Here is a 56350-nt window from a genome sequence, read left to right on the forward strand (position 1 = left end):
ACCGGCCACCAGCCCCACCACCTCGACGGCCAGCGGGAACGCCCGCATCCGCAGCAGCAGAGCACTGGCCACCAGGGCCGCCAGCACCAGCGCCCACGGGCCCACCGTGGCCGCCAGGACGAGACCGCCGAGCGTCGCCGACGTCGCCGTCGCCACGGCCGCCACGGCCAGCCCGCGGTGCGCGGAGTCGACAGCGGCCTCCACCGTCACGCGACTCACCAGCTCGTCGTTGCTCCGCCGGTCGTCGAGGCGGGTGAGCCCGGACGCGATCATCGCGATCCGGGGCAGGAGCCCCAGCATGCCGACGGACACGATCGCCAGCACCGCCGCGACACGCTCGGCAGGCATGTCGAGCGCCAGCGGTACGCCCCAACCAGCCACCAGTGCCAGCACCGTCCCGCCACCGAGCACGCCGGCGCGACGGTTGCCCGTAACCGCGCCCACGGCGAGCACGACGCAGCCGACGCCGACAGCCCAGAGCGCCCAGCGCAAGGTCTGCCCGTTCGTCAGCCCGGGCACCATGCTCATCGCCATCGCGGCACCGCTGAGCAGCACCGCCATCCCGACGACCCGCTTGGCCACCAGCCCGACGAGGAGGCCGGCCAGCGCGATCACACCGCCGATCGCGCTCACCAGCACGGCCCCCAGTCGCGGGGCGGCGAGCACGGCCGCCATCGTCGCGGCGAGCAGGCACACGGCGGTGGCGGTCCACATCCGGGCGGCAACGCCCCAGCGGCCGTACCGCCGAGAAGGTCGTCGCCGACCTCGTCGGCGACGTCGTGCACGATCGCCGCCGGCGGCGCCTCGGAGATCGGGTCGACCCGCAGCATCGCGCCGTCCGGGACGGCCGCCTGTCGCAGGCTGCCGGCCGGATCGAGCACTGTGCCGTCGAGGGTGCTGATCTGGTATCCCCGCGAATCGTCCATCGGTCGGTGGCCGACCATGGCGACGATCTCGGGCAGCAGGAGGCCGAGCGGTTCGTCGGCCGGCAGCACCAGGTCGATGCGTCGACGCGCGCCGGCCAGGGTCACCCGGCTGAGCTGGCCTGCGGCGGTGGGCGATTGCGCCTGGGTCATCGCGTGCCCTCCGACTGGACCGTCGGAGGGTTGCGGGCCCTCTGCTGATCGGCGATGACGTCCTTGAGGAAGGACCAGCCCACACACCCGGCGCACGCCACGGCCGCCAACACGAGCCCGATCCGCAGCCACCTGAACCCGTCACCCGTGGCACGGACCCGGCGCTGCCGGCCCCACAGCAGCAGCTCACGCATCCGGGCGCGGCGGACCGCGACCGACTCGATGAGCTGGGTGTCGTATTCACGAGCCACGGGCCGATTCTATCCACGCCCGCTAATCCGAAGGGGGTGTCGATCGTGGGGTGCGACGGAGGTCGGGCCGCCAGCCAGATCCACGCGCCTGCATGTTCGCTCTTCGTGGAAAGAGCCCCCGGGCGGATCAATCCGCCGGGGGCCCTTCTCCATCACTTCGGTTACCTGACCTGCCCGAACCCGCCGAGGACGACGATCTCAGGAGGCCGACAATCCGCGACGAGTCAGACCTGCGTCATGACTCAGCGCTGCAGGGTCAGCAGACCCGGCCGGTACGGCAGGAGGCCGTAGTCGACGCCGTTGGAGCTGGGGGAACGACCCTGGTAGAGCAGTTGCAGGTTGCAGGCGTTGACCGTCATCGTCTGGTCGGCACTGGTCCGCAGCAGCTCACCGTGGCTGATGTCGTTGGTCCAGGTGGCGCCGCTGTTGGCCTTGCCGGCGAAGGGGTTGCTCTCGCTGGCGGCCTGCGGCGTCCACGAACCGCCGAGGCTGGTGGCCGTGAACGAGCGGAAGTAGCGGCCCTGCGAGCCGATCGCCTCGACGATCATGAGGTACTTGTTCAGGCCCTGGAGCTTGTAGACCTGCGGGGCCTCGAACAGGTTGTTCGTGGTGTCACTCATGATGGTCGTGTAGCTGCTGCCGAAGCTGCCCGGGAAGTTCCCGATCGGCATGCTGGCCCGGTAGATCTTGCCGTTGTCCCCGGCGAAGAACAGGTACATGTTCGTACCGTCGCCGATGAGGGTCTGATCGATCGGGCCGGTGCCCGAGCCGGTGATGCTTCCGGTGAACAGCGTCTGCGCCGCGGACCACCCGTTCGGGTTGGTCGGGTCGGTCGAGGTCCGGTAGGAGAACGCCGGCCCGCCCCACTGGTAGGCGAGCACCCAGATGTTCTTCGGCGCGAAGTAGAACAACGACGGCGCCACAGTCCCCGAGTTCATCGCGTTCTGACTGGCCGAGGCCATCTGCGAGTAGTTCGAGAAGAGGCCGAAGTTCATCGAACCCCAGCTGGACCCGAAGTCGTGCGTGGTGGCGTAGACGAGCTGCTGGCCGTTGTACGGAGCAACAGTGAAGTCCTTGAGCGACACCCAACCCGACCTCGGGTTGGCCAACACCCCTGTGGAGGACCACCGGTACGTCGAGGGAAGGTCGCACGTGCCGCCCGGCGGCGGGGTCGTCGGAGGCGGCGTGGTGGGGTTGCCTCCACCGTCGACGCGGACGAGCTGCCACTGCTGGTTGGCGCCGTTCCAGTCGTCGTACTGCACGATGTTGCCGCCGTCTGCGGTTGAGGCGCCCTGCACCTCCATCACCTTGTTGCTGTTGCGGTTGATCAGCCGGACGTAGCCGCTGTCCGAGTCGGCCAACCGGAACTGCTGGTTGGTGCTGTTGTTGTCAGTCCACTGCACGATGCTGGCGCCGTTGGCCGTCGAGAAGCCCGAGACGTCCAGCACCTTGCCGGACAGCCGGGACTTCAACCGGTAGTTGCCACTCCCGGAGTCGACGAACTGCCACTGCTGCTGGTTGCCGTTGTTGCGGGCCCACTGGGTGATCCGGGCGCCGTCATTCGTGGCCAGGTTGTAGACGTCCAGGGCCTTGCCGCTGTTGCGGTTGACCAACACGTACCACGCGGTCGTGTCGACCGTCGCCGCGGCGGCGGGTGACGACACCACTGCTGCGGCGACACCGCCGACCATCACCGCCATCGCGCCGGCAGCGAGAACTCGGGGCAACCACCATCGCCGCCGCGCCGGCGGCGCGATCGATGGAGACCTATCAAGGGCAGACATGATCCTCCTTCAATGACCAAGAGCCGAGCGGCCTGCCCGAAGATGGGCGCACCGCGACGCGTGGCCGGGCACATGCGTCGTAGTAGTTAGCGCTAACAAGACTTCCGCATGCCCTGGCGCACGCCTGATTCGAGGTCGACGAAGCGGGCTCGCCCGGTAAGCCAAAGGTGTCGTCGTCCTTAAGCATCGACTGTGAGCGATAACATGGCGTTCGTCAAGTCGTAACTTGCTGGGAACATCGGTCGATGGCGCACGGTGATCCTTGGACGTGATCACCTTCCGCGGGCTCCGCCCCCTGCCTCCGGCCCGGACCCCACTCGAACCCTTGAGCGAGGCCCCTCGTGCGCGCTAACATCGACGGCTGCCCATGACGCGGAGCGCCCCGCCGCAGCGCGGCCGGCCGAATCGGCCAGACCCGCATCAGGATTCAGAACACCACCCGGAGCCCTCGACTGTCGCCCGGGCTCGGCTCGGTGACGTCTGCCCCGTACACCCGGTTGCCGGTAGCGCGTGGACCGCACGGCCGGGCCCCCGGCGCGGAGACACCTTGTGGGGTGATGCGACGTCGAATATCGTCCCGATGTATCGGCTCGATATATCAAGGCGGCGCTTTCCGGCCGCCCGTTTGATTCGGGAGGTGCGATGAGGTCGATCGACTACGACACGGAGCAGCACCAGGACTACGCGCGAGGCCGGGCACTCGCCCAGCAGCAACTGCGCGAATGGATCAGAGCCTTCGAAGCGGTACTGCCCGATCGGCGTCCGCTCACGGGGCTCGACGTCGGGTCGGGGACCGGCAGGTTCACACCCGCGCTGGCGGAGGAGTTCGGGCCGGTCACCGGCGTCGAGCCATCGGTCCGGATGCGCGAGGTCGCACAGACGCAACCCCAGCACCCGGACGTGCGGTATCTGGCCGGCGCCGCCCAGGACCTGCCGGTGCCGTCCGACAGCGTCGACTACGCACTCATGTTCCTGTCCTGGCACCACGTCCAGGACAAGCCCCGGGCAGCCCGGGAGCTGACCAGGGTGATCAGGCCCGGCGGCCGGCTGCTGCTGCGGGCGAACTTCAGCGACCACCATCCCCGGCCGTGGTGGCTGGCGCACTTCCGCAACGGGTACGAGGTGGACGCTGCCCTGTTTCAGCCACTGCACGAGGTCATCGCGATGTTCACGTCCCTCGGCTGGCGCGTCGCCAGCTTCGACACTGTCACCGAGCCGTCCTCCGGCACCTACGGCGACATGCTCGAACGGCTGCGCCTGCGTACTCTCTCGTTCTTCGCGCAGCTCAGGCCCGACGACCTGGAGGTCGGCTTCCGCCGGTTGGAGGAGGCCGTCGCCGCGGACCCCGACGCGCCGGCACCCGTGTTCGCCGAGCCGCTGCTCACCCTCGAACGCGCCAACGACCACTAGGCGCGTATGTCAGGCGGTTGCTGGGGCGTCCCTGCGGTCCGTTGCCACGCCATCGGGCAGGGCGAAGCGGATCACGAGCGGACCACGACGTCCGAGCGCCCACACGGCGAGCGCGAAGCAGCAGAGTGCAGTACCCGTGATCGTGACCGCTGCCCAGCCACCCACGGACCAGAGCATGGTCGCGACGGCGGAGCCGACAGCCGCGCCGATGAAGTTGCTGACGGCCAGCGCAGTGTTGAGCCGGCTGCGGGCTTCGTGGGAGAGGGCGAACAGCCGCGCCCGATTGAGGAGGGCCTGCGTCTGGAGAGCAACGTCGATCATGACGATCACGGTGATGAGAAGGACGACGGACCGACCGGCGAACACCGCGACGACGAAGGCACACAGGGCCAGCACCCAGGCCGCACCGGTGGCCGGCAACGACCAGCCGCGGTCGTGCAGACGACCGCCGCGCAGGCCGGAGAGGACACCAGCGAGCCCAGCCAACCCGAACAACCCGATCACCGGCGCCGGGTACCGAAACGGTGGGCCGCTGAGCAGGAACGTCAGCGCCGTCCAGAACAGCGAGAACGCGGCGAAGCCGGTGGCGGCCAGGACCAGCGTCCATCGAGCCGCTCGCTCGCGCATGACCACCGCGCCGACCGAGGCGAGAAGCTGTGGGTACGGCATGCGCGTCCGCGGTGCCAGCGGCGGAATCGCGCGGTAGAGCAGGACCGCGAGCAGCACGGCGACGACCGCGGCGAGGACGAAGATCGCACGCCACCCCGCGGCCTCGGCGACGAACCCGCTGATGGTGCGGGAGGCCAGGATCCCGGTGAGGGTCCCGGACCCGACGGTGCCGACCACCCGGCCACGGTCGGCAGCACCGGCAAGATCACCGGCGAGCGGGGTGAGGACCTGCCCGGAAATCGTCGTCACGCCGAGCACGCCGAGTGCGAGCAGGAGTACGCCCATCGACGGCGCCAGCGCGCACAGCAACAGTGCGGCCGCCGAGGCCAACAGCATCAACGGGACGAGCCGACGACGGTCGAGGACATCGCCGAGCGGCACGAGCAGCAACACGCCCACGGCGTATCCGACCTGCGTCGCGGTGACGAGCCAGCCGGCCGTCGCGGTCGCGGTATGCAGGTCGCCTGCGATGAAGCCCAGCAGCGGCTGCGCCCAGTACAGGTTGCCGATGGCCACTCCCGCCGCCACCGCGAACAGGAACGTCAGTCGTCGGCTCATCTGCGACGGCGCTGCCATGCGGCTACTCCCGTCCCGGTCAGCCAGATGTCGGCGGCGGGTGCGACCCTCAGAACTCTGCCTCAAGCGACACGTCGCCCGCGAGGTCTGTGAAGCCCTCACCCCGTTTTAAAGGCATCATCCGGTGGCGCGACCGTAGACGACCAGAGCCCAGGAGAGGCAACCGAAGGCGACCGTGCTGGCCAGCGCGCGGACGATGTTCCAGGTGACCCAGCTCGATTCGAAGTGCGCACGTACGGCTGCGAGATCAGCGATATGGCCGGGATCGCCGGCCGACGCCAGCTTGTCGTTGAGCGGGACGTTGACGGCGGTGGTGATGACGAACATCGCCAGGTACAGGGTGAGCCCGACGATGATCCACGGCAGCGCCGGGCGGCCGTCTCCGCGCCAGGCCAGGAGAGCCGAGAGTGCGGCGAACACCAGTGCGCCCAGGAAGCTCAGCATGAACCAGCCGTTGACGATGGCCACGTTGATCCGCTGCATCGTGTCGACGAACGTCTGGTCGTCGGCCGTCCTGAGTGCGGGCATGACCGCGTAGGCGAAGGCGGCGAACAGTCCTGCCATGAGTCCGCTGGTGATGGTGGCGGCGATCAGCGACACCTGCTGCGCAACTCTCATGATGTCTGTCCTTTGTCCCAGACGCCGGTGGCGGCGGTGTCGGTGGCGTAGTCGGCGAAGTCGCGAGACGGTCGGCCCAGGGCGCGCTGGACCCCGTCGCCCAGATGGGAGTTGCGCCCGTCCAGCACGGTCGTGAACAGGTACATCAGCAGCTCCACGACCCCGGGCGGCGTGCCCTCCGTAGTGAGCGCCGCCGCGTAGTCGTCGGGGGGCACCTGAACGAAATCAATGCGGCGGCCCGTCGCTGCGGAGATCTCGGCGATCGCCTCAGCGAAGGTGAGCAGCCGGGGACCGGTCAACTCGTAGACCTGCCCTGCGTGCCCGTCCTCGATCAAGGCCGCCACGGCCACCTCGGCGATGTCGTCGACGTCCACGAACGGCTCAGGCACCTTCCCCACCGGCAGGACGACCTCGCCGCCCAGCACCGGCTCCAGCAGATAGTCCTCGCTGAAGTTCTGGCTGAACCAGCTGGACCGCACGATCGTCCACTCGACCCCGGCCGACTGGACGAGTCTCTCGCTCGCCCGTGCCTCGTCCTCACCGCGACCGGACAGCAGCACCAGCCGAGAGACCCCGGACGCCACCGCAAGCTCAGTGAACGCCCCGACCGTCTCGGGCGCGCCCCGCACCGCCAGGTCCGGGTAGTAGGACACATACACCGATCCGACCCCCTGAAGCACTGGCGCCCAGGTCGTCCGGTCCGCCCAGTCGAACGGCTCGGCAGCGGAGCGGGAACCAGCCCTAACAGGCACTCCGCTCCCCTGCAGCCGCTTCATGATGCGGCGCCCGGTCTTGCCGGTTCCGCCGAGTACCAGGACCGTCTTCCGCTCTCGTTCCTTCGTCATAGGGATCATTGAAATGCAGCGGCGTGAGACTGTGGATAGCCAAAGCTCGCGACTGTGTGTGTAGTCGTCTACGTGGACGCAGTCGCCAGTCTCCTCAACGGGCCCCGAGCCCAGGGCGCGTTCCTCCTCCGCTCGGTCCTGACCCCGCCCTGGTCGATGCGGATCGAGGACCAGGCGCCACTCACCCTGGTTGCCATGGTCCAGGGGGACGCCTGGGTCCTCGCCGACGAGAGTGCCGCCGTCCGCCTCGGTCCCGGCGACCTGGCGATCATTCGCGGCCCCGACCCGTACACGGTCGCCGACGACCCGACCACGGCACCGCAGGTCATCATCCATCCGGGCCAGCTCTGCACGACCCCGGACGGGCAGGAACTGCCCGAGATGATGGAGTTGGGCGTACGCACCTGGGGCAACAGCCCGGACGGCCCGACAATGCTGCTCACCGGCACCTACACGATGCGGGGCGAGGTCAGCCAGCGACTCCTGAGCGCACTGCCACCGCTGCTGGTGGTCGCGGGCCAATCCTGGGACTCCCCGTTGGTCCCGCTGCTGGCCGCCGAGATCGTCAAGGACGACCCGGGGCAGGAAGCGGTCCTCGACCGGTTGCTCGACCTGCTGCTCATCGCCGCGCTGCGCGAGTGGTTCGCCCGACCTGCGGCCAAAGCCCCCGGCTGGTACAGAGCGCACAGTGATCCGGTCGTCGGCCGGGCTCTGCAGATGCTCCACAACAACCCGGCCCAACCCTGGACCGTCGCCTCGCTGGCCGCCAGGACCGGGGTCTCCCGGGCGGCGCTGGCCCGCCGCTTCACCGCGCTCGTCGGCGAACCGCCCATGTCGTACCTCACCGAGTGGCGGCTGGCCCTGGCAGCCGACCTGCTCCGTGAGCCAGGAGCCACAGTCGGCGCCGTCGCCCGGCACGTCGGCTACGGCAGTTCCTTCGCCCTGAGCACGGCCTTCAAACGCAACCGCGGTGTCAGCCCGCGAGAACACCGACTGGCTGCCGGACAATAGCGGGCATCGGCATCGAGACGGCGCTGCCAGTCGGATGTTGAGTCGGTAACCGGGCGCGGTTGATCCGTCGCAGGCCGGGTAGCTGAACATCATGCGACTACCAACCCTGGTCAAGACCGCAGCGGCGGTCACCGTGACGGCCGCCGCAGGAGCGACCGTCACCGACGCTTCCTCGCGCTGGTACCAGCGGCTCCGCAAGCCGACCTGGCAACCCCCACCCGTGGCGTTCCCGCTGGCATGGACGCCGCTCTACGCGCTGATCGCAGTGGCCGGCGCACGTGTGCTGGACCGCACCAGCGAAGCCGACCGCGCCGCGTTCACCCGCGCCTACGCACTCAACCTGGCCCTCAACTTCGGGTGGAGTGCCCTGTTCTTCAAGGCCCAGAAGCCTGCCGTCGCGCTGGCCGAAATCGCCGCACTCAACGCCTCCAACTTCGTGCTGCTTCGCCGCGCCTCGCAAACCGACCGCGTTGCGGCCGTCGCACTGGCCCCGTACGTCGCCTGGACGCTCTTCGCCACGGCCCTCAACGGAACCATCGTCCGTCTCAACGCCAACAGGTGAGGCCGTGGTTTAGCAGATTTCTCAACATCGCGGGATGGCATCGAATTGCCGAACGGTTTCGGTACGGCGGGACCAGGTCCCCTCACGGGACGTGCCTGAACGGCGGGACTATCAGAGTCCGCCGGCGGCCCACTCAGCTAGCCGGTGCGTCATCGATTCCAGCCGCTGTCGGAACTCGTCGCGCAGCTGCTGCTCCTGCGCTGCGTGTACACCCGCCGGAACATCTGCCCAGAACTCCTGAGTCAGACGGCATGAGTCAGGGTCGAGCGCCTCGATGGTGAGAGCGCTCCAGCTAGGACACCAGGAGGTAAGGCTACGGGTAACTGCGCGACGGCCGGGATCAAGCTCAGTCACCTCGTGCAGGACACCCATTCGGCCACCTGGGGTCCGCTCTACGAAAGCCTGGATTTCGCCGACTCCCTCCCGACCTGGGAGAGCCACGGCTACCTCCGCCTCAAAAAGCTTGAGAGAAGATGCCGGGTCCCACATGAACGAAAAGGCCGCTTCCGCGCTCCGTGGTAGGTCAACGGCGGCTGTCTCTCGTACCTGAACGGGCCTGGTTGTCACTCTGACCATGCGTAGGCGTGTGCGCATGCCGCATCGTCTCAGGTGTTCGTGAGAGGCGGGGGGCGGAGGCTGGCGGACCGGCTCCCTCGCGGAACTCCGGTCGTACTTCTTGCGCTTCTGAGGTTGTCGGTCCTGCTTGTCGACGTCACTAGCCTGAGGAGCGAACCTCGGCAGTTTGAAGACGGAGGAGGCCGTGGCGTTTCGGTTCGAGCATCGCGACACCGACATCGACGTGAACCTCGTCGACCGCGTGTGGCGCACCCGCTCTGACGCTGAGGAGACGATGACGTCCGCAGCACGCACCTGCTGGCATCTCATCCTCTCGCGGGCGCAGGGACGCCTACTCGCCAGCCTGCGCGGGCCAGAAACGAGGGCGACTACGGCACCGGTCCCGCCGGGCACCGAGTTCCTCGGGGTCCGGTTCGCATTCGGCGCGGTTCTTCGGCCGCATCCTGCAGCCTCGATCGTCGATGGGTACGTGCCGTTCCCAGTGACCGAATCGGGCAGGATCGTCATCGGCGGCGAAACCTGGGAAGCGCCGACGTTCGAGAACGTCGAGCATTTCGTCCGGCGATTGCAGGACGCGGGTCTGCTGGTGCGATCGCAACTCGGGGACGAGGAGCAAATCGCCGAGCATCCCGAAGCCAGCCCGACCGAGCGAACCCTGCAGCGTCGCTACCGAGCGATCATCGGACTGTCGCAAACCGCCGTTAGGCAGATCGACCGCGCGAACGCCGCAGCCACGATGCTGCGCGACGGCCTTGACTGGCGCGCAGTCGTCGAGACGTTGGGGTACTTCGACCAAGCCCACCTCGCGCATGCGCTGCGTCGCTACGTCGGATGCACCGCACGCGAGCTGCAGGCGGACCACTTTGCCGCGATGTCGTTCCTGTACAAGACGCACCCTGGGCCCGGCAGCTAGCGTCCGTCTGCCAGCCAGCCCTGGCCGGCTGTCCGCAACCAGAACGTGAAGGAAAACCGTGCTACTCAGCGTCAACATCTTCGTCAGTCTCGACGGCGTCATGCAAGGACCCGGAAATCCCGACGAGGACCGCTCCGGCGGCTTCGACCGCGGGGGGTGGCTCGTTCCGCACGCCTCGACGCACACCAACGAAGTCGTCGAGAGCTGGTTCCGTGAGGCCGACGCGTTCCTCTTCGGCCGCACCAGCTTCGGCCTGCTCGGCGGGTACTGGCCGAAGGTCACCGAACCTGACAACCTGATTGCCGCCAAGCTCAACACGCTGCCAAAGTATGTCGTCAGCTCTACGCTGACCGACGATGAAGCCGATTGGAACCCGACGACGGTCCTACGCGGTGACCCGGCCGACGAGGTACGCCGCCTCAAGGAGCTTCCCGGCAAGGAACTCCAGGTTCACGGAAGCTGGAAACTCGTGCAGACGCTGCACCACGCAGGACTCGTCGATGTCTACCGGCTACTCCAATACCCGGTCATCGTCGGCACAGGAAAGCGCCTGTTCCCGGACGGATCGACGCCCGCGACGTTCGCAACCGTCGAAGAGAGCTCGCGCGTACTGCCCGGCGGCGTCGTCTCGCTGACCCTCAACCCCACGAGCCTCGGCGCGATCTCCGCAGGCGCGTACACGGTCGACGAAGGGCGTTCGGCGACGGTCCTCGACTGACAACGGTGCCCGACCGGCTTCGAGGGAGCGCGGGAACGGTTGCTGGTTGCCGCACTCAACAGCACCGACTGAGAGGCCGTTCAAACCTGCTTGAGCCGAGAGTTGTTCGCCTTGAGGATCTCGTCCGCCAGGGCGGGGGAGGACCTGACGACCGCTCGCGAGACGACGAGCGCGCCGACCATCTGGCTGAACAGAGCAATGGCCTGCTCGCGGGCCTGTTCGGCATCCAGGTGAGTGCCGGACTGACTGGCGTTCTCAAGCACCATCTCTGTGATGACACTGAAGAAGCCCTCGAGCCCGTGCTGGTACTCGGATTGGGCCTCGACGCCTTCACGTCCGACGTCCGTGACCAACGCGGCGGACGCGCAGCCGATTTCGGGATGGTCACGGTGCTCGACGGCCAGGTACTGGTCGAACATGTGATCCAGGGCCGCCCGGGCCGAGCCGGGATGTTCTTCGCGGATGCCGGCCAGGTTGCCGAGGGAGCTGCCGAAGCCCTGCCGGATGACTTCCAGGGCGAGCTCATCCTTGGAGCCGAAGTGATTGTAGAAGCCGCCGTGCGTCATCTCGGCGGCCTTCATCAGCTCGGCGATGCCGATCCCGTTGACGCCGTGGGTCCGGAAACCCCGGCCTGCGGCCTCGATGATCTTGTCGTGGTTGAGCTTTTTCCGCTCCGGCGTGAGGCGGGGCACGTGTGTCTCCTTCCCGGGCGGGTGGCGCACCCGAGCCGCTGCTGAACAGGGCCGACGCCACCCGAACCTTCGATGATACCCATCATCAATGACGCCCGTCACGTCGGCACCCACCTTGACAGTTAACGATGTCAACCATCATTATTTCTTTGATGACGGTCGTCATCGTAAGAGGCCTCAAGGGGTCTCCGCAACGGAAAGAGGCTGGGTATGGACGTGGGAACGATCGGGGCAGGTACCGTCGCGCAGGCCATTGCCAGCCACCTCGTGGCTGCGGGCCACCGCGTGATGCTGAGCAACAGCCGCGGGCCGGCGTCGCTGAACGAGGTCGTGGCCGGATTAGGGCCGCTGGCCAGCGCCGGCACGGTCGCCCAAGCCGCGGCAGCCGACATGGTGTTCCTCGCCGTCCGGTGGAGCGATGTACCGACTGCGCTGGCCGGTGTGCCCGCCTGGAAAGGGCGCATCCTGGTGGACGCCACCAATCACATCGTAGGTCAGACGCCCGCCGACCTCGCCGATCTCGGCGACGAGACCAGCACCGAGATTGTCGCCCGCCACGCCCCCGGCGCGCGGGTGGTGAAGGCCTTCAGCACTTTGTATGGGCAGTACATCGCGGCTGATCCCCAGCACGCCGAGGGCCGTCAGCTCCTCTTCTGCGCCGGAGATGACGCCGAGGCGAAAACGCTCGTCCAGCAGACGTTCGAAGCCGTCGGCTTCGCGCCGGTAGACGCGGGGCCGTTGCGCGAAGGCGGCCGTCTCATGCAGGTCGGAACGGGTCCGCTCTCTGCTCTGCACGCTCTCAAGCAGGACTGACTCCCAACATCCGACAGGAGTATCCAGTGAAGGCACTGGCCTATGAGAAGGCCCACCCGCTCGAAGAATTCGCCCTGAAGCTCACGGATACGGACGAACCGCAGATGCGTGAGAGCGATCTGCTGATCGAGGTTCGGGCCGTGGGCGTCAACCCGGGCGAGGCGTCCGTCCGAAAGCTGCGCAGTGCACCCCCGGGTGGGCGGGTCATCCTCGGCTGGGAGTTCGCCGGAGTGGTGGCCAGGACAGGATCGGCGACGCGGGGATTCGCCGTCGGAGACCGCGTCATGGGGACCGGAGACGTCACCCGGGACGGCTGCTGGGCCGAACGCTTGGCCGTTGACCACCGGGTCGTCGCCCGGATTCCGGATCAGCTCTCCTTCGCCGATGCCGCCTCCTTGCCGATCGGCGGCCTCACCGCCTCCGAAGCCTTGTTCCGGGACCAGGACGGCCTGCCCACTGGGGTCGAGAACGTCCTGGTGGTAGGCGGCGCCGGAGGCGTGGGTTCGCTGGCGACGCAACTGCTCAAGAGCAAGACCTCCGCCCTGGTGCTCAGCACAGCTTCCCGGCCTGACTCCCGCGAGTGGTGCGCGGCCATGGGGGCCGACCTGGTGCTCGACCATACAGCGGACGTCGCCGGCCAGCTGCGGAACGCGGGCGTCGACCGGATCGATCTGGTGCTCTCCACCAAGGGAACCGCCGCCAACATCGGCTGGATCGCCGACGTCCTGCGGCCGTTCGGCCATGTGGCAACCACCGACCTCACCAGCACCACCGACATCGAGCCCCTGATCCAAAAATCCGTTTCCCTGCACGTGGAGATGGTTTTCAGCCGTGTCATCGCCGGCCACGACCTCCACCGCCAAGGTCAGATTCTTGCCGATCTGGCGGGCCACGTACGTCCCATCGTGACGACGCACCTGCACGGTCTCACTGCGGATTCCATGCGGGAAGCTCACCGGCTGGCCGAAAGCGGACGCACCATCGGCAAAACCGTCATCAGCGTCTGAACACCGACCGAACTACAGAAGAGGAATGGACACATGGAAAAGCTTCTCGTCACTGGAGCCACGGGAAACCTGGGCCGCCTGACCCTGCAACTCCTCCTTGAACGCCTGCCCGCCGAGCAACTGGCCGGACTTTCCCGCAGCCCGGACCGGGCAGCCGATCTGACTGAGCGTGGTGTGGACATCCGCCAGGGCGACTACTTCGACTATGCCTCGCTCGTACGGGCCTTCGACGGCGTGGACAAGCTCCTGCTCGTCTCGGCGGTGGCCTTCACCGATCGAAACACCCAGCACTACAACGCCATCACGGCCGCGAAGCAGGCCGGTGTTAAGCACGTGATCTACACGGCGATCCAGCGCGACGAGGACCTCGGCATCAATCAGGTGGGCGTCACCGAGTCCGACGTCTTTACGGAGCAGACCCTGCGTGCTTCCGGACTGACGTACACCATCCTGCGTAACCCGATCTACCTCGACTATCTGGAGCAATACCTCGCGGCCGACGTGTACGAGAAGGGCCTGCGAGTTCCCCCCGGCGAGGGCACTATGGCGCCCGCGCTGCTGCGCGACCTCGCAGCAGGCAACGTGGCCGTGCTCACCCAGGCCGGCCACGAGAACAAGACCTACACGCTCAACGGCAGCCAAGCGGCGTCGTACCGGGACATCGCCGCCACATTGAGCGAGATCCACGGCCAGCCGGTCCCCTACCTGCCCGTCCCGGTTGAAGAATTCCTCGAAAGTTACCTCCAGAAGGACGTTCCCGGCCCGGTCGCCGAGTTCCTGACGGCCTGGGTCGCAGGTGTCGGCCTCGGATCGTTCAGCAAGCACACCGACGATCTGGAGCGGCTGATCGGGTACCGGCCCACCGGCTACCGCGAATTCCTCGAGAAGAACTACCCCGCGGTTGGTCCGGGAACGATGAATGAGTCGGCGCGCAGCGCATGATCGTCCAGACCAGTTCGGAGCCTCGCAAGCCGTCCGGTAGTGGGCGGCGCTCTCCCAGACGGCGTAGTTGAGTAACGCGCCGGCTCTACCGGTGCCGGCCTGGAACCGCGCAGAGACGAACCTCGGCGCCGACCTGAACCGACGCAGGACATCACCCCGGCAGGCAACCCGATCCTCACTCTGGTCCGGGGCTCCGTCACCCTCAGAAACCGGTCCGATGACGGAAAGACCCTCGCACACTTCCGCTGCGCTGCGGCCCCGTGGAACACCGTCCGCTGTGGACGATCTGTGTCATACCGATGCACTACCCTCCCCGCGAACTGTGGACGAGGAGGCTTTATGCGCAGGTTCGTGATGCCGGACGAGGACGCCTGGCACATGCCGAAGGATTGGTCGGGCCGTGTCCATCCGCGGCGAGGTGGCCGGTGGCGGCCAGCAATTGCCGATCCGGCGGGCGCCGAGCAGCGGCTTCGGGACCTCCTCGCGACGGACAAGGCCGCGAAGCAACGCGCCAGCGTGCTGGGCCGCAACGCCGTCTTCGACACGGCGCTGCTTGCCGCCGGTGAGCGGCATCTGCGGACACTAGATGACGACCCGATCGCCGCCGCGGTGGCGGCACTGCTGCTCGTCTATCGCAATGTGCCCGCCGACGGGCAGGGTTTGGTGGACGGGTGGGTGGCCCGGGCCGGGCTGCTGTTCGCGGTCCGGGCCGTCGTGGCGGCGAACCAGATCTGCCACACCGGTGAGTTCTGGACCCGCGCCTCCGAGGGCGACACCTACGAGCAGGGGTGGCGCGGCGATGACCTCGGCGCCACGTACGCGGTGGCCCGGGCGGTCCGGCGTCACCTCGCGGTCGCGTCGGACCGGGATTACAGGGAGGCGGAATCCGTCCTGGCCGGGCATCGGAGCTTCCCGGCCGGCCGCATCTTGGCCTCCTACCTGATGCCGACCCGGCAGGACTGGGTGGACGAGGACTGCGCGGCGGCAGCGGCCTGGTTCGACGAGCCCGGCCGGGAGGAGTGGATCCAGGCCGACCACCGCACGATGTCCGGGATCCTGTTGCTGGGAGCGAGCCGCACCGAGCATCTCGAGCAACTGCGCGGCGCGATCCGCCCGACGCTGCTCGGCTTCGAGGAACCCGGGGACGCCCTAACGGTGCTGGACGGTGTGGGACCGGCCGCCGTCACCTTTCTGGCTGACGATTTCTATCTGGAACTGCTCTACCTGCACGAATGGAGCGGCCTGAACCAGCCGACACGGCTCAACCCGGATGCGGCCCGGTTCGTCGCCGGCACACCCAGCGACGACGCGATGCGGATCCTGGTCCGCGACCACCTGGACGAGAAGCCGTGGCGGCCGGGGAACCTGCTCAAGTCGGGCGTGCTGACCCGCTACCCGCTGCGGGTTCTGCGTGTCCTCGCCGAGCGCGACGACGCGGTGTCGCGTGACCTGTTCGGCGCGATGGTGCTCACCGAGCCACGTTGGATCCCGCACCTGGCCGGGCCGGGCCGCGCCCGGGCCGAGGAGATCGTCGCGAACGGCGGGGCCGGGCTCGGCGCCGGGTGGGCGACGATGCTGGACCAGCAGGACTACTACCGTGGCATCGACGGCGCGGACAACGTGAAACGGGCCGTGGCCGCGCTGGCCGCGATCCCGACCGAAGAGGCGTTCGGGCTCGTCGTGGACCGGGTCGAGCGCCAATACTTCCGGCCGGCGTTGCTGGCGGCGGCCAAGCGCGATCCCCAGCTGGCGCTGCGGGCACTGCTCACCAGAGCCACCGAGCCACTCGTCATCGAGTTGCTGCGCGACCACGTTCTCGCGTACCCCCAGTCGCTGGCGGCCCTCGACGACGACGGGCGGGCCCGCGTCCACGCGATCGCCGGTCTGCCTTCCCCCGGCCCGCAGGGCGTGGTGCCGCCGGTTCTGGCCGGCGTGCTGCCGCAGGAACCGGACCTGCCGGAATGGCTGATCCCCGCCAAGCTTCCCGAGGTCACCGTCCGCGACACCGGCGAGACACTGGCTGCGGAGGCGGTCCACCGGCTGTGTGTGCTGCTCGCCCTCTCCACGATCACCGAGCCGCGACCGGAGCTCATTGCCGCCCGTGACATCTGCGAGCCACGACAGCTGGGCGCATTCGCCTGGGCCGTCCTCGAGCAGTGGCGGGCGGCCGAATACTCGCCGAACAGCGGCATCGCGCTGGTGTCCATCGCCGCGCTCGGTGACGACACCACCGTCGCCGACCTGGTGGCCGTACTCCCGCAATGGTCGTCCGCCAGCGCCCGGATCCGCGCCGCGATGGACGTGCTCGCCGCGATCGGCACCGACTTCGCCCTGACCCAGCTGCATCGGCTCAGCCGCAGAGCGTCAACCGCCGGTCTGCGCGAGCACGCCTCCCAACGCCTCGCCGGCACAGCCGCCGCCCGCGGCCTGAGCCCCGAGCAACTCGCCGACCGGATCGTGCCGGACCTGGGTCTTGACGCCGACGGCCGAACGATCCTGGACTACGGGCCACGCCGTTTCACGGTGGATCTCGACGAGCAGTTGCAACCGTGGATCGCGGCCTCAGACGGACGCCGGTTGTCCCGGCTGCCGCGCCCTGCGGCCACCGACGATCCGGTGCTGGCGCCGGCGGCGTACGCGCGGTTCGCCGACCTGAAGAAGGAGGTCAAGCAGATCGGCGGCGACCGGATCCGGGCCATCGAGGACGCCATGGTCACCGGGCGCCGGTGGAGTGCGGCCGAGTTCCGCGCCCTGTTCCTGGATCACCCGCTGATGTGGCAGCTCACCCACCGGCTGGTGTGGGCGGCGTCCGGCGAACACGGCACCGTCAGCTTCCGGGTCGCCGAGGACCGGACGTTCGCCGACCTGCACGACCAGGCATGGCAGCTCGATGACACGGCCACCGTCGCCGTGCCGCACCCGTGGGACCTCGGTGACGACAGGGCCGCCTGGTCGGAGATCTTCGCCGACTACGCCATCATCCAGCCGTTCCCCCAACTGGGCCGCGAGCTGGCAACACCGGGCGAGGTAGACCTGGCTACCTTCGCCGGCATGAAGGTCGACGCACGGAAACTGTTCGTGCTCACCTCGAAGGGCTGGCGCTTCGGCGACGACCACACCTCGGTCCTGCGCGACTGGCCGCAGACAGTCAAGATCACATATACGCCTCGATATAACTGGCATGACCCGGCCCAACCCAAGACCCTGACTGGCGTACGCGGGTGCGATGGCCTCGGCCCCGTCGCGTTCTGCGAGGTGGTGCGAGACCTGGGCTATTTGACGAGCTGATCCGCGGCTCGGGGCGCGGCAACGAGCCCCGAACCCACCGCCGCCTCACTGCTGTGACGATCGCGGCGACGGCGGCCGAGATGTTCGAACGGGGCAGTTGCACCGGAGCCTCCGTGGGCGCCATGAGCGCGGCGGCGACGCCACGCACTCGGGCAAGTGCCTGCTCCGCGAAACTCTCACGAAATAGCCGCACATCTCACCCGCCTCACCCGCGTTGTCCACCCTGGTCAGACAGCTAATGGCGGCTGCCGTAGTAGCCCTGCGCGCTTCAGCTCGGCGTCAGGGTGTCTATGTGGTGGTCGCCCTTGGTGTAAAACTGGTCGACTTCCTTCTGCACCTGAGCCACCGACATCACCTTGTTCGCTTTCGCGTAGACCCAGTTGATTCGCATGTTGTAGGTGCGGCCGCCCTTGAAGGGCAGATCGATGAACCAGGTGTTGAACATGAGCCGCATCGGTTCGCGTGGGACGGTCTTGCCTGTGCTGATGAACAGCGCGCGTCCGTCAACCGAGTAGGTAACCTTCTGGTCCGTGACGGTGATCATCAGGGTGCGCCAGCCGGCGAGGCTTCCCTTGTAGTCGTCCGTCGCCCGGTCGCCCGGCGTCGAGCTGCGCCAGCTGACCATGTCGATCTTGGACCCGACCGCACCCCAGCCTCCGTTCGGCTGGTACTCGAAGTCGAGCTCGCTGTAGTCCGCAGAGTTATGCAAGGGCGATATGGTACAGAACGCCTGGTTGAGATGGTCTCCATCGCGCCCGGTCACTGGCTTGTCGGTGAAAAACACGCGGGCCGCGACCGTCCCTCGGAAAAAGCCGCTTTCCGTGGTGAAAAGTTCGGTCTGGCGCGTGCCCGCTTTAGTACCGTCCGTCGAGGCCTGCAACTGCAGAGCCTTGCCACCCTTGGCGCTCTTGTCGACCGGGAAGCTGAGCGTGTCGGCGGTCCAGGAGTCGGCAATACCGGGACCACCGCCCTCTGTGCGAACCTGCCACCCGTTCGCGGCGAGCGCGGGGTCGTTGTGGGCGCGGTAATGGAAGTTGTCGAAGAAGGTATCGTCCGGATGCCTGGGGAGCTTCTTGTCTTTCGTTGAGCGCTGGCCGGGGAGCGGACCGTTCACGGACGCGGAATCGGGATCCGCCCCTTCGAACTCGGGGCGCACGAGGTTCCACCCGGTGAGACCTACTCCGGCTACGAGAAGGACCACGAGCAGCGCCGGCACGAACACCGACCCGCCACGTCGTCGCGTGCCGCGTCCCCGCCTAGCTTCGGAGATTCCGTCCAATCCGAGCATTCGGGTAATGCCGGACAACTCGGCGGTTTCCAAATCCTGACGGTTACGCTTGCGTGACGCAAGGTAGACGAACACTGCGGCAACCATCAGAATGGCCGTCACGATGAACACGAGGTAAGGGACGTCGGCCGCGAATTTGACCGCAACGGCAATCAAGCCGAGCACCCCGATGACACCCGCACCCTTGAGCGAATTCATCCCCGGACCGTCCCTATTTCCACGCGGGAACGGGAGTAAAATACGACTTTAGGACGGAGGAGATGGACCAGTACATGTTTAGCAGTGTGTACAGCATGCCCGGAATCAGCAACGCTTGGACGAGCATCGCTTTCCAACCGAGCTGACGGACCGCCACTGCCGAATAAACGGCCCAGAAAGCAGTCAGGAGCAAGATGGCCGGCCAGTGCTGGAAATTACCTCCGGCGAGCGAGGTCCAGTACGCCGATCCCCAGATCAGAAAGCACGCGAAGCCGAAGAAGTTGAAGAACAGGGTGACGATGGCGCGCCGGGTGAACGCGCTCCACCCCCGCAGGCGGAGCGCGTCGACAGTGCCGCGGGTCCAGCGTTCGCGCTGGACAACCAGTTCGCGCAGGGTCGGCATGAGGTCGGTGTATGCGATGCAGAACTCGTTCGCAGTCACTTTCCAGCCGGCTTCCTTGAGCGCCAGAGTGGTCTCGTAGTCCTCGACCAGGTTGCGGTGGTCCTCCCAGAAGACCTGACCCCGCCCATCGATCACGGACTGCAAGGCGGTACCCCGGTAGAAGGACCCGGCGCCGGACATGGTGTGGACGTTGGTTCGATACCGCGCGTGCGCCGCACGGCCGTACTCAAGGATCTGCATGCCGAGCAGGTATCGCTGCCAGAGGCTGCCCCACAGGCCGGTACGGCCGAAGCAGGCGGCACTGACCCCACCGATCTTCTGGTCGGAGGCCATCACGTTGATGGCTCGCTCGAGGAAGTTGGGATGCAGTTCGGTGTCTGCGTCCATGGCGAGGACGTGCCGGACGGCGTCCAGGCGACCGCCCACCCGCACTCGCAGCCACTCCATGGCGTAGTTGAGGGCGCCGGCTTTCTTGTGCGGATTTTCGTTCAGCGTGAGAACGACTGTCGGTGGGGTCCTCGGGTCACCCGCGTACCCGGCGGCGTATTGCTCGGTGTTGTCGGTCGAGTTGTTGACCACCACGACGATGAGATCGGGCCGCCGAGTCTGCCTGTGCAGCGACTTGAGGGAGAGCAAGATTCCGGCCTCTTCATTCCGCGCCGGAACGATGACGACCGTGTTATAGCTCGGCGTGGAAATGCGGTGGTTGATTCTCGGGTTCGGAGCGGGTCGCCTGGGGTATGCAGGATTGCCGCGGGAGAACACACTCCCGCTGTGACGTACAGACGTGCTCACGATTTCCCCCCGTGCCGTAGCCGACCACGGCTATCCCCCGTGCGCGCAAGATTGTAGCCGATGATCACAGGAAGAGAAGATCCCTGCGCAGCTCAGATATGAGTGCATCTAACCTCCTTCCACGCCAATTCGGACACCTTGCATGGCATTCGAGGCATGGCGCCACCGTCGATCGTGAGATACAGCATGTCAGTCAGTGCGGTGATCTCAGCGAGGCGTCGAGCCCGGTTCGGGATGACAGGGTCGTAACGTCCATGGCGGACAGCATGGGATAAAGACGCGGAGCCATCGGTCGACAGGTCCTTTCAACAGAATGAGCCTTTTCATCCTGGGTAGCGGTTGGCTTCGACGCGGTGCAGAACGAGGATGGCCTGCACGATGGGGGTCGCTCGCCGTGGGCAGCAGCGCAGCTTGTTCAGGATCTTTCAGGTCTTGAGGGTGACGATCACGCGTTCGCCGCGGGCGCGGATTTTCGGGTGGGTGCGGTTCACGGCCTTCTGCCGGCGTGACAGCTTTGGGCGGAAGCGGCGCCGCTTGAACGGCGTGCGGACGCTGCCGCGGGCTCTTGGTAGGCCTTGTCGGGGAAGGCATCACGTCTGCCTTGGTCAGTGCCTTGATGATGCCGTGGGTTCGGGCTGGGGTCAGGTCATGGACCGAACCGGGCAGCGTTGGTGAAGCCCAGACCAGCCGGCAGCGGCATCGGCGATGACCTGCACGTTCACGCCGTGGTGCTTATGTTTTCCGGAGTAGTACGGCTTCTGGTCCGCGAGCCGGTCGATCGGGATCAGGGTGCCGTCCAGGATCGTTTACAGCCAGCAGCCGGATGCGTCGCATCGCGGTGTCCAGGTCGTCGGCTGCTGAGCTGAGCAGGGCTATCGCTTCCTGGACGTACCGCCAGGCGGTAGCGACGCCGATCTCGAAGCCGGCCGCGAGCCGGGTGTAGGGGTCGCCGATACAGAGGTGAGCCAGAGTCAGCAGCGCCTGCTGGCCGGGTTCGAGGTGCCGCCACCGGGATCGGCGCTGGTTGCGGTGGCTGCGGATGCGTGCGGCGAGGTGGTTCAGGGTGCGGCTGGACAATGGAATCGTGGCGGGGCAGGACAGCATGGCGAGGCTCCCGGTCGGGGCTTCGAGTCTTGGTCGACAGCTGTCCTACCTGGAGCCTCGCACTCATCGATCACCGGGTTCGCCGCGCCCGTCGTGAGTTGCAAGATCAGATTGGAAAGGCTCAGTGGCAGCACACCGGCGTCCGGCCGGCCGTGGCGGTGTGGACCGCCGACCAGCTCGCCACCTTCCTCGGCGACGTCACCGACGATTCGCTGTTCGCGTTCTGGTGGCGATCGGCGAAGCGGCGGATGGACTGGAAGTCGCCGGGGAACATGGCCAGGCTCACCGCGCTGCGCGGCCTCCGGCGCGGCGAGATGTGCGGACTGCGGTGGACCGACATCGACCTGCTGGACAAACGCACCGTCCGGGTCCTGCGCGACCACCGACAACGCTAACGAGACCAGCAGGCCCGCCGGACAGCAGAAAGGGCCTGAGCCGCGTTTCCGCAGCCCAGGCCCCTCTTGATCTTGTGCGCCCGAAGGGACTCGAACCCCTAACCTTCTGATCCGTAGTCAGATGCTCTATCCATTGAGCTACGGGCGCTCGTGCTCAGCCAGTCTACACACCTGACTTTCGCGCGGAGACTCCGGGATTCGAACCCGGGAGGGGCTTTAAGACCCCAACCGCATTAGCAGTGCGGCGCCATAGACCAGACTAGGCGAAGTCTCCCTGGTGGCCCGTAGACCACCGCGCCCGAGGATACAGGTCGCCACCCACCGGGAGCAAAACGACTTCCGGGGTACGCCCACCGGGACCGCCCGCCCTCGTGTTTCACCGCTGTGCGGCGGCGGGTTCGGGACTACGCTCCATCGATATGCAGGAGCAGCCGCCCAGCGAGCCGACCCGTCAAGAGCCTGCTGAAAGAGCGCGTCGGCGCTCCCCGCGGGCCACCTTCACGCCGCCGACTGCCGCCGAGCAGCCCGCCGAGACGGCGGTGCCGCCGCCAGCCGCTCCGGCGAGCCAGCGCCCGCGCCGGGCGAAGCCCGCCCCGGCGGTGCTGTTCCAACCACCGGATCCGGACCGGCCGCTGCCCCGACAGCCCAGGCGCGCCCCGACCAGCGACGCGGGCGCCGAGCAGCCACAGCCGCCGACCGGCGACGCGAACGGCGACCGACCAGCTCCCCCGAGCGTCGACGCGAGCACCAGCCAGCCAGACCCGGGGAACGCCAAGCAGGCAGACCCGGCAAACGCCGAGCAGCCACGCCCGGCGACCCCCGACCAGCCACGCCCTGCGACCGACGACCAGCCGAGCCCGCAGGCCGCCACGGCAGCCACCGACCCACCACGACAAGCAGCACGCGTCGAGCCCAAGGCCCGGACCACCTCCGTTCGCAAGGCCGCCCCGAAGAAGGCAGCCGAGACCACAGTCGAGGTGACCCCGGCCACACCGGCACCGCGCAAGCGCGCCGCCAGTCCCACCAAACGCACGGCAGCCCCTCGCAAGAGCACCACGCCGAGGAAAGCCGTCCCCGAGCCCGCGGCCGAGCAGCACACGCCGCTGGCATCTCCCGCCGAGCAGCAGGTCGAGCCCGCTTCGGCGCGTACCCCGGAATCGGAGCTGCGGGCGGTCGCCGCGCGCGTGCTGGACCACCCGGGCTTCGCGCCGGAGCTGTTGGCTCTGGCGGCCGTGCGGGCGCTCGGGCCCGGCGCGGCCGACTGGGCCGGGCGGTTGCGTGCCCGGTATCCGGACGCGCCGGCGGACGGCCTGGCCCGGTTGGCCACCCGGCGGTTCGTCCGCTCGGCGGGCGCGGGTGGGGCGACGGCGGCCCTGGCCGGGTTCTTCGCGCCGCTGGCCGAGCTGACGTCGGTGCTGTGGACGCACGCCAACCTGGTGCTGCACCTGGCCGCGGCGTACGGCAGGGATCCGGCGCATCCCGACCGGGCCGTCGAGCTGCTGGTCCTCACCCAGGTGCACCCGGACGCGGCGAGCGCGGAGGCGGCCCTGGCTGCCGCGCAGGCGGCGGGCGACCCGGTCGAGGGGGCCTGGCCGCGGGCTGCGGAGGCCGCCTGGCGGCTGGCCGCCCCGCTCACGGCGCAGGCCGGTGGCTGGGTCGCGTTGCGGTTGGTGGCCCGGCTGCTGCCGGGCGCGGCGGTGCTGGCGGCGGCGCTGGGTGACGCGGCGGCGGCCGACCGGCTCGCGTCCCGAGCGGTGGCCGTCTACCGGCCCAACCGGCGCTGAGTCGTCAGAGCCAGTCGAACCACTCCCGGGGCAGCAGCGCGTAGCCGACGAAGGCGACCACGTCGAGCAGGGTGTGCGCGATGATCAGCGGCATCACCCGCCGGGTGCGCAGGTAGAACAGGCTGAACACCACGCCCATCACCGCGTTGCCGACGAACGCGCCGAAGCCTTGGTAGAGGTGGTAGGAACCACGCAGCAGCGCGCTGGCCGCGATGATCGCGGCGAGCCGCCACTGGAGCTGGCGAAGCCTGGTGACCAGGTAGCCGACCACGATCACCTCCTCCAGCACGGCGTTCTGCACGGCCGCGAGGATCAGCACCGGGACCGTCCACCAGACCTGCGGGAGTGCCGCCGGCACCAGCGTGGCGTTGATGCCGAGTTGGGCCGCCACCCAGAACAGGGCCAGCCCGGGCAGGCCGATCAGCGCCGCCAGGCCGGCACCACGGGCCAGGTCCTGACCGGGCCGCCGCGCGTCCAGGCCGAGCGCCCGTGCCGGGTCGCCGGGGTCCCGGGTGAGCAGGTGTACGGCGAGCAGCACCGGAAGCAGCGCGAAGACGATGCCGAGCAACTGGTAGGTGAGGTCCAGCCAGGGTCGGCTCGACGCCGAGGTGTTCAGCGAGGCGGTCTGCTTGGAGAGCGGACCCTCGGCGGTCAGCTTCGCGATGATCGAGACCACCGCGTAGACCGCTGACTGGCCGAGGGAGAGGCCGAGGACCAGCAGCGTCTCGGTGCCCAGCAGTCGGCGGGACACCGGGCGGGTCAGCTCAACGGTCACCGCACCACTCTGCCCGACAGGCGGCACCCGGGGCACGGCCGACCGGCCAGCATGAGCCGATCGCACATTCTGTGCGACCAGTCGACACTCTCCGTGGAGATTCTATGGGCGCCCGATCCGCTGCCGTCTGGAGAAGGAGCGCCCCGTGGACAACCTCGCGCGGTTGCTGAAGGAGAGCTGGACCCTGGTCGAGGACGACCGGGCCCGGCTGACCGACCACTTCTACGCCCGAGTGTTCCTGCTCGACCCCTCGCTGCGGCAACTCTTCCCGGTGCAGATGAGCGGCCAGGGCGACCGCCTGCTGGAAGCGATCATCGCGGCCATCCACACGGTCGACGACCCGGAGAGCTTCGACGAGTTCCTCCGGGCGCTGGGCCGCGACCACCGCAAGTACCACGTCGATGACCGGCACTACGCGACGATGGGAGTCGCCTTGCTGGACGCGCTGCGCAGCACCGCCGGCGACGGCTGGAACCTGGAGTACGACCAGGCGTGGCGCGAGGCGTACGCCGCCATCGCCGCCCTGATGGTGGCCGGGGCGGAGGCCGACGACGGCCCGCCGTTCTGGCACGCCGAGGTGCTGACCCACCAGCGGTACGGCCCGGACACCGCCGTGCTGACCTGCCGGGCGTTGCAGCATCCGCTGCGCTGGAAGGCTGGTCAGTACGTGAGCCTGGAGGTTCCGCGGCACCACCCACGGGTGTGGCGGAACTACTCGGTGGCGAACGCCCCGAACGACGACAACGTGCTGGAGTTCCACGTGCGGTCGCCGGGTGCCGGCTGGGTTTCCGGTGCGCTGGTGCGTCGGGTGCGACCGGGCGAGCTGCTCCGCCTCGCGGCGCCGATGGGGTCGATGACCCTGGACCGCTCCTCGGAACGGGACATCCTCTGCGTCGCCGGCGGGGTCGGCCTGGCGCCGATCAAGGCCCTGGTGGAGGAGCTGGCCAGCTACAACCGGACCCGCTGGGTGCACGTCTTCTACGGCGCCCGGCAGGCGGGGGACCTGTACGGCCTGGCCGGCTTGCAGGAGTTGGTGGCCGTACACCCGTGGTTGTCCGTCACCCCGGCGTGCAGCGAGGACCCGGACTTCGACGGTGAGCAGGGTGACATAGCGGACGTGGTGGCCCGCTACGGCCCGTGGACCACGCACGACTGCTTCGTCTCCGGCTCGGCCCGCATGGTCCGGTCCACCCTGCGGGTGCTCGCCGCGGACGACGTGCCGCCGCCGCAGATCCGCTACGACACCTTCGGTGACCTCTAGACGTTCCTCCCCCCACACCGGGGCGCGTGCCCCTGCCCCCTGGGGCACGCGCCCCGGTCCCTCGTTGGTCAGTAGCGCCAGGGGTGCCCGGTCTCGCGGTATTCCTCCACCGGCACCAACGGCACGCCGGGCGCCATCCGGTCGACGTAGAGCCGCCCCTCCAGGTGGTCGATCTCGTGGGCGACCAGCCGGGCCATGCCGAACTCGAACGAGGTGATGACCCGGCTGCCGTCCCACTGGGCGTGCTCCACGTCCAGTCGGAGCGGCCGGGGCACCAGACCCCGGAAGTCGAAGAAGGAGAGGCAGCCCTCGTACTGCTCGTCGGCGTCCGGGTCGGCGTCGACCACCCGGGGGTTGAGCAGCACGACCGGCTCCGCCGAGCGATCCGGCGGCCGGACCACGGCCACCGCCCGGTCGATGCCGAGCTGCGGGGCGGCCACCCCCACCCCCTTGCTGAACGGGTGCAGCTCGTCGAGCCGGGCCAGGGCCGTGACGAGCCGGTCGACCAGGTCCCGGGCAACCGGCTCCTCCACGGGCAGGTCGAACGGCCGGACGCGTCGGCGGAGCAGGTCGGCGCCGCGTTGCACGATGCCGAGCCCGCGCATCCGGTCGCTGGGCCGGACCCGGACGCCGCCGGGACCACTGTCGGGTTCGGTCTCCGGTCGGGCGCGGAAGCGCCACTGCATCCGGTAGCGGGCGTTCAGCGGCGGGTCGTCGGTCTGCCAGTCGTAGATCGCCCGGTCGCCCTCGTCGTGTCGTTGCGGGGCCGTCCGCAGCGGGCCCTCCTCCGCGGAGAGGGAGGTTTCCACGCCCCAGACCTGCGGGTCGAGCCTCACCGGCAGGTCCAGGCGTACGGCGAGCTGCCGGGTGGGCAGCCGGACGGCGCGTTGGAACCAGGGGCCCCACTTCTCGTGCCCGACGCTGTACGCGTACTCGATGGTGGCCCGGTCGCCCGGGTAGAGCGGGAAGCGCCGCTCCCCGTTCTCGAAGAGCAGCCAGATCTCCTTGAACGCGTCCCGATCGTGTTTGGCCCGCCAGTGCATCGGCTCCGGGTCGCCGCCGCCGTCGTCCCTGCGGGCCTGTAGTTGCAGCTCGGCGAACGTGAGCGGGTGCTCCCGGTGGTGCCGGTTGGAGCGGCCGGGGTCGTTCGGGTAGCGGTCGACGGCGACCCTGGCCAGGTAACGGGTGACGGGCTCGGTGCCGGCGTTGTACAGCTCGCGGTGGATCACGCACCGGTAGCCCTCGTCGGTGTGGGTGAGGGAGGCGAGTTCGCGCTCCACGACGAGGCCGGTGCCCGGCGGCAGCCACTGACCGGGCAGGTGCGGCTCCCGGTGTGGTTGACCGGCGCGGGCGTGCCGCAGGTCGTCGTACTCCCGGAAGCGCTGCCAGATCGCGCCGCTGGCCTCCAGGACGGCCTCGGCGCGGCGGGCGAAGTCCTCGGTCGGACGGTGCCGGCGCCCCTCGACGTGACTCACGTAGGACGGGTCGAACCCCATCAGGACGGCCAGTTGCTTCTTGGACAGCCCTCGCCCGGTCCGTTGCCGGGCGAGCTCGGCCGCGAAGGAGTCGGCAGCCCGTTCGAGGGGTGAGGTCGTCATCAGCTTCCTCGTGGCCGGGGCTACAAGTTTCACGTTCTGTGCCCGAGCACACACGCATCTGGCACCTTGCCGACACACTTCTTGACAGCCCACCGACAAACGTCGATCCTCTGGCAGCGTTTCCCCGTGTTGACGCCGGGTAGTACGCGAGGCACGGAGCGCTGTTCCCGCCGGAAAACCGGCGTGACCTGGGCCTCCCGATTTGGCCAAGGTGAGGCTTCCCTTAGACCAGAGGGCATGGTTAGGCTAGCCTTAGCTCAGGACGGCACTGGTCGTCCGCCGAGGCTCGCTCCTCGGTCACGCGGACGGGGGACCTCAGGTGACAGCGGTGCTGCCGAGGCGCGACGCCACCGCCACGCCACTCGCCCCCGTCACCGCGGCGCTCCGCGCCATGTTCGGCACCGACGACCTTCCCGGGCTCGCCCGGGGCCTGGTGGTCGAAGACGAGCTCGGCTGGGCACCCGCCACCACCCTGATCGACGGCAGCCGGCTGCCAGAGCTGCTGAACGGCGCCGCCGTCCGCTGGGGTGGCACCCCGCACGCCTGCGCCGCGTTGGCCTGGAAGTCGTACAGCTACTGGACCGCACTGCCGGTCGTGCTCGGCTGGGCCTCCGCCCGGCGGGTGCCGCTGTTCGACCCGGCCGACGTGCTGATCCACTTCGAGGACCACCGGCAGCTGCTCACCATGGGCCTGCGCCGTGGCATCACCGTGGCGGTGCTGCCGAACGACCCGCTGGCGCTCGCCGGCCTGCCGGAGGTGCGGGTCGTCGCCGACGAGGCGGAGCTGCTGGGCGCACTGCGCGCCTCCCTGCTCGACGCCCACCTGGCACCGCTCATCACGGCGATCCAGTCAGAGGTGCGAGTTGGCACCCGGACGCTGCTCGGCTCGGTCGCCTCCGGCATCGCACACGGCATCCTGCGGGCCGCCGACAACCTGCCCGGCTCCACGGTGCAGAGCATCGACACCCTGCTCGGCGCACTCGACCTGGCCGACCTGATCGAGCTGGTGCCGGGGCCGACCGGTGAGCCGAGCGTGCAGCGGCGCACCTGCTGCCTCGCCTTCACCCTGCCGCGGCCGAAGGTCTGCCAGGGCTGCTGCGTCCGCTGAGCGGGTGACTCAGTCGGTCAACGGCCGTACGTCCCACACCCACGCACCGCCGGTGAAGACCGGCTGGATCCCGGTCAGCTCGGTCATCCCCCGACGCAGCGCGGCCTCGTGCTCCTGCGGGCCGAGGATGACCACGCCGGCCCGCCAGAACCGCAGGTCGTCGACCGCCTTGACCCGGGCCTGCGGGGTGATCGGCGGCACCGCCCCGGTACGTCGGATGGTGGAGAAGAAGCTGCTGGTGGGGCGCGGCGTGGCACCGAACAGGGCGACCTTGGGAGGGTCGGCGTTCGGACGGGTGTCCGGGCCCAGGAAGTAGCCACGAGCCAGCGGCATGTCCAGCCGGGTCTCGGCGGACCAGCGCAGCGGCTCCGCGTAGGTGGTGTCCGGCAACGGCAGGGTCACCACACTGCGCCCACCGGTCACGTACGGACGCCAGGCCCCACTGGTCACGAAGGTGGGCACCGGGTCCAGATGGGCCACGGGCAGCGGGGTGGGCACGATCGGCAACAGGGCCATCACGAGCACCGTGACGGTGACGAAGCGAATCTGCCCACGGGCGGCCGGGTGCGACCGGGCCAACTCGTGGGCGCGTTGCGCACCGAAGGCGAGCAACAGGCCGACGATCGGGGTGATCGCCAACGCCCACCGCGTCGGCACGACCGAGTGCAGGATGGGCAGGTTCTCCAGCGCCGCCCAGGGACCGGGCACACCCGTACCCCGGTTGTCGAAGCGGACCTCGCGGCCCAACGAGAGCACCGCGAAGAGCAACCCGAGCGCGGCGAGCACGAGCACCACCACCGAGCGGCGCATCCACCACACCAGGGCGATCACCAGCACCACCAGTGCCCAACCGAAGAAGCTGTTCTCCTCGGTCGGGTTCTTGGCCAGGCCGGCGGCGGTACGCGGGCTGCCGGCGAGTGACTCCCGGGAGTACGCGACGAACGAGGCGAGGTCGCTGGAGTAGCCACGGATCAGTCGGGACAGCCCGGAGTACGCGCCCGGCCCGAAGAACTGCACGTAGAGCGGGTACGCGAGCAGCAGCCCGGCGACCCCGGCGGCGACGGCGAGGCCGGCGAGGAAGGGCCGGATCCGCGATCGTAGCTCCGGGCGGCCGAGGGCGAGCACGCCGACGACCACGCCGAGCCCGATCGCGGTCATCAGCAGGATCTCCAGGTTGAGGAAGGCCTGCCAGACGATCACGAGCGCGAGGAGGACCCCGTTGCGCAGCCAACGGCCCGGTTCACCGAGTCGCAGCGTGCGCCAGATGATCAGTGGCACGACGAACTGCGACACGATGTTCGGGTGCCCGTTGGCGTGCGACACCATGGCGGGCGCGTACGCGCAGAAGCCGGCGCCCAGCCACGCGGGCCCCCGGGTGCCGATCAGGACCCGGGAGAGCAGGAAGTACCAGGCTGTGGCGGTGGCAATCATGCCGAGGGTGAGAAAGACCAGGAATGCCGCTCGAGGCCCGAACAGCAGAGTGATCGGGGTCAACGGCAATGAAATGGATAATACGGACGTATTAGCCATCAGATTCACGCCGTCCGGGACGTTCATCTGGTCGGAATGGAACGGATATGCAAAATGCGTCACGACCCGCGCACCGTGCGCCATCATCCATTCGAACTGCGACTGATCTGACTGGTTGTCCCGCACATCACTGCCCGGGTCCAACCAGAGCCGACCGGTGACCCAGAAGCCGAGCACCACGAAGCTCAGCACGGCGGCCAGATCGGCCCACTTCCCGCTGCGGGACGGCCGAGCATCACCAGAGGCCCCCTGCGCCGACGACGCGGCGGCCGGACCGTCGCTGGGCACGTCCGGTTCGGGAGTAGTCATGACAATTCATAGGGTAGTCAGGGCCTGGCGCTGCCGTGACATGTTTCGGGGTACTGCCGTACTATGTGCCGGGTTCGCCGACCGCCGATCACGAACCCACCCCCCGACCACAATTCGGCCACCCCCGATGCCCCGATTCTTCTGCCGTCCCAGCGGATGATTCACTCTGTCGGTCCAGGCACGGGTCGAGTTCATATCGTGAGGAATCGACGCATGGCAGAAATCACTGGGGATCAGCGCGTGCAGTCCGAGGTCCTGGAAGGCCTGGCCACCGCTGTCAACCACCGTCGCTGGTTCATCGAACTGGCCGTGCCGTACCTCGGCGACGACCCGATCGAGATCGGCAGCGGCCTCGGTGACTACGCCCTGGAATGGTCGCAGCGGCTGCCCCGGTTCACCGCCACCGAGGCCGACCCGGACCGGCTGCTGCAGCTCAAGGAGCGCCTCGCCGAGCGGCCGAACATCGACGTCCGGCAGATGCTGCTGCCGCACGAGGACGGGGGCGACTACAGCTCCGCGGTCTCGTACAACGTCCTGGAGCACATCGAGGACCACGTGGGCGCGCTGCGCAGCATGCGCGACCTGGTCCGACCCGGCGGCGCCGTGATCATCATCGTGCCGGCATTCCAGTTCGCGATGGGCCCGGCCGACATCGCCACCGGGCACGTCCGCCGCTACACGAAGAAGACGCTCCACGCGGCGATGACCGAGGCCGGCCTGACCGTCGAGAAGATCCACTACGCCAACGCGCTGGGGCTGATCGGCTACTTCATGGCCACCAAGGTCTTCCGGCTGATGCCGAAGGAGGGCCCGATGGTGAAGGTGTACGACACCGTCGTCCTGCCCGCCACCAAGGCCGTCGAGCAGCTCGTCCGGCCCCCGTTCGGGCAGTCCGTCTTCGCGGTGGCCCGCGTTCCGTCCTGACCCGCCAACCCCGCGATCTTGCACTCTGTTTCGCCATCACGTGCAAGATCGCGGGGCGCGGATCACTCCTTGATCTGGTACGTCGGGCGGATCACCGCTCGGGCCAGGGTGTGGAACGTGAGGTTGAAGCCGACGTAGGCGGGCGTGGCGTCCGGGGTCAGGTCCAGCCGGTCGACGTCCACGGCGTGCACCGCGAAGACGTACCGGTGCGGGCGGTCACCAGCCGGCGGAGCCGCACCGCCATAGCCCTGCTGGCCGTAGTCGTTGCGGACCGAGAACGCCCCGCCGAGGTCGGTGCCCGCCGCGCCGCCGGCGCCGCTGGGCAACTGCGTGACGTCGACCGGCACGTTCACCAGCACCCAGTGCCAGAAACCGCTGCCGGTCGGCGCGTCGGGGTCGTAGCAGGTCACCGCGAAACTCTTCGTCTCGGCGGGGAAATCCGACCAGGTCAGCTGCGGCGAGACGTTGTCACCCCCGGTGCTGTCATGCGCGTGCCGGGCGTCCATCGGCTCGCCGTTCTGCACGTCGTCACTCGTCAGCGTGAACGAGGGCAGCGTCGGCAGCAGCTCGTACGGGTCCGGGGCAATCGGTCGTTCCAGGGTCATCGGGACGCGTCCTTCCGGTGTGCGGAGTTACCAGCCCCTTCTTACCCCGCCGCAGCCCCTCCGACGACCGGAAGTACGCGCTCACCGAGGGTGGTTTGCCGGAGCTACCGTTGAGGTCGGGCAACGTTCCTCAGGGGGACACCGTGGCCGGCATCTGGCGGGACTTCGTGGCAGCGGTCTTCACCGCGTTCCGCCGCCGGGACGAGCAGGCCATCGCCGAGGAACGCCGACGCGCGGTGGAGCGACTGGCCGAGGAGATGATCCGCGAGGCCCGACGGCCCACAGACCCGCCGGAGTGACCGGCCCTGATCCACTCGCCTTCAGGGAAGTCGCGGCATCCAGGGCGCGCCGATACGCCGATTTCATGGAAACCGAGTCGATCAGCGATCGCGAGCGTCGTGGCGGAGGGTGTGGGATTCGAACCCACGAAGACATCGCTGCCTTACCGGTTTTCAAGACCAGCGCCATCGGCCACTAGGCGAACCCTCCCAGGCCGCCACCCGCAGGCGTACGGCCACGCATAGTCTGCCACGGCTCCCGTCGGGCGGCCCGGCGTCCCTCCCCGAATGCGCCGGCCAGGCGGTCCGCCGCGTCCACAGTGGGCTGGAGGGTGCACCTGCGGTGCCGGGCGAGATCGGGTAAGACTGACTCCATGAAGGCGATCACCATCCCGCAGCCCGGTGGACCCGAAGCGCTGGTCTGGGCCGAGGTGCCCGACCCGGAGCCGGGCCCCGGCGAGGTGATCGTGGATGTGCGGGCCAGCGGGGTCAACCGCGCTGACCTGCTGCAACGGCAGGGGCATTATCCGCCACCGCCGGGCGCGTCCGCGTACCCCGGGTTGGAATGCTCTGGGGTGATCACCGAGGTCGGTTCGGAGGTCGCCGGGTGGGCGGTCGGGCAGCAGGTCTGCGCGCTGCTGTCCGGCGGCGGGTACGCCGAGCGGGTCGCGGTCCCCGCCGGGCAGTTGCTGCCGGTGCCGGCCTGCGACTCGGTGGACGCCGCAGGGCTGCCCGAGGTGGCCTGCACGGTCTGGTCGAACCTGGTCCAGGTGGGGCGGCTCAGCGCGGGCGACACGCTGCTGGTGCATGGCGGGGGCAGCGGGATCGGCACCTTCGCGGTCCAGCTCGGGGCGGCCCTCGGCGCGACCGTCGTGACCACCGCCCGGGCGGCCAAGCACTCCCGGCTGCGCGAGCTGGGGGCGTCGCACCCGATCGACTACCGCGAGCAGGACTTCGTGGAGGAGGTCCGGCGGGTCACCGACGGTCGCGGCGCGGACGTGATCCTGGACATCATGGGCGCGTCCTACCTGGGCCGGAACGTCTCCGCGCTGGCGACCGGCGGCCGGCTGGTGGTGATCGGCATGCAGGGTGGGCGCAAGGCTGAGCTGAACCTCGGCGCACTGCTGACGAAGCGGGCGACCGTCGCCGCGACCTCCCTACGGGCTCGGCCGATCGCGGAGAAGGCGGAGATCGTCCAGGGCGTACGGGACGAGGTGTGGCCGTTGATCGAGGCGGGCCGGGTCCGGCCGGTGGTGGACCGGAGGCTGCCGATGACCGAGGCGGCCGAGGCGCACCGGCTCGTCGAGTCGAACGATCACTTCGGCAAGGTGCTGCTCACCCTCGGGTGAGCAGCCGGCGTCAGGCGGGTGAGCCCGCCGGTGTCGGGTCGTCGGCCGGTCGGGGCAGCACCAGCCGGGCGCCCGGGCCCTCGCCGGCCAGCGCGTCCCCGGGGTTGTTGAGCGTGCAGCGCTGCAACGACAGGCAGCCGCAGCCGATGCAGCCGTCCAGGTCGTCGCGGAGCTTGGTGAGCAGCCGGATCCGCTCGTCCAGCCGGCTCCGCCAGCTCGCGGAGAGCCGCGCCCAGTCCTGCGGGCTGGGCGTACGGGCTTCGGGGAGCGAGTCCAGTGCCGCGCGGATCTCGTCGAGGGAGACGCCGACCTGCTGGGAGATCCGGATGAAGGCCACCCGCCGCAACTCGGCGCGGGCGTACCGGCGCTGGTTGCCGCCGGTCCGATCGGCGCGGATCAGCCCCAGTCGCTCGTAGTAGCGCAGCGCCGACGGCGCCACGCCCGAGCGGACCGACAGCTCGCCGATCGTCAGTAGATCCTGCATCATCAGGTCCTTGAGTTGAAGTGCACTTCAACTTACACAGTAGTGGCATGACAACCACAGTGACCACCGACACCGGCTCCCGGCTTCCCGGGCTGATCCGACGACTGACCGGCGACGAGAAGCACGCGCCGAGCGCGCACTCGACCATCGACGTGCTCCAGGTGCTCTACGACCGGGTGCTGCGGGTCACCCCCGACACCGCCGACGACCCGGAACGCGACAGGTTCCTGCTCTCCAAGGGCCACGGACCGGCCGCCTACTACGCAGTGCTCGCCGCGCACGGCTTCATCCCGGAAGCCTGGCTCGACGACCTGGCCGGGCCGGCGAGCCGACTCGGCCATCATCCGGACCGGCTACTCGTCCCCGGAGTCGAGATCGGTTCCGGCTCGCTCGGGCACGGGCTCGGGCTGGCCGTCGGCAGCGCCCTCGGGCTACGGGCCCAAGGGCTGCTCAAACCGCGGGTGTACGTGTTGCTCGGCGACGCCGAACTGGACGAGGGATCCAACCACGAGGCGATCGCGTACGCCGGTGCCACCGGCCTGGCGAACCTCACCGCGATCGTGGTCGACAACTCGTCGGCCACCCACGGCTGGGCGGGCGGCATCGCCAGCCGGTTCACCGTCAACGGCTGGACCGCCGACACCGTCGACGGCCGCAACCACACCGACCTGTACGTGGCGCTGACCGGGCACCGGCCGGGACAGCCGCACCTCGTCGTCGCCCACGTCGAGAACAAGGGATGACCGCCATGCGTGACGCCTTCATCGACGCCACCACCGCGCTGCTCGACGACGACCCGCGCACCGCAATCGTGCTCGCCGACATCTCGGCCACCCAGTTCGCGCCGGCCGGCACCCGCCACCCGGACCGGGTGTTCAACGTCGGCATCCGGGAGCAACTGATGATCGGGGTGGCCGGCGGGCTCGCCCTGACCGGGCTTCGCCCGATCGTGCACTCCTACGCGACGTTCCTGGTGGACCGGGCGTACGAGCAGATCAAGCTGGATCTGGACCACCAGGGCGTGGGCGCGGTCATGGTCAGCATCGGAGCATCGTTCGACGGGTCGGCTGAGGGCCGGACCCACCAGTCACCCGGCGACGTGGCGCTCTTCGACTCGTTGGGCGACGGCTGGACGGTGCGGGTGCCCGGCCACCCCGACGAGGTCGCACCGCTGCTGCGCGAGGCGGCGATCACCGACGATCCGGTCTACCTGCGGCTGAGCGAGCAACGCAACGCCCGGGCGCACCCGGACGCCGACCGGTTGCGGGTGATCCGGCAGGGCGGGACGAACACGCCGCTCGTGCTGGCTGTCGGGCCGATGCTCGATCCCACCCTGGCAGCGACCGAGGGGATGGCCGTGACAGTCGCGTACACCCACACTCCCCGGCCGTTCGACACGTCCGGGCTGCGGGCGCTCGCCGCGACCGACGTGGTGCTGGTCGAACCGTACCTGTCAGGAACGTCGAGCGCGGTCGTCAGCCGGGCCATGGCGGAGGTGCCGCATCGGCTGCTCGCCCTCGGGGTGGATCAGACCGACCTACGCCGATACGGAGATCCGGCCGACCACGCCCGGTGGCACGGCCTGGATGCCGACGGTCTGCGCCGGTCGATCAGTGCGTTTCTGGGATCAGCGCGCGGGTGACGCGGTGGAACGGCGGCGGGCGCGTTCGCGGCCGAGGATCCAGATCGCCTCGACGCCGTCCTTCCAGGTGATCTTCTTGCCCTCTTCCCGGCCACGAGCCCGGTAGCTGATCGGCACCTCGTAGGGGCGGATCCGGCGACGCAGCAGCTTGCCGGTCACCTCGGCCTCCATGCCGAAGCCGCGCGAGCGCACGTCGAGCGACCGGTAGAGCGCCACCGGCATCAGCTTGAAGCAGGTCTCCAGGTCGCCGATGTACGAGTTGAACAGCACGTTGGCCGCCATCGTGACGCCCTTGTTGCCCATCACGTACCAGAAGCTGTAGGCGCTGTGGCTGCCAAAGGTGCGATTGCCGTAGACGACAGTGGCCCGCCCGTCGAGCACCGGGTCGAGCAGCTTGGGGATGTCCTGCGGGTCGTACTCCAGGTCGGCGTCGAGGATGACCATGTAGTCGCCCTCCGCGCTGTCGACCGCCGTCTTGATGGCGGCACCCTTACCGGCGTTGCGCTGGTGGGTGATGACACGCAGACGCGCGTCGTCGGCGCGGCCGAGGACCTCGCCGGTGCCGTCCCGGCTGCCGTCGTCGACGACGACCAACTCGATCTCGCAGGGATAGTCAACCGCCAACGCCTGCTTGAGGGCATCCGCGATGCGTTCTTCCTCGTTGTAGACCGGCATGAGGATCGAGAGCTTCACGGGAATCTCCACGGTGGCGACAACACGTCGGGCACAGCCTAGCCTGGCTGGTTGACCTTCGATGTGCCGCCACCACCGGGGCCGTCGGCGTGGCGAGCGCAGACGAATGGTGTTTACTACCCGCCATGTCGGCTGCCGGCTCTCTGCTCGCGGCGGTTCCCGCCGCCGGGGCGCTCCTGCTCACCGTCGCGATGAGGCCGCGCGAGGTCGGCGTGGTCGCGCCGCTACGGCTCGCCGTGGTGCGCGCCGCACTGCTCACCGGCGTGTTCGCGGTGCTCGTCGTTGAGCTTCTCGGCGCGTTGCACGCGCTGACCCGGCCGGCCTTCGCCGCCGCGTGGCTGCTCTTCCTGGCCGCTGCCGCGACAGCAGCCGGTCTGCGGCAGCGACGCGCGACCCGTACCGCGCCGACGTTCACCGCCGCACCGCGACCGGTGCCGGTCGGTGCCGTGGTGTCCGGCGGCAGCGCCGACCCGCCGGCCGCCGTCGAGCGCGGTGCGGCCGGGCCCGACCCCACGCCAACCCGCGCCGTCCGGGCACCGTCCGGCCTGCTCGCCGTGACCCTCGACGCCTGGCGTACGGCGGGACGCGGCGAGCGGCTGCTCGTCGGCGCGATCGGCGGACTGGTCCTGCTGGAGCTGCTGGTCGCGCTGCTGGCCGAGCCGAACAACTTCGACTCGCAGACCTATCACCTGCCGAAGGTGGAGCACTGGGTGGCTCAGGGTGACCTGGACTTCTGGCCCACCGCCATCCACCGGCAGGTGACCATCCCGCCCGGAGCCGAGTACCTGCTGCTGCACCTTCGCCTCCTCACCGGCGGGGACCACCTGTACAACCTGGTGCAGTGGGCGGCAGGAGTGCTCTGCCTCCTGGTGGCCGCACGGATCACCGCGCAGCTCGGCGGCAGCCGGCGGGCCCAGCTGCTCACCGCGTTCGTGTTGGCGACCACGCCGATGGTGGTGCTCCAGGCGACCAGCACGCAGACCGACCTGGTCTGCGCGGCGTGGGTGACCTGCGCGGCGACCCTGGTGCTGGACGGGCTGCGTCGGCGGACAGGCTGGGGCACGGTGCTCGGGTTGGGGGCCGCCACCGGTCTGACCGCGGTGACCAAGACCAGTGGTCTGATCGCGGTCGGTCCGCTGCTGCTGCTCTGGGGGTTGGCCCAGCTCCGGCTGGCGCTGACCGCGAACACGGCGACGCCCGGCCCGACGGCCGTCGGCGCGGCACCACCCAACCCGACGGCGGCCGGCGCGGCATCGCCCGGCCCGACGGCGGCCGGCGGGGATCGGCGGCCTCGACCGGTCGGCGGGCTGACCCGCACGGTCGGCGCCTCGGTGGTGATCCTGCTGGTCGCGGCCGTGGTGGTCGGCCCGTTCCTGGCCCGGGTGACCGCCGAGTTCGGGCACCCGCTGGGGCCGCCCCGGCTGCGCGAGTCGATCCCGATGGAACGGCACGACCCGCAGTCGATCCTGGTCAACGCTCTGCGGATCGGGCACACCGCGTTCGACACGCCGCTGGCGCCCCTGCGCCGGGCCGGAGCCGAGGCGATCATCGACGGAGCGGGCGCGATCGGGGTCGACCCGCAGGACCGTGCGATCACCTTCGGTCGCGAGATCTTTCCGGAGCCGGCCTGGTATCCGGACGAGGACCGGGTGGCGTTCCCCCTGACCGGGGCGCTGGTGCTGATCGGTGCGGTCGTCGCACTCGCCCGTCCGCGCCGGATCGATCCCGAACAGGCCGGGCCGCTGCGCGCGTACGCGGTGGTGGTGTTGGCCGCCGTCCTGTTGCACACCTCGATGATCAAGTGGCAGCCGTGGGGCAACCGGCTGATCCTCTACGCCGTGGTGCTGGCCGTGCCGCTGGCCGGGCTCTGGCTCGACGCGCTCTTCCGCCGCCGCCGCGGCAACCCGGGTCGGCCGGGAGCCCGGCGGTCGGTGGCCACGCTGACGGCGGTCACCGTGCTGGCCACCTCGGCGCTGGCCGGCGTACTCGCGCTGTCGTACGGCTTTCCGCGACGGCTGGTCGGTGCCGGTTCGGTCTTCACCACCTCGGACTGGGACACCCGGTTCCTGCGGCGTCCGCAGTGGGCCGACGAGTTCCGCTGGGCGGCCACGGCGGTCCGCGACAGCGGCGCCCGACGGATCGGGCTGGTGCAGCAGAACGACAACTGGGAGTACCCGTGGTGGCTGCTGCTCCGGCAGCCGGACGGGGGTTCGCCGGACCTGGTGGCGTTGCAGTCGGTGCTGCCGGAGCGACCGCCGGCGGACCCTGCCTCGGTCGACGCGATCGTCTGCACCGGCAGTCGTCCGGCCTGCACGAAGCTGGTCCCGGCCAGCTGGCGGCTGGAGTTCCGCGGCTACGTCGGCTACGCCCTGCCGCCGGGCCGCTGACCCGGCGGTCCACTTCGGCGCATCTCGATCGCCCGGATAGTCCGATGCGGGCGGTTCTGCAGCCTGCGCGCAAGGATCCGAGACGCATTCACATCCATTGATCCGCACGTTACCTTCTGGTAACTCAGTCGACGTCCCGCGACTGAGCCGAAAGGAGTGCGTCGATGCCTGCAATCCCCGCCAGGCCCGAACGCGCGACCCGACGACGGGCCATCACCGTCGCCGTGGCCGTCGCCGCCCTCGTCCTACCGATGCTCGCCGGACCGGCCACCCCCGCCACCGCCGCCGACCGTCCAACCGTCCAACCGCTCCCCGCCAACCTCGAGGCCATCCGGGCCGCCGAGGCCACCGCCCTCTACGGCACCCCCGCGATCCGCCCGATCGAGCAACGCCGCACCGCGCTGATCACCATGGGCGACAGCCAGATCTCCGGCGAGGGAGTCGGCAACTACGTGCCCGGCACCCACCAGGACGGCAACTGGTGCGACCGCTCGTACGACCAGGCGGTGTTCCGCACCGGCATCCCGTCGGACGCGAGATACAACATCGCCTGCTCCGGTGCCACCCCGTGGAACCTCATCGCCGGCGGCCCGACCCAGCACAACGAGCTGAACCAGGGTGACTACCTGGGCATCAAGGCGCGCAACACGCACGTGAAGCTGATCTGGGTGGTGGTCGGCGCGAACGGCGACGGCACCATCCAGTTCGGCCCGGTCGCCACCGACTGCGCAGTCAGCCGGGTCTTCCTCCAGGGCAACTGCTACCCCGACTACACCGACCAGTGGACGATCCGCACCGACGGCAGCCGCCGGGCGGTTGCGGACGCCCTCACCGACATCCGGCAGACCATGACCAGGGCCGGCTACCTGCGCACGGACTACGAGCTGGTGCTCATGTCGTACCCGAGCCCGGCAAGCCCGGACGTGGAGGACAACCCGAACTTCCCCGGCTGGTACTCCGGCGGCTGCCTGCTCTACCTGGCCGACGCCGCGTTCGCCCGCAACAAGGCGGTGCCGCTGTTCGAGTCGGCGCTGCGCGCGGCGGCCACCCAGACCGGCACCCGCTACCTGGACGCCAGCCGGCTCTTCCACGGCCACGAGGTGTGCACCGACAACACCTCGGTCCGCGGCCTCAACATCGAGATCGGGATCTGGAACGAGAACGCCGCCCGGCAGTCGTTCCACCCCAACGCCCGCGGGCACGGCATGTTCGCCCAGTGCATCACCCAGTTCTGGAACTCCGGGCAGAACCAGGCCACCTGCGTCGACCCGGCCAGCACCGGCGCTGGCGTGCTCTACCCGGGCCTGATGCAGTTCAAGCAGTTGCGCAACCCTGCCACCAACACCTGCGTCGACGGTAACGGTTACGACTCCCGCAACGGCACCGCCCAGCAGTCGTACGGCTGCCACGGCGGGCGCAACCAGGGCTTCTGGTACGACTCGGCCAAGCGGTCACTGCACTCGGAGCTGTCCCACGACCGTTGCCTCGATGTCGCCGGCGCATCGATGACGGCCGGCACGGCGGTCAACATCTACGACTGCAACGGCACTGCCGCCCAGCAGTTCGCCTTCGTCGGCAACCAGATCAAGCCGACCGCCGCCAGCAACCTCTGCGTGGCGTTCGACAGCCCGTCGTCGGGCGCTCCCCGGCTGCGGTTGGCCACCTGCTCCACCAACACCCGGCAGCAGTGGTCGTTCGAGGCCCGTACCGCCGCCAACCCGGTCGGCTACGGTCACGACGACTTCATCGGCTCCCGCGTCTACTGACGGAAGCGAGGGGCCCCTGATCGACTCAGGGGCCCCTCGCTCACTTCGTACGGGGGATGAGGACGAGTCGCGCCACGCCCTTGTCGCCGTCCTTCGCGCCGGCGACGCCGACCGTCGCGCCGACCTTCACCTCGCTCGGCTGCACTGTGGCACGCCGCTCGACGACCCGCAGGTCCTCGCCGAAGGTCCAGGTCATGGTGAAGCCGTCGGTGGACTTGACGGTCATCGAGTCGCCGTCGATCGCGGTCACCTCGCCGCGCTGCACGGCGACGGTCTGCGTACCGCCGTCCTTCGTCTTCACGACCGCCTCACCGTGCAGGGTGTTCCTGCGCAGCTGCACCCGGGCCTGGCGGCGCTTGCGCCACTCCTCGCCGCGCTTCTCCCGGGCCTTGTCCCTGGCGGTGGAGGAGGCACCCGGCGTCGGGGTGGCCGGCGCGGCGACGGTCTGCACGTCCAGGTCGTCGGCGTCGAAGCCCATCGCGGTCAGCGCCTGACCCTCCACGCCCATCGCGGCGGCGACCTCGACGGCGGCCTCCCGGGCGGGCTGGCTGGCCACCTCGGCCGCACCGCAGCCGCTGACGCCCAGCGTGACCGCCGCGAGCAGTGCGGTGGTGCCGGTGGCGAATCCCCAACGTGGCATGACGTTCCCTCTCGTCCGTGGAGCCCTCAGCATCTCCGTCGAGGACGAGCGGAGCGTCAGGCCGATGTTCGAGCCAGGTAAGGATCGCCGGGCAGCCGGACCGTGAAGGCGGCGCCGCCCTCCGGGGCGTGCCCGGCGGCGATCTCCCCGCCCAGCCGGCGGACCAGGCCTGCGGCCAGCGCCAACCCCAGCCCGCTGCCCACCTTGCGCACGCCCCGGTAACGCTGGTGCAGCGCCCCGCGTTCGAACGCCACCGCCAGGTCGTCGTCGGTGAAGCCGGGCCCGCCGTCCCGGACCTCCAGCTCACCGCCGGAGGCCGGGTCCGCACCGGCCGCCCGGACCGCGAGCACCACCGGCGACCCCGGGGGTACGACCCGCAGCGCGTTCTCCAGCAACCCGTCCAGCACCTGCCTGATTCGCCCCGGATCGGTGTACGCGGGCACCGGCTGGCCTGGCGTCTCCAATCGGAACGGCACGCCCACCGCCGCGCACCGGCCGGACCAGGTCGGCTCCGCGTCCACGGCCAACTGGGTGAGGTCCACCGGCACCGGTTCGAGCGGGAAGTCGGCGGCCTCCAGCCGGGCCAGCGCCAGCAGGTCCCCGATCAGCCGGTCCAGGTGTTGGGCCTCAGCCAGCATCGTCCGACCGGTGTCGACGGTGTCGTCCGCCCCGAGCACCCCGTCGGCGAGCGCCTCGGCGTACCCCCGGATCGCGGTCAGCGGGGTGCGCAGCTCGTGCGAGACGGACAGCAGGAACTCCCGCTGCCGCCCCTCACTGGTGGCCAGCGCACCGGCCAGGCCGTTCAACGCCTCGGCCAGGTCGGCGACCTCGTCCGGTGACTCGACCGGCACCCGGACGGCGCGGTCGCCGGCGCGTAGCCGGGCGGCGGCGGTGGCCGCGACGCGGATCGGCCGGGCCAGCCGGCGGGCCAGCAGCAACCCGGCCACCACGCCGGCGGCCAACCCGGCGAGCAGCGGCAACCAGAGGCTCAGCAGCACCCGGGCCCACAACCCGTTCGCCGAGGGGCGGGAGAGCACCACGCCGTTGCCGTTGGGGAGCGCCCGGCCCTCGACCAGGGCACGTTCGCCGTTGACGACGCGCCGGACCGACACGTTGCGCCCCTGCCCGATCCGCTGCACCACCCGGGGTGGCAGGCCCGGCCGGTCGACCGCTCCGCGCCGGATCAGGTACGCGTCGATGTCCTGGTTGCGCAGTTGCTGGATGAGCCGCTCCTCGTCGGCGCTGCGACCCCGGTCCAGGCGGGTACGCAGCACCTCGGCGGCGAGCCTGGCCTGCGCGGCGAGCGCCTCCTGGTCGCGCCGCTCGGCGCCACGGATCGCCAACGGCACCGCCACGATCGCGGTGACCAGCACCGACACCAGCGCCACCGCGCAGGTGACCAGCACCGCCCGGGCGGTGAGCGTACGGCCCAGGCCGCCACGTCGAGGTGCGGCGGGTGAGGAGGTGCCGACCACCGGCAGCGACATGGTCGGCGACCCGGCGCGCCCGGATTGGTCAGGCATCGACCGCGTACCCGACGCCTCGGTGGGTCCGGATCACGCTGGCCGGGCCGAGCTTCGCCCGCACCTGGGCGACGTGCACGTCGACCGTGCGGGTGCCGGCGTGCGCCGCGTACCCCCAGACACCGGCCAGCAGCTCCTCCCGGGTGAAGACCCGACCGGGCCGGGCCATCAGATGGGCCAGCAGGTCGAACTCGGTGGAGGTGAGCTGCACCGGTGCTCCAGCGGCGGTGACCGTCCGGCGGGCCGGGTCGAGCGTCACCGGGCCGACGACGCGCTGCCGGTCCGCGCCCTCCGGGCCGCCGGCGGAGCGACGCAGCACCGCGCGCACCCGGGCGACCAGCTCACGGGGGCTGAACGGCTTGGTCACGTAGTCGTCGGCGCCCAACTCCAGGCCGACGATCCGATCGACCTCGTCGTCGCGGGCGGTGAGGAAGATGACCGGTGTCCAGTCGCCGGCCTCGCGCAGCTGGCGGCAGATCTCGGTGCCGGGCAGGCCCGGCAGGGCGATGTCCAGGACGCAGGCCACCGGGCGGATCCGGCGGGCGGCGCTCAGGCCGGCCGCACCGTCCCGTTCCAGGTGGACGCCGAAGCCGTCCCGGGTGAGGTAGAGCCGGACCAGGTCGGCGATGGCCGGCTCGTCCTCGACCACGAGGACGAGCCCGCGGTGCGGCGGTTCGACGGTCACCGGCCCATGATTGCCGACCCGGTGGACCCGGCGCGATCGGTGCGTGTTCGAGTCAGGTAAAGGCGACGCAAAGCCCGGTCGGGCGTCAGCTCACCACGGCGGGGCGGAACGCGTTGGGCCGCGCGGCGGCCGGCGCGTCACCGATGGTGGCGAGGATGCGCTCACGGGGCACCCGCAGGCGGGTCCGAAAGGCATGGTTGAGCAGCGCGTCGAGCTCCCAGACCTGCTTCGGGTGACTCGTGCGGATCAGGAACCGCTCGCGGATCCCGTCGATCGCGGTGGCCGCCATCTCGACCGACTGGAGTCGCGGGTCCGGGCTCCAGGTGACGTTGCTCAGCTCGCGCAACTCGGTGTTGAGATGCAGGCGCAGACGGTGCAGTAGTCGGGTCTGCTGGGTGACCACCAGTCGACGGTGGGTGAGCAGCAGCAGATAGTCGCCGGTGACCGGGCGGTCGGGGCGGCTGCAACGGGTGACCAGGATGGTGGCGTCACCGGAGCCGACGCAGCGCCGGAAGACCGGCATGTGCCGGCTCACGGTCTGCACGGCCAGGCCAGCCTCGGCGGCGGCCGGAAGGAACGTTCGGGAGAAGACGTCCATGACCTGCCCAACGACGTCTTCGGCGGGGTGACGTGGGTCACGCGGGTTTTTTGGAAGTTCCACGCCGCAGGTCGCACTGCCTGTCCGACTTCCGACTTGGACGGATCGTGGTCAGGAGTCCGATTGAAGGGGGCTTGCGGCGAACAGCTCCTCCAGCCAACCGGGGACCGCGTCGGCGTACTCGGCACGGGACTCGTCGACGGTGTCCAGGGCTCGCCGCCAGGACAGCGACCGGCTCACCGGCCCCAGGCCGATCGCGAGGTCGGCGGCCTCGACGAGGGTTCGGCGGTCGTACCGGTCGGTCCACGCCTCCAGGTAGGCGTCGCGCAGCCGCGCCAACCCCGAGTCGTCGGCCGCCAGCTTCTTCGCGTGCCGGATGGACCGCAAAGTCACCAGCAGCGTGCCGAACGGGTGCGCCACGGAGGCGTCGCCCCAGTCGAAGTAGCGGTAGCCGTCCGGGCCCGCGAAGACGTTGCCGTCGTGCAGGTCGTCGTGCTGCACCGTTGCCGGGATGCCGATGTCGGCGAGCCGGCGGCACCGCTCGGCGTACGACGGCAGCTCCGCCCGCAGCCGCTCGTGCAGGTCGGGGCTGAGCCCGCCCTCGGCACCGATCAGCAGCGACCCGCGATCGTCGAGCAGCTCGGCGAGGAGCCCGGCCAACACCTCGGGGCGGTGGTCCGGCACGCCCAGTGCGACCAGTTCGTCGGCGCGCGGCGCGGTGGTCAGTTGGAGCGCCGCGTACCCGGGCAGTGCCCGCTCCCAGTGCGCCAGATCGGGGTCGCGCGCCAGCACGTCGCGCAACGACTCGCCGCCGTCGGGCAGCAGCGACCAGCCCTGCTCCGGGTCCACCGCGATCGGTGTCAGCACCCGTTCCGGTGTCAGCTCGGCGAGCGTCGCGATCAGGGCGGCCTCGTGCACGGTGCCGGGGTTGTTGGCCTTGAACCAGACCGGGCCGTCGTCGGTGGGCACCCGCCAGACCAGGGACCACGGGCGCACCCGAGGCTCCACCAGACCCGTCACCCGCCGGCCGGCCTGGCTCAACCTCGTGTCGACCCAGGACCGGGCCCGCACCTGCCACTGCTCACTGGACCAGTCGGGGGCACGCTCACCGGCGATCGTCGTCACGCTGGGCACCCTAGGCGGCCCTCCCGGGCCGGGGCGAGGCGTTTTCCGGTGTCAGACCAGCTCGACGATGGTGGCGTTGGCCATTCCGCCGCCCTCGCACATGGTCTGCAGGCCGTAGCGGATCCCGTTGTCCCGCATGTGCTGGAGCATCGTGGTCATGATCCGGGCACCGGAGCCGCCGAGCGGGTGACCGAGGGCGATCGCCCCACCACGCGGGTTGAGCCGCTCCGGGTCCGCCTCGGTCTCGGCCAGCCAGGCCAGCGGCACCGGGGCGAACGCCTCGTTCACCTCGTACACACCGATCTCCTCGATGCCCAGCCCCGCGCGGCGCAGCGCCTTCGCGGTGGCCGGGATGGGGGCGGTGAGCATGGTGACCGGGTCGTCGGCGGCGACCACGGCGGTGTGGATCCGGGCAAGCGGCCGAAGGCCGTGCCGGCTGGCCCACTCGGAGGTCGTCACCGCGAGGGCCGCGGCGCCGTCGGAGATCTGGGACGCGGACCCGGCGGTCACCACGCCGTCGGCACGGAACGGCGTGGCCAGCTCCCCGAGCTTGGCCAGGGTCGTGTCCCGGCGGATGCCCTCATCGGCGGCGAACTTGCCACCATCGCCGAGTGGCACCGGCGTGAGCTCCGGGTCGAACGCGCCAGCGTCCTGTGCGGCGGCCGCCTTCTCGTGGCTGGCCAGCGCGAACTCGTCGAGCTGGGTGCGCGAAAGGCGCCACCGCCGGGCGATCAGCTCGGCACCGACGCCCTGGTTGAACGGCAGTGGCGCGTCGTCGGCGAAGCCCTCGACACCCCGGTAACGGTCCCGGAGCTGGTCGCTGAACGGCATGCCGCCGGCCACACTGGAGCCCATCGGCACCCGGGTCATCGACTCCACCCCACCGGCGACCACCAGGTCGGCCTGGCCGGAGAGCACCGTCGCGGCGGCGAAGTGCAGTGCCTGCTGGCTGGAGCCGCACTGCCGGTCCAGCGTCGTGCCGGGGACCGTCTCGGGCCAGCCGGCGGCGAGCACGCCGTTGCGGGCGATGTTCCACGACTGCTCGCCGACCTGGGACACGCAGCCCCAGAAGACGTCGTCGACCTGCGCCGGGTCGAGCCCGGTGCGCTCGGCGAGGGCGCGCAGCACGTGCGCCGAGAGATCGACCGGGTGGACGCCGGCGAGGCTGCCCTTGCGCCGCCCGACCGGGGTACGTACCGCGCCGACGATGACCGCGTCACTCATGTTTACTCCCCGGTAACTTGGGCTGTCCCGATCCTACGTCGTTCCCGGACCGACCGTCCGGCCCCACCATCACGAGATGCCGGAATCCGACGGCCGCTGGCATGCTGGGCGGGTGGATGAGATCACCGGGGCCCGGCAGTGGCGAGTGCCGTCGAGTCTGCCAGCGGCGAAGCTGGCCGGCGCCGTCCTGCTCGTCGCCCTCGGGCTGCTCTTCGCCGACGGCGACCCGGTCCGCCTGGTGGTGGCCGTCCTGGCCGCGGTCACGGTGGCCGTCTGGGCGGTACGCGACCTGGTCGTGCCCGTCCGGTTGGCGGTGGACCCGGCCGGGCTCACCGTCATCCACGGGTTCGCGGGCCGGCGGCTGCTGCCCTGGTCGACGGTCGAGGCGATCACCGTCGACCGTCGGCCACGGTTGGGGCTGACCAGCGAGACCCTGGAGATCGACGCGGGCAACTCGCTGCACCTCTTCGGCCGCTACGACCTGGGAGCCACGCCAGAAGAGGTCGCCGTCGCACTGCGTGTCGCCCGCCCGAACCCCTGAGCTGTCAGCCGAGCAGTTGGGCGGTCCGGAAGAGCACGAGCGCGAGCAGGACCACCAGGATGATCGCCGCGCCGGCGACCTGCACCAACGTTCGCCGGCCACGCGGCGCGTACGCGAGCACCAACGCCATCAACGCGCCGACGACCAGCCCACCGAGGTGCCCGGGGATCGAGATGCCCGGCACCGCCAGCGTGAACACCAGGTTGATCACCAGGATCGGGATGATCCGGGAGATGTCCCGACCCAGCTTGCGTTCGATGATGATCAGTGCGGCGAAGAGACCGAACACGGCCGTCGACGCCCCGACGGTGGCGGCCCGCGGGCTGCTGAACAGATAGGCGGCCACGTTGCCGCCCAGACCGGCGATCAGGTAGAGCGCGGCGAAACGGACCCGCCCGAGGTTGGCCTCCAGCGACCGACCGAGCACCCACAACGCCCACATGTTGAGCAGCAGGTGCAGCACGCCGTAGTGCAGGAACATCGCGGTGACCAGCCTGTACCACTGGCCCTCGGCGATCCCACCGAGCGTGTAGTCGGACAGGTACGCCCGGCCGAGCACCGCACCCCACTCGGTCAGCGGCGTGCTGCCACCCATGAGGCCGCCGAAACCGGAGCCCCCCATCGCCGCGTCCCCACCCCGAGCCGAGGCGATGGAGAGCAGCAGGAGCAGCGCGTTCACCGCGATCAGGGTCTTCGTGACATAGCCGTGCCGGCCGGCCGTACCACCACCGAAGGCGGTACGCGCCGGCCGGACACTGCGACGACCCTCGTTGACGCACTCCGGGCACTGGTGCCCGACCGACGCATCGCGCATGCAGTCCGGACAGATCGGCCGGTCGCAGCGGCTGCATCGGACATAGGTCTCCCGGCCGGGATGCCGGTAGCAGACCGGGGTGGTCGGCGGAGACTCGCTCACCGGGCCGACCCTCCGTCCACCGCCGCGCGAACCACCGGCGCAGGCCGGTGCGGTGCTCCGGAGCGCTCAATCATGCGAGCAAAGGTACCTCGCCCGTTGGTCAGGAAGCAGACCGCTCGATCTCGACCCGCTCGATGACGACGTCCTGGAGCGGACGGTCGCTCGGGCCGGTCGGGGTGCTGGCGATCGAGTCGACGACCTTCACCGACTGCTCGTCGGCGACCTGCCCGAAGATGGTGTGCCGGTTGTTGAGGTGCGGCGTCGGCGACACGGTGATGAAGAACTGCGAACCGTTGGTGCCCGGTCCGGCGTTCGCCATCGCCAGCAGGTACGGCCGGTCGAAGCGCAGCTCCGGGTGGAACTCGTCCGCGAACTTGTAGCCCGGTCCGCCCCGGCCGGTGCCGGTCGGGTCGCCCATCTGGACCATGAATCCGCTGATCACGCGGTGCGAGATGGTGCCGTCGTAGTACGGCCCACTGCCCGGCTGACCGGTGCGCGGGTCGGTGTACTCCCGGTTGCCCTCAGCCAGGTCGATGAAGTTGCGGACCGTCTTCGGCGCGTGGTTCGGGAAGAGCTCCAGCCGGATCGGGCCAGCGTTGGTGTGCAGGGTGGCGTAGACAGCCTCGGCCACGGGTACTCCTCACTTGTTGGTCAGTTCCATGCGGATCCTCCCATGTGCCCGATCTGGCATCGCGGAGGCATCCGAAGGTGGAGGATGACGAAGGAACAACTCCCAGGAGGTAGGACCGTGTTTGGATTCGGGCGGCGTAAGTCCCAGGGGCAGCTGGCCAAGGCCGAGCTGAACCAGAGCATCAGCCACCTGATGCAGGCAGCCAACCACGCAGCCAAGGGCGCTGGCGCAACCGTCGGTCCGCGGGTCCAGGTGGCCCGGGGCTACGTGGCACCGACCGCGGTGAAGGTGCGCGACCGCGCGTCGACCGGCTGGGGGACGACACTCACCACGCTGGCACCGCTGGCCGCGGCGGCCCGTGACGGCGCCGCGCAGGCAGGGCCGCTGACCAGGAAGGCCAAGTCGAAGACCATGCGGATCACCGGTAAGAAGAAGCAGCCGCGCCGTCGCGGCTCGATGATGACCGGCCTGTTGGCAGCGGGTGTCGTCGCCGGCGTGGCCGGCGCGGTGGCCATGCGCCGTCGCCGCGAGCAGCAGGAGTGGGCCGAGTACGACCCGACCCGCACCTTGGAGCCGATGCGCGACGAGGTCGACTCGATCGAGGTGCGCACGCCGCCCGCCACCAAGGGGACCGACGGGTCCGCGATGACCGGCGGATCCGCCATGACCGGTACTGCGGGGATGACGGGTGCGGCGGGGATGACGGGTGCCGGCAGCTCGGCGGTGGCCGGCGGCAGCAGCGCCAGCACCGCCGGCACGGCCAAGCAGACCAGCGTCCGGCCGACCGACAAGGTCCCCTCGGTCGCCGAGGGTGCCACGGACGTCTCCGGCCGGCCGACCGACGACCTCACCAAGGCACTGGGCAAGGACACGGCCCGCACCAACGGCCGTCGCTGACCCAGCGACAACGCATCGAGCGCCGGCGCAGCGGGGTCACCCCCGCTCGCCGGCGCTGTCGCGTGCCAGCGCTCGACGTGCGCTCCGCGTGAGCGGCGGTCAGGCGGCAGAGCGGGGTGCTTCCACCCCGGGCGGTCTAGAGCCAGCCGTTGCGGCGGAACCAGCGGTAGAGGGCCAGCGAGATGCCGAGCATGATGGCCAGGACCACCGGGTAGCCGTACGTCATCTTCAGCTCGGGCATGTTGTCGAAGTTCATCCCGTAGATACCGGCGATGGCGGTCCACACGGCGGCGATCGCCGCCCAGGCGGCGATCTTGCGCATGTCGTTGTTCTGGTCGACGGTGACCTGGGCCAGCCGCGCCTGGAGGATCGAGTTCAGCAGGTCGTCGTAGGAGTTGACCTGCTCCACGGTGCGGCTCAGGTGGTCCTGCACGTCCCGGAAGTAGCGGCGGATCTCCTTGGGCACGTCCCGGTTGACCTGGGAGGTCAGCGTCATCAGCGGCCGCTGCAGCGGCACCACCGCCCGCTTGAACTCCACCAGCTCCCGCTTCATCTGATAGATCCGCTGGATCCGCCCATGGCTGTGGCGGTCGAAGACCTCGGCCTCCAGCACGTCCAGGTCGTCCTCGAGTTGGTCGGCCACCTCCAGGTAGAGGTCGACCACCCGGTCGGTCACCCCGTACGCCACCGCCCACGGGCCGTGCAGCAGCAGATCCTCCTTGGTCTCCAGGTCGGCGCGGATCGGGGCGAGCCGGCAGGCGTCCCCGTGCCGGACGCTGATCACGAAGTTCGGGCCGATGAAGAGCATCACCTGCCCGGTCTCCACGACCTCGGAGTTCTCGGTCAGCTCGGCGTGCTCGCAGTACCTCGCGGTACGCAGCACCAGGAAGACGACATCGCCGAACCGCTCCAGCTTGGGGCGCTGCTCCGCCTTGACGGCGTCCTCGACGGCGAGTTCGTGCAGACCGTAGGTCTCCGCGATGGCGGTCATCTCGGCCAGCTCAGGTTGGTGCAGACCGAGCCAGACGAAGCCGTGCTCCTCGCGGCGGGCCGCCGCCAGGGCGTCCGCGTACGTCCACTCGCCGGGTTGCCGCTTGCCGTCGACGTACAGCGCGCAGTCGACCACCGAGCTGCGGTCGGTGCCGGTCGGGGTCGGCACGGGCGGCGAGCCGTCGGCGTTGAGGATCCGGGTCATCGCCCGGACCGGGGAGGGCCAGGCCCGAGGTCGCAACACCCGACCGGGGGTGGACGACGCCGTCCGGTCCCGCTCTGTGCGATCCGTCATCGCGTCACCTCCCACGCTCGGCTGCGGCTTGCAGGCTACGCCGACTGCGGTCGAGGACATGTGTGACGGCGGTCGCGTGGGGGTGGTGCCGGGTGGGCCGGGCCGCATCGGGGGGTGTGCGGGGACGACACGGCCCACCCGACACCGGTGGGGGCGGGAGGTTGTGCTGCCGCGTCGTCCGAGATGGGGGGCCGGCCCGGAGGCCGAGCGGTGATCTCCGCTACATCACGGGCGACGCTCGCAGCATTGTGGGCCGCCGGCCGCCCCGGACGGGAGTCCCGGGACGGCCAGCATCGTCGTTCTGTCAGGAACCCGACAGTTGGCTCAGGCGCGGACGGCCTCGACGGCCTCCGCGAGGCGACGGACGCCCTCGTCGATCCGGTCGGCGGTCACCGCCGAGAAGGCCAACCGGAGGGCGTGCTGCCCGCCGTCCAGCACGAAGTCGCTGCCCTTGACCACGGCGACCCCACGCTCGGCGGCAGCCGGAGCGAGCCGGTCGACCAGCACGTCCTCCGGGAACTCCACCCAGAGGAAGTAGCCGCCGTCGGGCTCCACGAAGCGCGCCTGCGGCAGGTGCCGGCGCAACGACTCGGCGAGCACCTGGGCCCGCTCACCCAGCGCCGCGCGGACCGTCTCGATCGAACGGTCGATGTCACCGGAGACGCAGAACTGGTGCACGATCGCCTGCGACACCATGCCGGGCGAGATGTAGAGGCTGGTCGCGTTCTTGGCGATGTCGGCGATCAGGTCCGCCGGGCCGACCAGATAACCGACCCGGACACCCGGGCAGACCGTCTTGGTGAAGCTCGACGCGTGCACCACCACGTTGCGGGTGTCCAGCGAGAGCATCGACGGCAGCGCCTCGCCACGGAAGCGGATGTCCGCGTACGGGTCGTCCTCGAAGATCGTGAACTCGTACTCGGCGGCCAGGTCGAGCAACTCCCGACGCTTCCCTTCCGAGAGCGTCATGCCCGCCGGGTTCTGGTAGTTCGGGATCACGTGCGCGAGCCGGGGTCGGACCCCCGACTCCAGCAGCTTGCGCAGCTCGGCAGTGTCCAGGCCGTCCGGCTGGACCGAGATGCCGTGCAGCTCGCTGCCCATCCGCTGGAGGTTGAGCAGCGTCCGGTCGTACGTCGGGCGTTCCACCACCACCGCGTCGCCCGGGCGGACCAGGTGGTCGAAGAGGAACGCGTCGGCCTGAAGCGACCCGTTGGTGACCAGCACCTGGTTGGCTTCCACACCGTGCTTCTCGGCGATCCACTTTCGCAGCGGAAGGTAGCCGACGGAGGTGCCGTACGCCGTGACCCCCGCAGGGTCGGCGTCGAAGGCGCGGACGGCGGCGGCCTTGAGCCCCTCGACATCGACGATGTCCAGCGAGGGAGCCCCACGGGCAAAGGAGATCAACTGCTCGGCGGTCATGGATGTTGAGCGTACGGGCGGCGGTGGGGGACGCGCGGACGGCACGGCGATGTCCGCATCCTGAGCCACCGGGACGGGTGACCCGACTCCACCGGTCGGCGACAGATCAGACCGGAAGGGCGAGCGCGTCGTGGTGCGCCGCCCGGGAAAGTCCCTCCAACTGCACGCCTAGCGCATCGAGGAGCTGGCTCCAGTCGAAGTAGGAGCGCCAGGCGGTGATCCGACCCTTGCGGGCCCGGACCACGTCGGCCACCTCCCAGCTCACCAGCCGGCCGGTGGGAGCGACGGTGCCGTACGGCGAATGCAGCGTGCCGGTGTGGGTGCCGGTCAGACGCAGCTCGACGGCGGCGCCACCGCCGGTGCGAACCGCGCCCAGCGGGTCGATCCGCAGGTCCGGGAAGGCGCCCGTCCAGGTGCGCAGGAGTGCGGGCAGCTCGATCGGACGGACCGTCACGCCCGGCATGGAGTAGAACGCCTCCGGGGCGTACAGATCCGGTAGACGGGCCACGTCCCGACGCAGGAGCATGGCGTACTGCTGCTCGACCAGCCGCTCCGCGTCGCGCATCGGGACCTCCCCCGCGGGCCACGGCATCTCCGCGCCCGCGAGGAATCCCTACCCGTCTATCCGGGCACGCACACCTGCGCGGGCCGAGATTCCGGCCCCGCCCCGGTCAGGTCGTGGAGACGGCGGCCTGATCCTCCGCCCACACCCGCATGATGTCCCGCACGGAGATCACCCCGGCCACCTCCCGACCGTCCAGCACCACCAGGTGCCGGAACCCGCCCCGGGCCATCGCCGCGGCGGCCTCGGCCACCGTCCACTCCGGCCCCGCGTAGACCACGTCCCAGGTCAGGTGGGCGCCGGTGCGTTCCACGTCACAGTCCAGGCCGGCGCCGATTGCCTTCAACACGTCGCGTTCGGTCATGATCCCGACGCCCTCGGAGTCCGGATCGATCACGACCGCCGACCCGACACCGCGGGCCGACATCATCCGGGCCGCCTGGCGGAGCGTGTGCTCCGGACCGACGACGAGGACCTGGCTGGACATCGCATCCCGTACCTGCATCACACATCACTCCCTTGGGACGGTGGCATCCGGTACCGACATGGTCGTCCGTGGATGTTTCCGGGACAAGACCGAGCCTCGGCGCAACAGCGGACGCTCGCTACTGTCGAGCGGTGTCCACCGAGCCCCTGCGCTGCGCCGGCGCGCTGATCGTCGACCACGACGGCCGCATCTTCTTCCAGCGCCGCTCACCCCAACGGCGCCTCTTCCCCAACTGCTGGGACATCGTCGGCGGCCACCTGGACCCCGGCGAGGACATCGACGAGGCGTTGCGCCGGGAGATCACCGAGGAGACCGGCTGGGTCCTCTCGCACGTCCTCGGCCAGGTGGGCGAGTACCACTACGTCGGCGACGACGGCCTGGCCCGCATCGAGTACGACTTCCTGGTCCGCGTCGACGGCGACCTCGACCGCCCGAGGTTGGAGGCCGGCAAGCACACCGAATACCGCTGGCTGGCCGAGGACGAGGTGACAGTGCTGGACGAGCACCGCCACGTCAACGACGGGCTGATCCGGCGGATCGCGGAAGAGGGCTTCGCCGTCCTGCGGTCGATCGGTCTGTGAACACCGTCGAGCTGGCGCCGCACCGGTTCGCCGGGCTGCTCGCCCCGGCCGTGGACCGGGCCTTCCGCGCCGGCATGCTGGCCGGCCGCGACGGTGGCGGAGCCGTTCTGTCCCAGCGGTACGGAGGAGTGGCGGCGACCGGCTTCCTGGTCGACCTGCGCACCCGACTGGCGGCACCCGGTGGCACTGTCGACGGGCCCGGGTTCGCGGCGATCACCCGTTACCAGGACCCGGTCGTCTGCCGGCGGACGGTGGACAAGCAGGTCGCGTACGGGATGCTCCACCGCGGCCCGGACGGCACACTCTCCGCCACCGAACGGGGAGCGGCCTTCCTCACCGAGCTGTACCAGGTGCACGCCGAGGTCACCGAGGAACTGTGGGCCGGGCACGGCGACCGGGTGTCACGGCTGGTGGCAGCCCTCGGCCGGCTGCTGTCGTACGCCCTGGTGCTGGCCGACGAGGCCGGTGACCGCGGCGGCTCCGCCTTCACCGCGATGGCGCCCCCGCACGAGCCGGACGGCATCCCGTCGGGCGTGCTGCTGCTCAACCGGCTCGGCACGCTGCGATACCACCGGGCCGACGCGCACGCCGCAGCCTGGGAGGCCGCCGGGCACACCGCATCGAGCATCGCCGCCCTGCCGGCCGGCCCCGAGCGGACCGCCATCGAGCTGGAGACCGACCGACGGGCAGCCGGCCCGTACGCCGCTCTCGGCGCGGAGGAGCGACTGACGATGCTCGCCGACCTGGCGGCGTTGCCCGGCTGACCCGGTTGACCAGAGCGGCCCGACCAAGCGGCGCTATCCTCCAGCGATGACGGGGAGCAGGACGAGGGAGGATGTCGCGATGATCGGAATGGTGCTCGCGGCCGGAGCGGGACGCCGGCTGCGCCCGTACACCGACACCCTGCCCAAGGCGTTGGTGCCGGTGGACGGCGAGACCACGATCCTGGACATCGCGCTGGGCAACCTCGCCGAGGTCGGGCTCACCGACGTCGTGATCGTGGTCGGCTACGCGGCGGACGCGGTCCGCGAGCGGCAGGCCGACCTGGAGAAGCGGTACGGGGTGACGATCACCCTGGTGCACAACGACAAGGCCGAGGAGTGGAACAACGCCTACTCGCTCTGGCTGGCCCGGGAATACTTCGCGCGCGGGGTGCTGCTGGTCAACGGGGACACCGTGCACCCGGTGAGCGTGGAGAAGACCCTGCTCGCCGAGCGTGGCCCGGGCATCCTGCTCGCCGTGGACACCCTCAAGCCGCTGGCCGAGGAGGAGATGAAGACGACCTTCGACGCCGCCGGTCAGCTCACCCGGATCACCAAGATCATGGACCCGGGCGAGGCGTACGGGGAGTACATCGGCGCCACGCTCATCGAGCCGCAGGTCGCCGACGCCCTCGCCGACGCGCTGGAGGCGACCTGGCGACGGGACCCGAACCTCTACTACGAGGACGGCTACCAGGAGTTCTCCGACCGGGGCGGGGAGGTGCGGGCGGCGCCGATCGGTGACGTCCCGTGGGTCGAGGTCGACAACCACGCCGACCTGGCCCGCGCGCGGGAGATCGCGTGCCGCTACTAGCTCGGAGCGTCCTCACCCCGCTGCACATCGACGTGCGACGCGGGGCGGTCGCCGACCTGGGCGCGATCCTGGCCGACGGGCGGATCTCCTCCGGGGGCGACGTCGCGGTGGTGGTCGGCCCCGGTCAGGGCGCCCAGATCGCGGAGCTGATCCGACCGTCGCTGCGCTCCGCGGACGTCTTCACCGTCTCCGGCGGGACGCTGGACGCCGCCGACGACCTGGGCGGCAAACTCCGCGCCCGGTCGTACGACGCGGTCGTCGGCATCGGCGGCGGCAAGACCATCGACGTGGCCAAGTACGCGGCCACCCGTCGGGGCCTCCCGATGGTGTCGGTGGCGACCAGCCTCGCCAACGACGGGATCGCCTCCCCGGTGGCCAGCCTGATCACCGACGGGATCAAGGGCTCCTACGGGGTCCACATCCCGATCGGGGTGATCGTCGACCTGGACTTCGTGGAGAGCGGCCCGGACCGGCACAACCGGGCCGGCATCGGCGACGTGATCAGCAACATCAGCGCGCTGGCCGACTGGGAGCTGTCCCGGCAGGTACGCGGTGAACCGGTCGACGGGCTGGCCGCCTCGCTCTCCCGAGCGGGCGCCGAGGCGGTGCTCAACCACCCGGGCGACATGAGCGACGACGCCTTCGTGATCGTCCTCGCCGAGGCGTTGATCTCCAGCGGCCTGGCGATGGCTGTCGACGGCACCAGCCGTCCGTGCAGCGGCGGCTGCCACGAGATCATGCACGCGGTCGACTCACTCTTCCCCGGCACCGCCTCACACGGCGAGCTGGCCGGGCTGGGCGCGCTGTTCTGCACCTGGCTGCGCGGGGACCTGCGCCGGTTCGGGGAGATGTCGGCCTGCCTCGCCCGACACGGTCTGCCCCGGCTCCCCGCCGAGGTGGCGCTCACCGACGACCAGTTCGTCGAGGCGGTGCAGTTCGCGCCGCGTACCCGGCCGGACCGCTACACCATCCTGGAGCACCTGGCGCTGTCGCCTACCGAGACGCGGGAGCGGCTGGCAGACTACGCCGGTGCAATCCGCGACCAGCTTGGCTGACCCCCGTCCCACCGTCGCCGACTTCCACCGGGTGAACCGGGGCGGCGGCCTGTTCAGCGAGTCGATCAGCCAGTGGCTGGGGGCCGTCTTCGCGTTGGTCGCCCAGCGGCTCGGGTTGCGCCCCACGGCGTTGACCATCAGCAACCTTGTGCTCGGGCTGGCCACCTCGGTCACCGTCG

Annotated in this window: 55 protein-coding genes, 3 tRNA genes and 1 pseudogene (2 of these 59 cut by a window edge); 27 read left to right on the top strand and 32 right to left on the bottom strand. The window is 69.9% G+C overall.

Annotated elements, in window-relative coordinates:
• The 4 genes from AC3CF1_RS18665 to AC3CF1_RS18680 all read right to left on the bottom strand — a co-directional run.
• Positions 1 to 714, bottom strand: the 5' portion of a protein-coding gene (locus AC3CF1_RS18665; protein ID WP_488450933.1) for a type VII secretion integral membrane protein EccD. It extends 252 nt beyond the left edge of the window; the window shows 714 of its 966 coding nt (coding positions 1-714); it begins with the start codon at positions 712 to 714; its stop codon lies beyond the left edge, outside the window.
• Positions 630 to 1076 carry an EsaB/YukD family protein gene (locus AC3CF1_RS18670; protein WP_488450934.1) on the bottom strand — a complete coding sequence of 149 codons (447 nt, stop codon included), beginning with the start codon at positions 1074 to 1076 and terminating at the stop codon, positions 630 to 632. The genes AC3CF1_RS18665 and AC3CF1_RS18670 overlap by 85 nt, the downstream gene beginning before the upstream one ends.
• Positions 1073 to 1327, bottom strand: a complete 255-nt coding sequence (locus AC3CF1_RS18675; RefSeq protein WP_238644919.1) for a hypothetical protein — start codon at positions 1325 to 1327, stop codon at positions 1073 to 1075. Before AC3CF1_RS18675 ends, AC3CF1_RS18670 begins: the two co-directional genes overlap by 4 nt.
• A 242-nt stretch (positions 1328 to 1569) precedes the next feature.
• A complete protein-coding gene (locus AC3CF1_RS18680; RefSeq protein WP_355159600.1) occupies positions 1570 to 3111 on the bottom strand; it encodes a non-reducing end alpha-L-arabinofuranosidase family hydrolase in 1542 nt (513 codons plus the stop codon).
• Between the two features lie 642 nt (positions 3112 to 3753).
• Here AC3CF1_RS18680 and AC3CF1_RS18685 point away from each other — a divergent pair.
• A complete protein-coding gene (locus AC3CF1_RS18685) occupies positions 3754 to 4521 on the top strand; it encodes a class I SAM-dependent methyltransferase (RefSeq protein ID WP_355159602.1) in 768 nt (255 codons plus the stop codon).
• Positions 4522 to 4530: 9 nt separating this feature from the next.
• On the opposite strand, the gene AC3CF1_RS18690 is transcribed toward AC3CF1_RS18685, so the two are convergent.
• From AC3CF1_RS18690 to AC3CF1_RS18700, 3 genes are all read right to left on the bottom strand, one after another.
• The gene (locus AC3CF1_RS18690) at positions 4531 to 5766 is read right to left on the bottom strand and encodes an MFS transporter (protein ID WP_488450935.1); all 1236 of its coding nucleotides are present in this window, start codon (positions 5764 to 5766) and stop codon (positions 4531 to 4533) included.
• Between the two features lie 117 nt (positions 5767 to 5883).
• Complete coding sequence (locus AC3CF1_RS18695) at positions 5884 to 6384, bottom strand: anthrone oxygenase family protein (protein ID WP_488450936.1); 501 nt, start codon at positions 6382 to 6384, stop codon at positions 5884 to 5886.
• Complete coding sequence (locus AC3CF1_RS18700) at positions 6381 to 7229, bottom strand: NAD(P)H-binding protein (RefSeq protein WP_488450937.1); 849 nt, start codon at positions 7227 to 7229, stop codon at positions 6381 to 6383. The genes AC3CF1_RS18695 and AC3CF1_RS18700 overlap by 4 nt, the downstream gene beginning before the upstream one ends.
• A 72-nt stretch (positions 7230 to 7301) precedes the next feature.
• Between AC3CF1_RS18700 and AC3CF1_RS18705 the strand changes: the two genes are divergently transcribed.
• The 4 genes from AC3CF1_RS18705 (at position 7302) to AC3CF1_RS18720 (ending at position 11009) form a co-directional block, all read left to right on the top strand.
• Positions 7302 to 8240 (top strand): AraC family transcriptional regulator, encoded by a 939-nt coding sequence (locus tag AC3CF1_RS18705; protein ID WP_354983315.1) that lies wholly within the window; start codon positions 7302 to 7304, stop codon positions 8238 to 8240.
• Positions 8241 to 8331: 91 nt separating this feature from the next.
• A complete protein-coding gene (locus AC3CF1_RS18710) occupies positions 8332 to 8802 on the top strand; it encodes a TspO/MBR family protein (RefSeq protein WP_354983314.1) in 471 nt (156 codons plus the stop codon).
• Positions 8803 to 9562: 760 nt separating this feature from the next.
• Positions 9563 to 10291 (top strand): helix-turn-helix domain-containing protein, encoded by a 729-nt coding sequence (locus AC3CF1_RS18715; RefSeq protein WP_488450938.1) that lies wholly within the window; start codon positions 9563 to 9565, stop codon positions 10289 to 10291.
• Positions 10292 to 10349: 58 nt separating this feature from the next.
• Entirely contained in the window at positions 10350 to 11009 is a 660-nt protein-coding gene (locus AC3CF1_RS18720) for a dihydrofolate reductase family protein (RefSeq protein WP_354983312.1), read from the top strand.
• Between the two features lie 80 nt (positions 11010 to 11089).
• Here the strand turns inward: AC3CF1_RS18720 and AC3CF1_RS18725 are convergent, their stop codons facing one another.
• Entirely contained in the window at positions 11090 to 11701 is a 612-nt protein-coding gene (locus AC3CF1_RS18725; RefSeq protein WP_488450940.1) for a TetR/AcrR family transcriptional regulator, read from the bottom strand.
• A gap of 210 nt (positions 11702 to 11911) precedes the next feature.
• Here AC3CF1_RS18725 and AC3CF1_RS18730 point away from each other — a divergent pair, with 210 nt between their 5' ends.
• From AC3CF1_RS18730 to AC3CF1_RS18745, 4 genes are all read left to right on the top strand, one after another.
• A complete protein-coding gene (locus tag AC3CF1_RS18730) occupies positions 11912 to 12514 on the top strand; it encodes an NADPH-dependent F420 reductase (protein WP_354983310.1) in 603 nt (200 codons plus the stop codon).
• Positions 12515 to 12540: 26 nt separating this feature from the next.
• The gene (locus AC3CF1_RS18735; protein ID WP_354983309.1) at positions 12541 to 13521 is read left to right on the top strand and encodes an alcohol dehydrogenase catalytic domain-containing protein; all 981 of its coding nucleotides are present in this window, start codon (positions 12541 to 12543) and stop codon (positions 13519 to 13521) included.
• A 33-nt stretch (positions 13522 to 13554) separates the two neighbouring features.
• A complete protein-coding gene (locus tag AC3CF1_RS18740) occupies positions 13555 to 14463 on the top strand; it encodes an NmrA family NAD(P)-binding protein (RefSeq protein WP_354983308.1) in 909 nt (302 codons plus the stop codon).
• Between the two features lie 339 nt (positions 14464 to 14802).
• Entirely contained in the window at positions 14803 to 17751 is a 2949-nt protein-coding gene (locus AC3CF1_RS18745; protein ID WP_488450941.1) for a DUF4132 domain-containing protein, read from the top strand.
• Between the two features lie 268 nt (positions 17752 to 18019).
• Here the strand turns inward: AC3CF1_RS18745 and AC3CF1_RS18750 are convergent, their stop codons facing one another.
• From AC3CF1_RS18750 to AC3CF1_RS18760, 3 genes and pseudogenes are all read right to left on the bottom strand, one after another.
• Positions 18020 to 19237, bottom strand: coding sequence for a glycoside hydrolase family 16 protein (locus tag AC3CF1_RS18750; RefSeq protein WP_355159617.1), 1218 nt, complete (start codon positions 19235 to 19237; stop codon positions 18020 to 18022).
• A 13-nt stretch (positions 19238 to 19250) separates the two neighbouring features.
• Positions 19251 to 20435 (bottom strand): glycosyltransferase family 2 protein, encoded by a 1185-nt coding sequence (locus AC3CF1_RS18755; protein WP_354983305.1) that lies wholly within the window; start codon positions 20433 to 20435, stop codon positions 19251 to 19253.
• A gap of 323 nt (positions 20436 to 20758) precedes the next feature.
• Positions 20759 to 21539 (bottom strand): annotated as a pseudogene (locus AC3CF1_RS18760) (transposase family protein).
• 98 nt (positions 21540 to 21637) lie between these two features.
• On the opposite strand from AC3CF1_RS18760, the gene AC3CF1_RS18765 reads away from it, so the two are divergent.
• A complete protein-coding gene (locus tag AC3CF1_RS18765; protein WP_435794480.1) occupies positions 21638 to 21934 on the top strand; it encodes a hypothetical protein in 297 nt (98 codons plus the stop codon).
• A gap of 75 nt (positions 21935 to 22009) precedes the next feature.
• On the opposite strand, the gene AC3CF1_RS18770 is transcribed toward AC3CF1_RS18765, so the two are convergent.
• A tRNA-Arg gene (locus AC3CF1_RS18770) sits at positions 22010 to 22082 on the bottom strand.
• 35 nt (positions 22083 to 22117) lie between these two features.
• Positions 22118 to 22208: transfer RNA gene (locus AC3CF1_RS18775), tRNA-Ser, on the bottom strand.
• A gap of 145 nt (positions 22209 to 22353) precedes the next feature.
• On the opposite strand from AC3CF1_RS18775, the gene AC3CF1_RS18780 reads away from it, so the two are divergent.
• A complete protein-coding gene (locus AC3CF1_RS18780) occupies positions 22354 to 23718 on the top strand; it encodes a hypothetical protein (RefSeq protein WP_354983304.1) in 1365 nt (454 codons plus the stop codon).
• A 4-nt stretch (positions 23719 to 23722) separates the two neighbouring features.
• Here AC3CF1_RS18780 and AC3CF1_RS18785 read toward each other — a convergent pair whose 3' ends face one another.
• Positions 23723 to 24493 carry a CPBP family intramembrane glutamic endopeptidase gene (locus tag AC3CF1_RS18785; protein ID WP_088950679.1) on the bottom strand — a complete coding sequence of 257 codons (771 nt, stop codon included), beginning with the start codon at positions 24491 to 24493 and terminating at the stop codon, positions 23723 to 23725.
• A gap of 145 nt (positions 24494 to 24638) precedes the next feature.
• Between AC3CF1_RS18785 and AC3CF1_RS18790 the strand changes: the two genes are divergently transcribed.
• Positions 24639 to 25754: a globin domain-containing protein gene (locus tag AC3CF1_RS18790; RefSeq protein WP_354983303.1), complete on the top strand. Its 1116-nt coding sequence runs from the start codon at positions 24639 to 24641 to the stop codon at positions 25752 to 25754.
• Between the two features lie 68 nt (positions 25755 to 25822).
• Here the strand turns inward: AC3CF1_RS18790 and AC3CF1_RS18795 are convergent, their stop codons facing one another.
• Positions 25823 to 27352 carry a peptide deformylase gene (locus AC3CF1_RS18795; RefSeq protein ID WP_488450942.1) on the bottom strand — a complete coding sequence of 510 codons (1530 nt, stop codon included), beginning with the start codon at positions 27350 to 27352 and terminating at the stop codon, positions 25823 to 25825.
• Positions 27353 to 27683: 331 nt separating this feature from the next.
• On the opposite strand from AC3CF1_RS18795, the gene AC3CF1_RS18800 reads away from it, so the two are divergent.
• Positions 27684 to 28460 (top strand): hypothetical protein, encoded by a 777-nt coding sequence (locus AC3CF1_RS18800; RefSeq protein ID WP_355159619.1) that lies wholly within the window; start codon positions 27684 to 27686, stop codon positions 28458 to 28460.
• A 9-nt stretch (positions 28461 to 28469) separates the two neighbouring features.
• Here AC3CF1_RS18800 and AC3CF1_RS18805 read toward each other — a convergent pair whose 3' ends face one another.
• A complete protein-coding gene (locus tag AC3CF1_RS18805) occupies positions 28470 to 30299 on the bottom strand; it encodes a DUF6311 domain-containing protein (protein WP_488450944.1) in 1830 nt (609 codons plus the stop codon).
• Between the two features lie 213 nt (positions 30300 to 30512).
• Between AC3CF1_RS18805 and AC3CF1_RS18810 the strand changes: the two genes are divergently transcribed.
• Positions 30513 to 31223 (top strand): class I SAM-dependent methyltransferase, encoded by a 711-nt coding sequence (locus AC3CF1_RS18810; protein ID WP_488450945.1) that lies wholly within the window; start codon positions 30513 to 30515, stop codon positions 31221 to 31223.
• Positions 31224 to 31285: 62 nt separating this feature from the next.
• Here the strand turns inward: AC3CF1_RS18810 and AC3CF1_RS18815 are convergent, their stop codons facing one another.
• Positions 31286 to 31828, bottom strand: coding sequence for a YbhB/YbcL family Raf kinase inhibitor-like protein (locus AC3CF1_RS18815; RefSeq protein WP_088950683.1), 543 nt, complete (start codon positions 31826 to 31828; stop codon positions 31286 to 31288).
• A gap of 143 nt (positions 31829 to 31971) precedes the next feature.
• Between AC3CF1_RS18815 and AC3CF1_RS18820 the strand changes: the two genes are divergently transcribed.
• Positions 31972 to 32127: a hypothetical protein gene (locus AC3CF1_RS18820; RefSeq protein WP_354983298.1), complete on the top strand. Its 156-nt coding sequence runs from the start codon at positions 31972 to 31974 to the stop codon at positions 32125 to 32127.
• 100 nt (positions 32128 to 32227) lie between these two features.
• Here the strand turns inward: AC3CF1_RS18820 and AC3CF1_RS18825 are convergent.
• Positions 32228 to 32317 (bottom strand) — tRNA-Ser (locus AC3CF1_RS18825).
• A gap of 163 nt (positions 32318 to 32480) precedes the next feature.
• Here AC3CF1_RS18825 and AC3CF1_RS18830 point away from each other — a divergent pair.
• Positions 32481 to 33455, top strand: coding sequence for an NAD(P)H-quinone oxidoreductase (locus AC3CF1_RS18830; protein ID WP_488450946.1), 975 nt, complete (start codon positions 32481 to 32483; stop codon positions 33453 to 33455).
• Between the two features lie 10 nt (positions 33456 to 33465).
• On the opposite strand, the gene soxR is transcribed toward AC3CF1_RS18830, so the two are convergent.
• Positions 33466 to 33939, bottom strand: a complete 474-nt coding sequence (gene soxR / locus AC3CF1_RS18835; RefSeq protein ID WP_088950686.1) for a redox-sensitive transcriptional activator SoxR — start codon at positions 33937 to 33939, stop codon at positions 33466 to 33468.
• 47 nt (positions 33940 to 33986) lie between these two features.
• Between soxR and AC3CF1_RS18840 the strand changes: the two genes are divergently transcribed.
• Together AC3CF1_RS18840 and AC3CF1_RS18845 are read left to right on the top strand one after the other, a co-directional pair.
• On the top strand, positions 33987 to 34682 hold the full coding sequence (locus AC3CF1_RS18840; protein ID WP_488450947.1) for a transketolase: 696 nt from the start codon (positions 33987 to 33989) through the stop codon (positions 34680 to 34682).
• A gap of 5 nt (positions 34683 to 34687) precedes the next feature.
• Complete coding sequence (locus AC3CF1_RS18845) at positions 34688 to 35581, top strand: transketolase family protein (RefSeq protein ID WP_488450948.1); 894 nt, start codon at positions 34688 to 34690, stop codon at positions 35579 to 35581.
• Here the strand turns inward: AC3CF1_RS18845 and AC3CF1_RS18850 are convergent.
• Positions 35567 to 36274 carry a glycosyltransferase family 2 protein gene (locus AC3CF1_RS18850; RefSeq protein WP_354983295.1) on the bottom strand — a complete coding sequence of 236 codons (708 nt, stop codon included), beginning with the start codon at positions 36272 to 36274 and terminating at the stop codon, positions 35567 to 35569. The two genes, AC3CF1_RS18845 and AC3CF1_RS18850, sit on opposite strands and share 15 nt — an antisense overlap.
• 125 nt (positions 36275 to 36399) lie before the next feature.
• On the opposite strand from AC3CF1_RS18850, the gene AC3CF1_RS18855 reads away from it, so the two are divergent.
• Positions 36400 to 38661, top strand: coding sequence for a phospholipid carrier-dependent glycosyltransferase (locus AC3CF1_RS18855; protein ID WP_488450949.1), 2262 nt, complete (start codon positions 36400 to 36402; stop codon positions 38659 to 38661).
• A 164-nt stretch (positions 38662 to 38825) separates the two neighbouring features.
• The gene (locus tag AC3CF1_RS18860) at positions 38826 to 40427 is read left to right on the top strand and encodes a ricin-type beta-trefoil lectin domain protein (protein ID WP_488450950.1); all 1602 of its coding nucleotides are present in this window, start codon (positions 38826 to 38828) and stop codon (positions 40425 to 40427) included.
• A gap of 40 nt (positions 40428 to 40467) precedes the next feature.
• Here AC3CF1_RS18860 and AC3CF1_RS18865 read toward each other — a convergent pair whose 3' ends face one another.
• From AC3CF1_RS18865 to AC3CF1_RS18890, 6 genes are all read right to left on the bottom strand, one after another.
• Positions 40468 to 41067, bottom strand: coding sequence for a hypothetical protein (locus AC3CF1_RS18865; protein WP_488450951.1), 600 nt, complete (start codon positions 41065 to 41067; stop codon positions 40468 to 40470).
• Positions 41068 to 41123: 56 nt separating this feature from the next.
• Positions 41124 to 42590 carry a sensor histidine kinase gene (locus tag AC3CF1_RS18870; protein ID WP_488450952.1) on the bottom strand — a complete coding sequence of 489 codons (1467 nt, stop codon included), beginning with the start codon at positions 42588 to 42590 and terminating at the stop codon, positions 41124 to 41126.
• Positions 42583 to 43275 (bottom strand): response regulator transcription factor, encoded by a 693-nt coding sequence (locus AC3CF1_RS18875; protein ID WP_088950691.1) that lies wholly within the window; start codon positions 43273 to 43275, stop codon positions 42583 to 42585. The genes AC3CF1_RS18870 and AC3CF1_RS18875 overlap by 8 nt, the downstream gene beginning before the upstream one ends.
• Positions 43276 to 43360: 85 nt before the next feature.
• The gene (locus AC3CF1_RS18880; protein ID WP_488450953.1) at positions 43361 to 43873 is read right to left on the bottom strand and encodes a hypothetical protein; all 513 of its coding nucleotides are present in this window, start codon (positions 43871 to 43873) and stop codon (positions 43361 to 43363) included.
• A gap of 111 nt (positions 43874 to 43984) precedes the next feature.
• Positions 43985 to 44998 (bottom strand): phosphotransferase, encoded by a 1014-nt coding sequence (locus tag AC3CF1_RS18885; RefSeq protein ID WP_488450954.1) that lies wholly within the window; start codon positions 44996 to 44998, stop codon positions 43985 to 43987.
• Positions 44999 to 45049: 51 nt separating this feature from the next.
• Positions 45050 to 46222 carry a thiolase family protein gene (locus AC3CF1_RS18890; RefSeq protein ID WP_088950694.1) on the bottom strand — a complete coding sequence of 391 codons (1173 nt, stop codon included), beginning with the start codon at positions 46220 to 46222 and terminating at the stop codon, positions 45050 to 45052.
• A gap of 76 nt (positions 46223 to 46298) precedes the next feature.
• Here AC3CF1_RS18890 and AC3CF1_RS18895 point away from each other — a divergent pair, with 76 nt between their 5' ends.
• Positions 46299 to 46763, top strand: a complete 465-nt coding sequence (locus AC3CF1_RS18895; RefSeq protein ID WP_488450955.1) for a PH domain-containing protein — start codon at positions 46299 to 46301, stop codon at positions 46761 to 46763.
• Positions 46764 to 46767: 4 nt separating this feature from the next.
• On the opposite strand, the gene AC3CF1_RS18900 is transcribed toward AC3CF1_RS18895, so the two are convergent.
• Entirely contained in the window at positions 46768 to 47679 is a 912-nt protein-coding gene (locus AC3CF1_RS18900; protein ID WP_141911823.1) for a rhomboid family intramembrane serine protease, read from the bottom strand.
• A gap of 100 nt (positions 47680 to 47779) precedes the next feature.
• Positions 47780 to 48310 (bottom strand): peptidylprolyl isomerase, encoded by a 531-nt coding sequence (locus AC3CF1_RS18905; RefSeq protein WP_088950697.1) that lies wholly within the window; start codon positions 48308 to 48310, stop codon positions 47780 to 47782.
• A gap of 84 nt (positions 48311 to 48394) precedes the next feature.
• Here AC3CF1_RS18905 and AC3CF1_RS18910 point away from each other — a divergent pair, with 84 nt between their 5' ends.
• Positions 48395 to 49207, top strand: a complete 813-nt coding sequence (locus AC3CF1_RS18910; RefSeq protein WP_488450956.1) for a hypothetical protein — start codon at positions 48395 to 48397, stop codon at positions 49205 to 49207.
• Between the two features lie 136 nt (positions 49208 to 49343).
• On the opposite strand, the gene corA is transcribed toward AC3CF1_RS18910, so the two are convergent.
• The 4 genes from corA to AC3CF1_RS18930 all read right to left on the bottom strand — a co-directional run bounded on the left by corA (position 49344) and on the right by AC3CF1_RS18930 (position 52978).
• Positions 49344 to 50492, bottom strand: a complete 1149-nt coding sequence (gene corA, locus AC3CF1_RS18915; RefSeq protein WP_328368984.1) for a magnesium/cobalt transporter CorA — start codon at positions 50490 to 50492, stop codon at positions 49344 to 49346.
• A gap of 324 nt (positions 50493 to 50816) precedes the next feature.
• Positions 50817 to 51911 (bottom strand): aminotransferase-like domain-containing protein, encoded by a 1095-nt coding sequence (locus AC3CF1_RS18920; protein ID WP_088950700.1) that lies wholly within the window; start codon positions 51909 to 51911, stop codon positions 50817 to 50819.
• 106 nt (positions 51912 to 52017) lie between these two features.
• Positions 52018 to 52476: an ester cyclase gene (locus AC3CF1_RS18925; RefSeq protein ID WP_354983289.1), complete on the bottom strand. Its 459-nt coding sequence runs from the start codon at positions 52474 to 52476 to the stop codon at positions 52018 to 52020.
• A gap of 106 nt (positions 52477 to 52582) precedes the next feature.
• Complete coding sequence (locus tag AC3CF1_RS18930; protein ID WP_088950701.1) at positions 52583 to 52978, bottom strand: CBS domain-containing protein; 396 nt, start codon at positions 52976 to 52978, stop codon at positions 52583 to 52585.
• Positions 52979 to 53091: 113 nt separating this feature from the next.
• On the opposite strand from AC3CF1_RS18930, the gene AC3CF1_RS18935 reads away from it, so the two are divergent.
• From AC3CF1_RS18935 to AC3CF1_RS18955, 5 genes are all read left to right on the top strand, one after another.
• Entirely contained in the window at positions 53092 to 53541 is a 450-nt protein-coding gene (locus tag AC3CF1_RS18935; protein WP_210791631.1) for an NUDIX hydrolase, read from the top strand.
• Positions 53538 to 54305 (top strand): hypothetical protein, encoded by a 768-nt coding sequence (locus AC3CF1_RS18940; RefSeq protein ID WP_488450957.1) that lies wholly within the window; start codon positions 53538 to 53540, stop codon positions 54303 to 54305. The genes AC3CF1_RS18935 and AC3CF1_RS18940 overlap by 4 nt, the downstream gene beginning before the upstream one ends.
• A 79-nt stretch (positions 54306 to 54384) precedes the next feature.
• Entirely contained in the window at positions 54385 to 55116 is a 732-nt protein-coding gene (locus AC3CF1_RS18945) for a phosphocholine cytidylyltransferase family protein (protein WP_088950704.1), read from the top strand.
• On the top strand, positions 55104 to 56171 hold the full coding sequence (locus tag AC3CF1_RS18950) for an iron-containing alcohol dehydrogenase family protein (RefSeq protein WP_124854039.1): 1068 nt from the start codon (positions 55104 to 55106) through the stop codon (positions 56169 to 56171). The genes AC3CF1_RS18945 and AC3CF1_RS18950 overlap by 13 nt, the downstream gene beginning before the upstream one ends.
• On the top strand, positions 56146 to 56350 hold the 5' portion of the coding sequence (locus tag AC3CF1_RS18955; protein WP_354983286.1) for a CDP-alcohol phosphatidyltransferase family protein. 518 nt of this gene lie beyond the right edge of the window; the window shows 205 of its 723 coding nt (coding positions 1-205); the start codon lies at positions 56146 to 56148; its stop codon lies beyond the right edge, outside the window. The genes AC3CF1_RS18950 and AC3CF1_RS18955 overlap by 26 nt, the downstream gene beginning before the upstream one ends.

Source organism: Micromonospora sp. MGP-C2 (assembly GCF_057766525.1).

Bases quoted from the DNA above. Each gene is read 5' to 3' on its own strand.
- AC3CF1_RS18670 (WP_488450934.1), bottom strand. From the start codon at position 1,076: ATGACCCAGGCGCAATCGCCCACCGCCGCAGGCCAGCTCAGCCGGGTG.
- AC3CF1_RS18680 (WP_355159600.1), bottom strand. From the start codon at position 3,111: ATGTCTGCCCTTGATAGGTCTCCATCGATCGCGCCGCCGGCGCGGCGG.
- AC3CF1_RS18685 (WP_355159602.1), top strand. From the start codon at position 3,754: ATGAGGTCGATCGACTACGACACGGAGCAGCACCAGGACTACGCGCGA.
- AC3CF1_RS18690 (WP_488450935.1), bottom strand. From the start codon at position 5,766: ATGGCAGCGCCGTCGCAGATGAGCCGACGACTGACGTTCCTGTTCGCG.
- AC3CF1_RS18695 (WP_488450936.1), bottom strand. From the start codon at position 6,384: ATGAGAGTTGCGCAGCAGGTGTCGCTGATCGCCGCCACCATCACCAGC.
- AC3CF1_RS18700 (WP_488450937.1), bottom strand. From the start codon at position 7,229: ATGACGAAGGAACGAGAGCGGAAGACGGTCCTGGTACTCGGCGGAACC.
- AC3CF1_RS18710 (WP_354983314.1), top strand. From the start codon at position 8,332: ATGCGACTACCAACCCTGGTCAAGACCGCAGCGGCGGTCACCGTGACG.
- AC3CF1_RS18730 (WP_354983310.1), top strand. From the start codon at position 11,912: ATGGACGTGGGAACGATCGGGGCAGGTACCGTCGCGCAGGCCATTGCC.
- AC3CF1_RS18740 (WP_354983308.1), top strand. From the start codon at position 13,555: ATGGAAAAGCTTCTCGTCACTGGAGCCACGGGAAACCTGGGCCGCCTG.
- AC3CF1_RS18745 (WP_488450941.1), top strand. From the start codon at position 14,803: ATGCGCAGGTTCGTGATGCCGGACGAGGACGCCTGGCACATGCCGAAG.
- AC3CF1_RS18750 (WP_355159617.1), bottom strand. From the start codon at position 19,237: ATGAATTCGCTCAAGGGTGCGGGTGTCATCGGGGTGCTCGGCTTGATT.
- AC3CF1_RS18780 (WP_354983304.1), top strand. From the start codon at position 22,354: ATGCAGGAGCAGCCGCCCAGCGAGCCGACCCGTCAAGAGCCTGCTGAA.
- AC3CF1_RS18795 (WP_488450942.1), bottom strand. From the start codon at position 27,352: ATGACGACCTCACCCCTCGAACGGGCTGCCGACTCCTTCGCGGCCGAG.
- AC3CF1_RS18805 (WP_488450944.1), bottom strand. From the start codon at position 30,299: ATGACTACTCCCGAACCGGACGTGCCCAGCGACGGTCCGGCCGCCGCG.
- AC3CF1_RS18810 (WP_488450945.1), top strand. From the start codon at position 30,513: ATGGCAGAAATCACTGGGGATCAGCGCGTGCAGTCCGAGGTCCTGGAA.
- AC3CF1_RS18815 (WP_088950683.1), bottom strand. From the start codon at position 31,828: ATGACCCTGGAACGACCGATTGCCCCGGACCCGTACGAGCTGCTGCCG.
- AC3CF1_RS18830 (WP_488450946.1), top strand. From the start codon at position 32,481: ATGAAGGCGATCACCATCCCGCAGCCCGGTGGACCCGAAGCGCTGGTC.
- soxR (WP_088950686.1), bottom strand. From the start codon at position 33,939: ATGCAGGATCTACTGACGATCGGCGAGCTGTCGGTCCGCTCGGGCGTG.
- AC3CF1_RS18840 (WP_488450947.1), top strand. From the start codon at position 33,987: ATGACAACCACAGTGACCACCGACACCGGCTCCCGGCTTCCCGGGCTG.
- AC3CF1_RS18845 (WP_488450948.1), top strand. From the start codon at position 34,688: ATGCGTGACGCCTTCATCGACGCCACCACCGCGCTGCTCGACGACGAC.
- AC3CF1_RS18855 (WP_488450949.1), top strand. From the start codon at position 36,400: ATGTCGGCTGCCGGCTCTCTGCTCGCGGCGGTTCCCGCCGCCGGGGCG.
- AC3CF1_RS18860 (WP_488450950.1), top strand. From the start codon at position 38,826: ATGCCTGCAATCCCCGCCAGGCCCGAACGCGCGACCCGACGACGGGCC.
- AC3CF1_RS18865 (WP_488450951.1), bottom strand. From the start codon at position 41,067: ATGCCACGTTGGGGATTCGCCACCGGCACCACCGCACTGCTCGCGGCG.
- AC3CF1_RS18870 (WP_488450952.1), bottom strand. From the start codon at position 42,590: ATGCCTGACCAATCCGGGCGCGCCGGGTCGCCGACCATGTCGCTGCCG.
- AC3CF1_RS18880 (WP_488450953.1), bottom strand. From the start codon at position 43,873: ATGGACGTCTTCTCCCGAACGTTCCTTCCGGCCGCCGCCGAGGCTGGC.
- AC3CF1_RS18890 (WP_088950694.1), bottom strand. From the start codon at position 46,222: ATGAGTGACGCGGTCATCGTCGGCGCGGTACGTACCCCGGTCGGGCGG.
- AC3CF1_RS18895 (WP_488450955.1), top strand. From the start codon at position 46,299: ATGCCGGAATCCGACGGCCGCTGGCATGCTGGGCGGGTGGATGAGATC.
- AC3CF1_RS18910 (WP_488450956.1), top strand. From the start codon at position 48,395: ATGACGAAGGAACAACTCCCAGGAGGTAGGACCGTGTTTGGATTCGGG.
- corA (WP_328368984.1), bottom strand. From the start codon at position 50,492: ATGACGGATCGCACAGAGCGGGACCGGACGGCGTCGTCCACCCCCGGT.
- AC3CF1_RS18920 (WP_088950700.1), bottom strand. From the start codon at position 51,911: ATGACCGCCGAGCAGTTGATCTCCTTTGCCCGTGGGGCTCCCTCGCTG.
- AC3CF1_RS18925 (WP_354983289.1), bottom strand. From the start codon at position 52,476: ATGCGCGACGCGGAGCGGCTGGTCGAGCAGCAGTACGCCATGCTCCTG.
- AC3CF1_RS18930 (WP_088950701.1), bottom strand. From the start codon at position 52,978: ATGCAGGTACGGGATGCGATGTCCAGCCAGGTCCTCGTCGTCGGTCCG.
- AC3CF1_RS18945 (WP_088950704.1), top strand. From the start codon at position 54,385: ATGATCGGAATGGTGCTCGCGGCCGGAGCGGGACGCCGGCTGCGCCCG.